The organism is Flavobacterium sp. DW-iso2, from assembly GCF_058725285.1.
Genome location: NZ_JBZXDY010000006.1, coordinates 57672 through 115342 on the forward strand (window position 1 = coordinate 57672; position 57671 = coordinate 115342).

Genomic DNA, 57671 nt, shown 5'->3' on the forward strand with positions numbered 1-57671 from the left:
TGTTACCTTTTTAGCGTCATTTTAACTTTTTCTATATTGTCATTTTATCAATTAAACCTAAAAATTCAGTCCTAAAATACCGAAATACTATGCATACATATAAAATATGTTAAAAAATTACGTTTATGATAAAAATTAAGCTTTTAAAAAAAGTTTTAAACAAAAAAAAAGCAAGATTCACATCTTGCTTTTTTTTCTGAATTTATTTAATTCCTTATTCTACTGTTACCGATTTTGCCAAATTTCTTGGCTGATCTACATTACAGCCTCTCATCACCGCGATATGGTATGATAAAAGTTGTAATGGTATTGTTGTAATCAACGGAGACAAGGCATCTGAAGTTTCAGGAATTTCAATCACATAGTCTGCTAACTCCCGAACTTGAGTGTCGCCCTTAGTTACTATGGCAATAATTCTTCCACTTCTAGATTTAATTTCTTGTATATTACTTACAATCTTATCATAATGGCCTTGCTTTGGAGCAATGACCACTACCGGCATCTGCTCATCAATTAAAGCAATTGGTCCGTGTTTCATTTCCGCTGCAGGGTAACCTTCAGCATGAATATAAGATATCTCCTTAAGTTTTAAAGCTCCTTCAAGTGCAACCGGAAAATTATAACCCCTTCCTAAATATAAACAGTTAGGCGCGTCTTTAAAAGTAGCTGCAATTTCTTTTGCACGATCGTTAGTTTCCAAAGCTTCTTTTACTTTCTCGGGAATTAACTCCAACTCCTGCAAGTACATATGGAAATCTGAAAGAGATAGCGTTCCTTTGGCTTTAGCTAGACGCAAAGCAATCATTGTCAACACAGTAATTTGTGTTGTAAACGCTTTAGTAGATGCAACACCTATTTCTGGGCCAGCATGCGTATAAGCACCAGCATGAGTTTCTCTGGAAATTGAAGAACCAACTACATTACAAACTCCAAAAACAAATGCTCCTTGTTCCTTTGCTAATTTAATCGCAGCCATAGTATCGGCTGTTTCGCCAGATTGCGAGATAGCAATTACTATATCGTTGCTATTGATTATTGGGTTTCTATATCTAAATTCTGACGCATATTCTACTTCTACGGATATCCTTGCGAACTCTTCAAAAATATATTCAGCTACTAAACCAGCATGCCATGATGTACCGCACGCCACTATAATAATTCTATCTGCATTTAGGAACTTTTCTAAATTATCCTCCACACCAGACATCTGAATAATTCCTTCATTGGCATGCAACCTACCTCTATAAGTATCCTTTATAACACTCGGTTGTTCGTATATCTCTTTTAACATAAAATGATCGTAACCCCCTTTTTCAATTTGCTCCAAATTCATTTGAAGCTCCTGAATATAAGGGTCTACCAAAGAATCATCTTTGATCTTTCTTACTTTCATAGATTTATGCAACCTAATAACTGCCATTTCACCATCTTCTAAATAGACTGCATTCGAAGTGTATTCAATAAATGGAGAAGCATCTGAAGCGATAAAATACTCTCCTTCACCAATACCAATTGCCAAAGGACTTCCTAGACGAGCTGCTACAATTTCATCTGGTTTTTTTTTATCAAAAACAGCAATCGCATAAGCACCTACCACTTGGTTAAGAGCAATTTGAACTGCTTTTCCTAGTTTAATATTTTCCTTCTTTTGTATTTCTTCAATAAGGTTAACTAATACTTCTGTATCCGTATCGGAATGAAAAGTATACCCTCTTTTTATTAATTCTACTTTTAGAGGAGCGTAATTCTCAATAATTCCATTATGAATTATTACTAACTCTCCCGAGTTAGAAAGGTGAGGATGTGAATTTACATCATTGGGAATACCATGTGTTGCCCAACGAGTATGTCCTATCCCGATTGTTCCGTTAGTAGTAATTTCTTTTGAAGCCTTTGCTTCAAGATCCACAACTTTTCCTTTTGTCTTACACAATTTAATGGCATCGCCATCATATATCATTACACCTGCGCTATCATAACCTCTGTACTCGAGTCTTTTTAATCCTTTCATAACAATAGGATAAGCTTCTCTATGCCCTATATAACCAACAATTCCGCACATATCTTATAATTAATTAGGTTTTGTATAATAAATTTCCAGTTTCAATCTTTTATCGTCTGCGACTGTTGATTTACCTCCGTAAAGGACTGTTCCTAAAGGACTCATAACAGAGGACTTAGGCAACTGAGATATAAAGTCATTTGCTGTTTTTAACTTATATGAAGTTATCGTATTTGTCGGATTTATATCTTCTGTAATTACTACACCTAGTTTGACATTAGTAGCCTCAACGTTTTTAATTAAATTTCTAATATGATTAGTTATTCTAAATTTATAAGTATTATCGTCTGTTTTTTCAGTATTTAAAATACCACTAAAAACAACTCTTCCATTCTTCGTATTTGTTCCCGAAGTTTGATCATTAATATAATCTGAAAGTGGGAGATTACTATTTAAATCATAAATGTAAATACGATTAGGCTTAGAAGCACCTCCTAAAGCAGTTGCATCAACATGAAAAACAAGACTAGCTTCATTAATTAACCATCCACTTTCTCTAATTGTCGCTAACTCTGTAGCATTAAATAATTCTAAAATTGCCATTGATCCTTCGCCTCCTTTTAGATACAATTTACTATCTCCAAGTGTTTTGTTAACATTTGCTGAGTTGGTTGCATCAGCATAGGAAGTAACAGTATTACTTTGATCCAACAAACTCACTTTATTTCCAGTAAACTTCAACACAATAGATTTTTCAACTCTAGTAGCATCCGTTAGAGAAGTATCTTCTTTGTATGTTATTGTTATTTTACCATCTTTTAAATCTAACAAAGCCATATTAGAAGGACTACTACCAGATTTTGCAACGTTAAAATACAACCCTCTGAAGTATTCCTTAAAAACATCGTTGTTAATTAATTTACCAGAAGCTGAACTTCCAAAAATTTTAGCTGCAAAGTAATCCTTATTCAAATCTAAACGCATCCATGGACCAAAACGAGTAACAACCTCTTTCCCATCGGTACCAGTAACTGTTGTTTTATAATCAGCAGCACTGAAGAAAAAAGCATCATTTTGACTTACATCCGAAGAATTATTCAAACGATTGCCCACTTTGACGGTGTTAAAATCAGAATTTTGATTCGTATAATATTTTTGCGCTTCTAGAAAACCAGTAGCTGGATCTAAATCCCTCATAAAATAACCAGACTCATACACGTTCAACATGATTTTTGCGTCTGTACCGCCATAAATTGAGTCTAAAGTAAATGTTCTGTCACCGTTAGTATCAGTAGATTTTAAAGTTTTAAAGTACGGAATCGTTAAAACCACACTCTCAATTACTGGATTATTTCCAATCGTTGGATTTGCCGATTCTAAAACTATTTGAGTTGCAAAATTTGCCGTGGTAGTACCAAAAGCAGGATTATCATAAACCCCTAGCGCATTTACATCAAGATTATTAGACTGTATAGGCCCTATTTTTTGATTATAAGCCACAACATTCGACGAGTATTTTACAAAATCAAAATGGTTATCTCCCAACAACCCATCTCCAATTGAATTATAATCTTTATCACATGAATAAAGAAAAACAACACACGCCACTAATAGAATTTTCTTAAAAAAAGAATTATTGTACATATTCGATAATAAAAGTTTAAATTGATAGAACCTCGTCTTTATAAAAATTGGTATACGCTTCCGCGAACTCGTCTTTAGGGACGAAAGGTAAAAAAGGTTTTCCTGAAGATTCTATAAATTTTGTTAAACTTGGAGACAGACTATCTGAAGCGATAATAACAGCATCAGAATGTTTAATCGTTGCTCTTATAATACTTTCATAATCTGGCGTTTCTAAATCAGCAATAGCATCCAAAGGAACTCCGTCCAGTTTAATTTTCTTAACCATTTCTGCATCTAGAGTACCTTCAAATGACTGACTATAGACAGAAGTAACGATTTTTGTGTCAGAAAATAACGCTTCGTTTTTATAATAATGTTTCATGTAGATTGGCAACATTGCCGCCATCCAGCCATGAACATGAATAATATCAGGAACCCAATTCAGTTTTTTCACTGTCTCAACAACACCTTTTGCAAAGAAAATAGCACGCTCATCATTGTCTGCATACATCTCTCCTTCTTCATCAGCGAATGTTGCTTTCCTTTTAAAATACTCATCATTGTCAATAAAGTACACTTGTATCCTTTCTTTAGGTATACTAGCCACCTTTATTATCAAGGGCATATCCAAGTCATTCACAACTAAATTCATTCCTGAAAGCCTAATTACCTCATGTAACTGATGTCTCCTCTCATTAATATTCCCATATCTAGGCATAAAAATTCTGATTTGCCCACCTTGATCATTAATCATCTTTGGTACGTCATAAGACATTAAAGAGACCTCATTCTCAGCCAGGTAAGGCACCACTTCAGATGATACATATAATATCCTCTTATCTTTCATATTGTAAATTGCTTAATTTATTGGTAATAAAAACCATGCAAAATTACAAAAATTTATGCAGTTATTAACTAATATATTATGTTTGCACTAAATTTAAACAAAACACCCATGCCTATTTTCTATGGAAAAGCAGCTTTAATAGACTATTTAAAATCTATTAAGACCCCAAATTCTACCATTGGTTTTGTTCCTACTATGGGTGCATTACATCAAGGACATCTTTCTTTAATGCAACAATCACTGGCAGAGAATGACAATACCGTGGTTAGCATTTTTGTAAATCCTACACAGTTTAACAATCCCGAGGATTTGTTAAAATACCCAAGAACATTAGACGCAGATATTGAAAAAATAAACAACTTAAATAGTGATATTATTTTATACGCCCCTACCGTAGATGATATTTACGAAGGAAAAGTACTATCGCTTACATTTAATTTTGATGGGCTAGAAAATCAGATGGAAGGAAAATTCAGACCAGGCCACTTTGACGGAGTAGGAACAATCGTGAAACGCCTTTTTGAAATAGTAATGCCTACAAATGCTTATTTTGGAGAAAAAGATTTCCAGCAGTTGCAAATTGTAAAAAAGATGGTTACGAAAAATAACCTTGAAGTAAACGTAATTGGATGCGCCATTTATAGAGAACCTAATGGTCTTGCTATGAGCTCCAGAAACGAACGATTGACAGATCAAGAACGTGCAAATGCGGCTTTAATTTTCACAACTTTAAATCTCGCCAAAGAAAAATTCAAAACAAATAGCGCCACAGCCGTAACGAAATGGGTAGAAAAATCTTTCGACACAAGTACCCCTTTTGAATTAGAATATTTTCAAATTGCAGATGAAACAACACTTAGGCCTTGTTTAAGGAAAAGTAACATTAAAAAATACCGCGCTTTTATCGCGATTACTATCAATAACATAAGATTGATTGACACCATTTCATTAAATTAATTTACTTTTGTAGCATGCAAATTCAAGTATTAAAATCAAAAATTCATCGGGTAAAAGTAACCGGAGCCGATTTAAATTATATCGGGAGTATTACTATTGATGAAACCCTCTTAGAAGCATCAAACATCATTGAAGGCGAGAAAGTTTCCATTGTAAACATTAACAATGGAGAACGATTTGAAACATATGCTATAAAAGGACAGCGTAATTCCGGTGAAATAACTTTAAATGGTCCCGCTGCCAGAAGAGTCCAAAAAGAAGACATCATCATTATTATTTCCTATGCTACCCTCGAATTTGAAGAAGCAAAAACGTTCAAGCCTTGGATTATTTTTCCAAATGAAAACGATAATTCTTTAACCTAAAAATTTATAGCACGCGAGTTTCCTTCAATTTACAACAGTATCTTGAAGGCTCGTTCTATTGTTTGATGCTGCCGAATCAATCTTTTAGCACAAATTTGTTTTAAACATTCTAATTTTTAATTAAAGTAAATAAAGCATTATATTGCTAGTTCATTTAGAATAAAATTAATTATACAAACCGCTCTAAATCATGAAACAGCTATTCCTTTTGCTCTTCGTCACTTTTTCAATGCTTTCTCAAAAAACTTCAGAAGCATTTATTTCTACCAAGTTGGGAGAAACACGCCAAATAACCGTGGGACTACCTTCTACTTATGCCCTTAATCCAACTAAAAAATACCCCTTACTTATTTTACTGGATGGAGAATACTTATTTGATCCTTTTTATGGTGCCCTAGACTACGGCTGCTACTGGGATGACTTACCAGAAACAATAGTCATAGGAATAAGTCAAAGAGACACTCGAATGGAGGATTGCAACTTTAGCAATAATGATGGGTTGCCGTCTGGAAAAGGAGCTGATTTTTTTGAATTTATTGGAGGAGAATTACTTCCTTATATTGAAAAAAAATACCGTATTGCACCTTTTAGAATAATTGCCGGACACGATACAACAGCAGGTTTTTTAAACTTTTTTCTATACAAAGACACCCCTCTTTTTGACGCTTATATCTCGCTAAGTCCAGAATTTGCTCCTGCAATGGAAACCAGAATTTCAGAAAAACTTGCGCAATCAAAAAAAGGTATTTTTTATTATCAATCATCCGCAGATGGCGATATCAAACAGCTTCGCGACCCGATAAAAAACTTAGATACAAACATAAAAACGATTACTAATTCAAATATTGATTATAAATATGATGAGTTTCATAATGCTTCTCATTATTCCCTAGTTCTCTACTCGATTCCTAGTGCATTGTATCAAATTTTTGACTCCTACAAACCCATTTCTTCTTCTGAATTTACAGAAAAAATTGTAACACTTCAAAGTGGGTATGTTGATTATTTAATAAAAAAATATGATTTAATTTCGAATAAACTAGGCCTTGAAATTCCAGTGAGACTAAATGACTTCAAAGCAATTGAAGCTGCGATTCTAAAAAATAATGCTTACAATGAGTTAGATAAATTATCCGAGATTGCAGATAAGAACTATCCGAAATCAATGCTATCCTCTTATCAATTGGGTTTAATGTATGAAAAAATGGGCGACGCCAAAAGAGCTGCTAGTAAATACGAACGAGCCGCACAAATGGAACCAATCGGTAGTTTAACAAAAGACATGATGTACGACAAATACGATAGTATGAAAAGTTTAACACAAAAAAAATAATGTCAAAAGTAAAAACTTCTTTTTTCTGCCAAAATTGTGGCGCCCAATATGCCAAATGGCAAGGGCAGTGTAACTCTTGTAAAGAATGGAATACCATAGCAGAGGAGATTATTCAGAAGCAAGAAAAAGTGGCCTGGAAAAGCGAAACGACTTCAACTAACAAGGCACCGAAGCCTTTAAAAATAAACGAAATTGATTCTACTCAGGAAATCCGTATGGACACTACTGACGCAGAATTGAACCGCGTCTTAGGAGGCGGAATCGTTCCCGGATCCCTAATATTACTTGGTGGCGAACCTGGAATAGGAAAAAGCACACTATTGCTCCAAATATCATTAAAATTACCCTACAAAACTCTATATGTTTCTGGTGAAGAAAGCCAAAAACAGATAAAAATGAGAGCCGAAAGAATCACTACCATAAGTGACAATTGCTACATTCTTACCGAAACTAAAACACAAAATATCTTCAAACAAATTGAAGCGATTGAACCCGAGATTGTAATCATCGATTCGATTCAAACACTTCATACCGATTATATTGAATCTACGGCAGGAAGTATTTCCCAAATACGAGAAACAACCGCCGAGCTAATCAAATTTGCCAAAGAAACAAACATTCCAGTTATTCTAATTGGTCATATTACCAAAGACGGAAACATTGCTGGTCCAAAAATCTTGGAACACATGGTCGATACTGTTTTGCAATTTGAAGGAGATCGCAACCATGTCTACCGTATTTTACGATCGCTGAAAAATCGCTTCGGCTCTACGGCCGAAATAGGAATTTATGAAATGCTAGGAAGCGGATTGCGTGAAGTCTCAAATCCGTCCGAGATCTTAATCTCACATAAAGACGAAGAACTATCTGGTACGGCTATCGCTTCTACCTTGGAAGGTATGCGACCTTTAATGATTGAAATACAGTCCTTAGTCAGCACTGCAGTTTACGGAACACCTCAGCGCAGCACAACTGGTTACAATGCTAAACGACTGAATATGATTCTAGCCGTTCTAGAAAAAAGAGCTGGTTTTAGGCTTGGCGCCAAAGACGTGTTTCTAAACATCACCGGCGGAATTAGCGTAGACGATCCAGCTATCGATTTAGCAGTTGTAGCGGCCATTTTATCTTCTAATGAGGACATACCAGTAAATAAAGATTTTTGTTTTGCTGGAGAAGTTGGTTTGTCAGGCGAAATCCGTCCTGTGAACCGCGTAGATCAACGCATTCAAGAAGCAGAGAAACTGGGATTTTCGACTATTTTCGTATCCAAATACAATAAAATTGCTTTGAAAAATTCTGGTATAAAAATTCAACTTGTGGCAAAAATTGAAGATGTCGCCAGCATGCTGTTTGGGTAAAAAAAATAGTCAAAAATAAAGGCCAAACTAAAACAAAAAAAAACATCATTTATATTGACCTTTAGTTATTTACATGTTAATTTTTATGTTATCCTTAATTTATTTCGTATTTTTATGAAACGAATCTTCCTTTTATTTTAAAGACTCCGCAAGGGTTCGCCTATAATGAAACAAGGGTTCACATCTATCATTCTAAAAGCAATTTTAGATTAGGTATTCAATGTCATTTTCCTTTTTAAAATTAAAATTCTCTACTATAATTAATAACATTATTAAACGTATAAAAGATGAAAAAGCAAACAGGTATTTGGATTGACTCAACAAAAGCAATCATTGTAACTCTTGAAGATGGAAAAGAAGCAGTTAGTGAAATCCTATCTGATCTTGAGAATAGGGTCTATCATGATAAAGAAGGTGATAAAGGAAGCTTTTTTGGCGGTCAACATATCGATTCTCAAAAATCGTTTGACGAAAGAAAGAAGCATCAGATTAACAGCTATTTTAAAGATATTATATCCACTGTCAATGAATCTGACGAGCTTTACATTTTTGGGCCTGCAGAAACCAAGACTAAATTAGAACAAAAAATTAATGGTGAGAAATCAATTATTGCCAGTAAACTTAAATCTGTTGAAACGGCAGATAGCATGACTTCCAATCAGATTATTGCCAAAGTAAAAAAATTCTACAATCAAAAATAACGTCATTTATCTCATAGAATAGGCATTGTTTAAATCATAAAACAACCTATAGTTTCAAAAACTACAATAATTGCTTATTGTAGTTTTTTTTGGCCACAACAAAAAATTAAATCTAATCCCATAATTATTCCAGTTTAAAAAAGAGATTAGCATTTATTCTTTTAAATTTGTTTCTCAATCGATCGCTAAAACAACCTACAATTTATGAAAACCGGAAAACAGAAGATGATTTTACTCCTGAAAGTGATTGTGCTATTACTACTACTACTTGCTATCGGTTTTTTTGTTTTTAGAGATTCTATTTTACAGCAAGCAATTGAAAAAGCTTCGACTAAAATTGAGCAAAAGTACAATAGCAAATTATCCATAAAAAAAGCCTCTTTTGATGGATTTTCAGGAATTAGCCTAACTGAAATTACCTTAGTCCCTAAAAACGCAGACACACTGTTTAACATCCAAAAAATTAAAACAAGTATTAACTTCTGGCATTTGTTGCTGGGCGATGTTCAACTGGGTACTTTGAAAATTAAAAACGGAATGGTTCAACTAGTACAGAAAGGAAATGTGAAAAATTTTGCGGCTTTCCTCAAGAAAGACAATGGAGAATCAACCAACAATGACAAAAGAGATTATGCTGCCTTTGCTTACAGAATTATTTCGAAAGCATTAAATTTGGTTCCAACAGATATGAGCATCGAAAATCTAAAGTTCAAACTGGATGATAACGGAAAAAAAGCGACTATCGACATTAAGAAATTGACACTCTCCGATAAAGAACTTGAAACTTCCATCGACGTCCAAACCAATACTTTTTCTCAGCGTTGGAAAATTAGCGGTTATGCCGATCCACGCAATAAAAAAGCCGACATTAGAATCTTTAACAAAGACACTGGAGCCATCAAAGTACCGTATTTTGATGAACGGTACAATTTAAAATCTAGCTTTGATTCGATTCGGTTAAACATTGAAAATATTGACAAGAGTGGTGGCAAATTACATATTGATGGATTCACATCGATAACCAACTTTAGGATAAACCACCCAAAAATAGCCCGTAAAGATGTTGTAATCAAAAATGCGCGATTTGACTATCGTTTCTTGCTGGGCTCTGATTTCATATCAGTAGACAGCAGTTCCACTATCCAATTAAACCAGTTTAAATTTCGCCCCTATATCTCCTATGATACAGAAACCGATACCATTTATAAACTCAACTTGGTTATTCCTAAAATGAAAGCCCAGGATTTTATTTCCTCTCTCCCTGATGGACTGTTCGCCCATTTTCAAGGAATGCAGGCCGAAGGTACTTTCGATTATAAACTGGATTTTAAGTTCAATAAAAACAAACCTGAAGAATTAGTTTTTGATAGCAATTTACGAAAGGAAAATTTAAAAATAACAAAATACGGAGAAGCAAATCTAACTAAACTGAACGGTGAGTTTGTGTACAGAGCAATTATAAAAGACGTGCTCCAACGTCCAATTTTAGTAGGCTCGTCTAACCCAAATTACACACCGATAGATCAAATATCTCCTTACTTAAGAAAATGCGTTTTAACGACAGAAGACCCTTCTTTCTTCTCACATCATGGATTTATAAATGAAGCATTCAAACAATCTATTGCCAAAAATATAAAAACCAAAAAATTCACACGTGGTGCCAGTACCATCAGCATGCAATTGATAAAAAATGTTTTCCTTACACGTGAAAAAACGGTGTCCCGAAAGCTGGAAGAAATTTTATTAGTTTACATTCTGGAAAATAACCGCGTTACAAGCAAAGAGCGCATGCTTGAAGTATATTTTAATATTATTGAATGGGGACCTAATGTATATGGAATAGGTGAAGCAAGTCACTTCTATTTCCAGAAAAGCCCTTCTCAATTAACTTTCAACGAGTGTTTGTTTCTCGCTCGAATTATACCAAGTCCAAGAAAATTTATGTATCAGTTTAATGACCAGGGCAAGCTGAGAGATTTTGCGGCTAAACAGGAATCCTTTTTGACGAATATAATGACGAGGAGAGGATTACTCAATATTAATGATACGATTTACAAATCACAACCGCTACTTATTTCAGGTGCTGCAAAATCATATCTCCGACTAAAAGTACAAGACTCAATTCCCATTGATTCCCTGTCAGTTATTGAAGAGTTTGAGTTTTAAAGTTTAATTCCTTTAAAACTCAAAAGCCCGATAAGTGTTTCTACTTATCAGGCTTTTAAAATGATTACTTCATTATGACTCATTACGGTGCCGGATCAGGAATTATAGCCTGAACTTCGTCAATTGCCTTTAGTATTTCATCAGACAACGATACTTGAATGGTATCTATATTTTCTTTGAGTTGCTCCATTGTTGTAGCCCCAATAATCGTACTAGTCACAAAAGGCTGTTGTTCTATAAAAGCCAACGACAATTCCGTTAAGCTTAACCCATTTTTATGAGCAATTTCCTGATATAGTCTTGTAGCTTCGGTACATTGAGCGCTATTGTATCTTGAAAATTGAGGAAACAAATTAATCCTTGCGTTAGGATGTTTTTCTCCACTGAGGAATTTTCCCGATAAGATTCCAAAAGCCATTGGAGAATAAGCTAACAAACCTACATTTTCTCTCAAGCTTATTTCGGCAGAACCGCTTTCAAATAGCCTATTCAATAAAGAATAAGGATTTTGAACTGTTTTTATTATCGGCAAATTATGATGCTTGCTTTCTTCTAGAAAACGCATAATTCCCCATGGCGTTTCGTTAGAAAGTCCGATATGTTTAATCTTCCCTTCCTTTATAAAATCTCCCAAAGTATCCAAAACAGCATGGATATTATCTTCCCAAGCATCATCCTCTTGGACTTTAAAACCTCTTTGTCCAAAAAAATTGGTTTTTCGCTCCGGCCAGTGCAATTGATACAAATCTATATAATCCGTTTGAAGGCGCTGCAAACTATTATCTAAAGCATATTTTATACTTGTAGGCGAAAAGTCATTCTTATCGCGCATGTAGGTAAAATTAGGGTTGGGACCTGCAATTTTAGAAGCTAAGACAACTTCTTCTCTTCTTCCAGATTTTTTGAACCAAGTTCCAAGAATTTTTTCAGTACTCCCGTAGGTTTCCTCCCTTGCTGGAACAGAATACATCTCAGCTGTATCAAAAAAATTAACTCCTTTTTCAAGTGCATAATTCATTTGTTCATGTCCTTCTGTCTCTGTATTTTGCTGACCAAAAGTCATGGTACCTAAACATATTTTACTAACTTTTATTTCAGTATTGGGTAGGCTTGTATATTTCATTTATTTGATTAAAATTAAAAGCATGGAGATACAAATGTACCTTTTATTGACAGTTCATAGTATAGCGTTAACAGATTTTTTAGAAACGTTCACCATATTAAATACAAAAAGGTTCAGCGGCTTATGGCTGAACCTTTTTGTATTAAAAACAGTATAATTTAGTTTATTTCATTCAACATTTCAGCGATTTCATCTAATCTTGGCGTTAAGATAATCTCAATTCTTCTATTTTTTGCTTTTCCTTCTGCTGTTGCATTACTAGCTAATGGAGAGAATTCACCACGTCCTGCAGCAGTTAAGTTTTGCTTATTAATATTTTTGTTTTCGCCTAAAATTGCAACTATAGCAGTAGCTCTTTTAGTGGATAAATCCCAATTATTAGCAATTGGTCCAGAACTAGAAAAACCATCATCATCAGTATGACCTTCAATCAATACTGAAATATCTGGATTATCTCCTAACACTTTCCCTAACTCTACTACCGCTTTCTTTCCCTCAGAACCTACAGCCCAACTACCAGAGTTGAACAGTAGTTTATTTTCCATGGACACATATACTTTCCCATTTTTTTGCTCCACCGTTAAACCTTTCCCTTCAAAACTATTTAAAGCATTAGAAAGCGTTTCTTTCAGTTTTTTCATCGTCGCTTCTTTGGCAGCAATCAACGATTCCAATTCCTGAAGTCTTTGAGCACTTTTATTCAGTCGCTCTTGTTCTATTGCCAAAGCCTTTCCTTTAGCATCTAATTGCGAAAGCAAATCACGATTCTTGCTCATATTAATTTGCAACGCTTCATTGCTATTTTTCTCCAATGCTTTGTACGATTCTTGCATCACGTCCATTTTATTACTTAAAGCACCATAATCAGCCAACCATTTATCACGATCTGACTTTAATTTACTGAAATCTGTTTTTAATGCGTCCTGCTCCAGTTCTAATTGATTCTTGGCTTTCAAAAGACCCGCATTTTCATCGGCTAAAACTCGATTTTCTTTCTTTAAATCGGTAAACTTATTTTCTAAATCGTTGTAAATTTTCTTGGATACGCAAGAAGTCGAAAGCGCTACAATTAACAATCCTAGTGAAATTCTTTTTATCATTTTTTATACTTTAAAATTTATTTTCTTTTTTATTATAAATCTAACTTATCTCTACCAAAACGGGACAATGATCCGAATGTTTTGCTTCGGGCAAAATTAATGCCCGTTTTATTCTTTCCCTCAAAGGCTCACTCACTAAACAATAATCAATACGCCACCCCTTATTGTTGAGTCTAGCAGTAGGAACTCGAACGGTCCACCAAGTATAGTTGTCTGGTTCTTTATTTAAAAAACGAAAACTATCAACGAATCCATTATTCAGAAATGTGTCAAGCCAAGCTCTTTCTTCAGGTAAAAATCCAGATACTTTTTTATTTCGAACTGGGTCATGGATATCAATGGCTTCGTGACATATGTTATAATCACCACAAATTACCAGATTAGGAATCTCTTTCTTTAAATCTGTAATATAATTTTGAAAATCATCCATAAACATAAATTTATGGTCTAATCTTTCACTATTTGTCCCTGAAGGCAGATACAAACTCATCACTGATAACTCATCGAAGTCTACGCGGATATTCCTTCCTTCAAAATCCATATGCTCAATTCCCGTTCCAAATACGACATTGTTTGGTTTGACTTTTGATAAAATAGCCACTCCACTATATCCTTTTTTTGTAGCCGGAAACCAATAATGGTAGGGATATCCCGCTAGTTCAAAATCCAATAATGGAAGCTGTTCTGGAGAAGCCTTAATTTCCTGAAGACAAATAACATCCGGATTTGCCTGTTGTAACCAATCAATGAATCCTTTAGAAATTGCAGAACGAATTCCATTAACATTATAAGAAATAATCTTCATTTTACTATAATTTTGAATTTCAAAAGTACTAAAAAATAAAAATCAAACACTCGAAAAAACAAGAAAATGCAATGGTATTATAGCTTAATCATAGACTTTTTGTTTATCTTTGTTTTTCCCTCAAAAAATAATACATAAATGGGTTTAGTTACCGCAAAAGAAGTTGCAAAAGCAATAAATGCTGAAAAATATGGAATTCTGGGAACTTTTTCCGGTTGGCTTTTAATGAAAGCATTAAAAATATCTAAGCTTAATGAATTTTATGATGGCAATAAGCATTTAAAAGATGTTGATTTCTTAAATGCCATATTAGACGACTTACAAATAAAATTTGAAATCCCGGAAGATGATTTTAAAAGACTACCAAAAGAAGGCGCTTATATAACCATTTCCAATCATCCCTTAGGTGGTATAGATGGTGTTTTGTTGTTGAAATTAATGCTCGATAGAGAACCTAATTTCAAAATAATCGCAAACTTCTTATTACATAGAATTGAGCCTCTCAAAAAATACATCATGCCAGTTAATCCTTTTGAAAATCATAAGGATGCTAAATCAAGTGTGATAGGAATCAAGGAAACTTTGCGTCATTTAAGTGATGGAAAACCACTTGGAATGTTTCCAGCTGGAGAAGTTTCCAGTTATAAAGATGGAAAACTTATGGTCGACAAACCATGGGAAGAAGGAGCTATTAAAGTAATCCGTAAAGCGCAAGTTCCTGTTGTGCCTATTTACTTTCACGCTAAAAATAGTTGGTTGTTTTATTTCCTTTCTAAAATTAGCGGAACCTTTCGCACTGCAAAATTACCTTCAGAAGTTTTCAGTCAGAAGCATCGGGTCATAAAAGTCAGAATAGGGAAACCGATTTCTGTGGCAGAACAAAACGAATACAAGACAACGGAGCTTTATTCTGAATTCTTGAGAAGGAAAACCTATATGCTGGCCAATCCTTACGAGAAAGAGAGTAAGTTATTGACGACACCAAATTTAAAAATCCCCCGCAGCCCTAAAGAAATAGTAACTCCTGCAAATGGAGAAAAAATTATTTCAGAAGTTGATGCGTTACGAGACACGGATTGCAGACTCTTACAAAGTAAAAACTACGAAGTCTTTTTTGCTGAAGCAAATACAATTCCAAACATCCTTCATGAAATAGGACGCTTGCGCGAAATTACTTTTAGAGAAGTGGGCGAAGGAACAAACGAGTCTATTGATTTAGACAAATTTGATCAATACTACCATCATCTTTTCTTATGGGATGATGATGCAAAGAAAATTGCAGGAGCTTATAGAATGGGACTAGGTTCAGAAATTTACCCGAAATACGGAATAGAAGGTTTTTATTTGAATGAACTTTTTCGTTTTGAGCCAGAACTTCACGACATGATGAACAAATCTATAGAAATGGGTCGCGCATTTATCATCAAAGAATACCAGCAAAAACCGATGCCACTTTTCTTGCTCTGGAAAGGAATCATTCATACCACTTTACGTTTTCCGGAACATAAATTCCTTCTTGGAGGCGTAAGTATCAGTAATCAATTCTCTGATTTTTCAAAATCTTTGATGATTGAATTTATGAAATCAAATTATTATGATCCTTATATTGCACAGTATATCCATCCGAAAAAGGCTTACAAAGTAAAACTAAAAGATGCTGATAAAGATTTTATTTTTAATGAAACAGAAGCTGATTTAAATAAATTTGACAAAATTATTGACGAACTCGAACCAGGAGTTTTGCGTTTACCAGTGTTAATTAAAAAATACATCAAACAAAATGCAAAAGTGGTTGCTTTTAATGTTGATCCATTGTTTAACAATGCTGTCGATGGCTTGATGTACATTAGAATCGCAGATATTCCAGAAAGCACAATGAAACCAGTTATGGAAGAATTTCAGGCTGAACTGGAAAGAAAATTAGCTGACAAGGAAGATTAGTCAGGTATAATAACGCTCAATTAAACATAAAAAAGTCTCGACAATGTCGAGACTTTTTTATGTTTAGAACCATCCTTTTTTATTTACCTGATATGTTTGATAGAACTCTTCGTCTGACTTAGTCAAATAAACTATTCCCTCAATAATCCCTAATAAAGTCGTCACGGAACCACATGTAACAAGACTAATCACAAGCCATATTATCCCTTCCGTCGTGTACCCTAAAAGAAATTTATGAATCCCAAAAGGCGCCAGAAGAATTGCTAATAAACCGGCTGCTATTTTTTTATTATCTTCATGAACCGGTTGTGGAGCATTCCAAGATTCATGTTTTGCATTTTCCATAATAGTTGATTATTTGATTGATTTTGAAAGATTAAATATATAATTTTTTATTTAAAACATCATCAATTGGCTCCCAAAGTTCAATTTTATTTCCTTCAGGATCCAAAACCCAACCAAATTTACCGTAATCAAAGCGCTCCATTTCTCCTACAATAGTGACTCCTTCTTCTTTTAATTGTAGCAACAACATCTCTAAATTATGTACTCTGAAATTCTGCATGAATTGTTTCTCACTGGGCTCAAAATAAGTCGTATCCTCAGCAAATGGCGACCATTGCCTAGACCAATCATTCCCATTACTATCTTTCCACCAAAAAGTAGAACCATAGCCGTCTGTTCTTAATCCTACGTGTTTCCCATACCAAGCAACCAATTCTTTAGAATTTTTTGATTTAAAAAACAACCCTCCTATTCCCGTAACTCGTTTTTCATCGACTACAACTTTGTCTTAACCAAGATACTTTGACTTAATCTTATCTATAATTACTTGAGACAATCGTTCGTGACTCTCAAAAGTCCATCCCGCGACATGAGGTGTTAATATAACGTTATCTGCTTTTAATAAGTATTGAAACGCTTCAGGTGTATTATTATCTTGAAAAAGAGTTTCGAAAGATAATTTCTCATACTCCAACACATCTAGTCCTGCCCCCAAAATTTTTCCTGCAGACATAGCAGCTGCCAAATCTGCGGTAACTATGTTCTTACCCCTAGAAGTGTTAAAAATCCAGAAAGGCTTCGCAAAAGCAGTGATAAAAGCAGTATCAACCATCTTATTGGTTTCCGGTGTCCATGGAATATGTAAACTCAATACATCTGTCTTTCGCTGTAATTCTTCCAAGGAAACCTGCTTTGCATTGGCATCGCCAACATTTCCTAGAATATCATAGCACAACACTTCTACTTCAAAACCACGGAGTTTTTTGGCAAATGATTTCCCCATATTACCATAACCGATGATCCCTATAGTTTTACCGTCTAATTCATGACCTCTATTGCTTTCCCTGTTCCAATGTCCTGCTCGAATTTCCCTATCCGCTTTATTCAAATTATTGAAAAGCGACAGAATCATTCCTAAAGTATGCTCAGCAACCGCATTTCTATTCCCTTCGGGAGCGGCAATGAGCGTTATGTTTTTTGATATTGCATACTCGCAATCGATACTTTCCAGACCGGCACCTACACGGGCTATAAACTGCAAATTAGTGGCTTTGTCTAAAAAGGATTTATCAATTTTAAAACGGCTACGAATTACAACGCCTTGGTAAGACTGTATTTTCTCCTCGATTTCCTCTTTTGAAGAAGTAAAATCTTCGTGATTTTCAAAACCTAGTTCTTCTAGTTGCCTCATTAAAATGGGATTGTTGCTATCTATATGAAGAATTTTAATATCCATGAAAATAATTTCTAAGTTAGAAATCAAAATTAATAAAAAATTACGGTTTATAGTTTTAAGAACTCAATAGATTCCAATTTACTAAAAATAAAAAAAACCATTTCTAAATTTATATAATTTAGAAATGGTTTTCCACCTAATACCATCCATATTGGATACTATTCTAAGTACATTCTTTTAAAACACCCTATTAATCGTTTAAAATGGAGAGGCTTTTTGTCCTCCATATAAAAAATCAGAAATTCTCTCGTAAAGATTGTAAAGTAATTTTTTCATCATAATGAATTTTAATTGTTAATATTCAATTATACCATTAGATAGAAAAGTAAGTGTAGATCAATAAGGCTATCACAAATTTACGTTTAATTATACCTCAAATAATACGCTTCAGCTGTTTTTCGATGAATTACACTTTTAATCCGATGAACTACTTGCTTTAGTTTGTTTTACACATCATATCACTCATAAAAATCTAGTATTGAGGCACTTAAAAATAATATATGTAAAATTTGCATTACACAAATTTAAAATTAACCTTTTATTTGATTCAAAGAAGTTTTGATTCCTCGTATCAATGAGGAACTAAATCCATGCATTTCCATTTCGTTAAGTCCGGCAATAGTACAACCCTTTGGAGTTGTTACTCGATCTATTAATTGTTCTGGATGCACTTGTTCTTCCATAAGCATTTCCGCAGCCCCTTTGACGGTTTGAGCTGAAATGGCCAAAGCTGTTTTCCAATCAAATCCTATTTCGATACCAGCCTGCATTGATGCTCTAATATAACGCAACGCAAAAGCAGTTCCGCTTGCGGCCAAAACAGTAGCGGCGTCCATTAATTTTTCATCAATAACTGGAGCTGTACCAAGATTCTTAAATAAAGTAATAACAGCCTGAGCTTGCGATTTATTATTTTCATTGAATGAAATACAGGTCGCAGACTCTCCAAATTGTGCCGCAATATTAGGCATGATTCGGATAGCCTGGTTGTTGTCCCCTATTTTACCTTGAAGCGCTTCTATGGACAAGCCACTCACTGCAGAAGCAATAGTTTTATTCGTGATTTTTGGTAGTATATCAGCCAAAACAACATCTACTTGATAAGGCTTTATCGTAAGAATAATTACGTCGGCGTCTTCAATGTTATGTGTATTGTCTGAAGAAACTGTTATTCCAGAATCTTCGAGATAAGCAATACTAGCCGTATTTCTTCTGGTGACGGTAACCGTATTATTTTTCGAAAATTTAGATATCCCAACTGCAATCGAAGTTCCAAGGTTTCCCCCTCCTATTATATGTATTTTCATTTTTATTTTTGGTTTTTTGATTAATTTAGTCAATAATTTAGCTATCAAAAACAAGCTGTTTTCTTTAGAATTCTATATCCTGGAATTAAAAGCCTAAAATAATTCTTGCAATTGAGAAATAGATAAGAATACCACAAATATCATTACTAGTAGTGATAAAAGGCCCTGTCGCCAAGGCGGGGTCAATCCCAAATTTATCCAACAATAATGGCACAAATGTTCCAATAAGTGACGCAATTATAATCACCGAAACTAAGGCCGTGGTGACAATTACCCCAATCACAATTTTTACATCCAAAAGATAATGACTCCCTACAAACAATATAACTGCTAGAATTACCCCATTAAGTAAACTAAGAGATACTTCTTTCATCAATCGACTAAATAAGGACCCACTCAAAGTGTTGTTTGCCAAACCTTGCACAATTATCGCTGATGATTGCACTCCGACATTTCCTGCCATTGCAGCAATTAGCGGAGTAAAAAAGAATAATTCTCCATGCTTTAACATAGCGCCTTCAAATAACCCAAGCACTTTTACAGAAATAAAACCTCCTAGCAACGCTAAAACCAACCACGGCAAACGCGCTTTAGTATGCTCTAAAATACTATCATCTGCTTCTACATCCTTAGAGATACCCGCCGCTAACTGGTAATCCTGATCTGCTTCATCCCTAATGACGTCAATAATGTCATCAATGGTGATTCGCCCTACTAAACGACCCATTTCATCCACAACAGGAATAGCTTCTAAATCATATTTTTGCATAATTCGGGCCACCTCAACATCTTCAGTATCTACGTTAACGTAATTTAATTTCCGGATGTAAATATCATTGATATTTGTTTTTGTCGACGTAGTCAATAAATCCTTTAATGAAAGCCTTCCTTTCAATCTATTTTCATCATCGACCACATAGATAGAATGCACGCGAGAAACATTTTCTGCCTGAACGCGCATTTCTTTGACACATGTCAGGACATTCCAGTTTTCGTTCACTTTCACCAGCTCTTTCCCCATCAATCCCCCAGCAGAGTTCTCATCGTAACGCAACAAATCAACAATGTCTTTTGCATGCTCAACATCATTCAATTCAGAGATTACTTCGGCTTTTAAGTCCTGCGAAAGCTCGGCGATAATATCGGCTGCATCATTCGTATCTAGCTCATCTAATTCTTCTGCAATCTCTTTTGCCGAAAGGCGACTTAATATATTTTCACGCAAATCATCTTCTAGTTCAAGAAGAATTTCTGCCGTCTTATCACTATCTAATACCTTAAAAATATAGGTTGCCTCATCAAAATCAAGCTCATCCAGAATCTCTGCAATATCGGCATGGTGCATGTCATTCAATAAGGCTTCAAGTTCCTTATCGTTTTTATTGACAATGTGTTGCTCTAATTCGAGTATTAAGTTTTTGCTGATTTTAAATTCCATCCGCTTCTATTTTTTGGGTAAGTTCAATAAATTGCGCTACGTCTAACTGTTCTGGGCGAAGATCAAAGATTGGGTCCTCTCTTAAACTATCAGATAAGTTCATCGTTTTCAAACTGTTTCTCATGGTTTTACGACGTTGTTGAAATGCCGTTTTAACTACCGTAAAAAATAATTTCTCCCCGCAAGGCAAACTATAATCTTTTTTTCTGCGCAAACGCAAAACACCTGATTTTACTTTTGGTGGCGGAATAAAAACATTTTCATCTACCGTAAATAAATATTCTGCATCATAAAAAGCTTGCACTAAAACAGACAGAATTCCGTATGCTTTAGTTCCTTTCTTTTCACAAATGCGTTGTGCCACTTCTTTTTGAAACATACCCGCAAATTCAGGTATCTGATCGCGATATTCTAATGTTCGAAAAACAATTTGTGTCGAAATATTATAGGGGAAATTCCCGATAATAGCGAACTGCTTCCCTTCAAAAATTTCGTTTATATTGTATCTCAAAAAATCTTTTGAGATAATCTTATCCTTCAATTTTGGATAATTTTCATCCAAATAAGTCACAGATTCTGTATCGATTTCAATTACATAAGTCGTAACTGGCTTTTCTAACAAATACTTAGTTAAAACACCCATTCCCGGCCCAATCTCTAATATATCATCATACCCTTCCAAGTTCAACGTGTCAGCAATATCCTTAGCGATGCTTTCATCCTTTAAGAAGTGCTGTCCGAGATGTTTTTTGGCTTTTACTTTTTCCATTTTCTTTTGTTTTACCACACAGGCACTAAAGCACTAAGTGTAATTTTTATTGTAACCTACTTTTAGCGACTATGCAAAAGCAGGTTCCCGACTATTGCCTGAATACTTAAAACTGAATACTGACCACTCCATTTAGTGTTCAGAAATCACTTCCAACTCTGTTCTAAAGGCAAGCATTTTTTCTCCAAACAGCTTTGCTCCTTCCTCGCGGAATCTTGGCGCATCTTCCTGATAGTATTTCTCTAATGTCTCCCTACTATCGGTTGTATATTGAGCCGAATAAGTTACACCGCCCATTTCTTCTTCTATCAATACGCGAACTAATCTGGCGGCAGTAAATTTACCTGTAGCTAGAATTTCAGGAATGTGTTTGTGTTGCATCCATATGATCCATTGGTCATGAACGCTTTCATGTATGTTTGTGGTAACGTTGTATATTATCATTTTAGATTTAGGATTTAAGAATTTAGATTTAGGATTTGACATTCTAACTCAAACTCGTTATTCTATATGTTATAGCATTATATTCATTTTACTCTAATTTCGCTTCAGGGAGTTAGAGGGAATTTATAAATTAGTATCTCCCCGCAATTGCCTGAAACTTTTTCTAGCTTCAACAAAGTAGATGCTGTCTTCGTGATTAAAAATTATCTTTTCATATAACGGCTTCGCTTTTTCTACTTCTTTCAACTTTTTATTATAAATCTCTGCCGAAAAAAACAAAGCCTCATCAATATAAATTCCGACGTTATGATGGTCAATAATCTCTTGATATTGGCTTAAAGCCAAATTATAGTCGGTTGTTTTCTCATAAATTTTTCCTAAACGCAATAAGGTAACCGCTTCTATTTCCTGACCCTTGTATTTTTTCAAGATTGATTGAAACTGAGCAATTGCTTCCTGATTTCTATTTTGATATAAAAGATAATCTCCTTTTGCAAATTCCTTTAAGGCTGTTTGTGTCGAATCAGCCACAGTATTATCATTTATCAACAGAAAGTATTCTAATGCATCATTTGCTATCAGTTGGGTGTTGGCTGATTTTAGTTCCTTAAATTGTTTCAACGCCCACACAAAATCAGTTTTAAAATAACTCGTTTTAGCTGCTTTTAAACTGGCTTCATGAGCCACCACATCATTTTTTAAATCCATCTCAATTTGAGAATAGTAGATTAATGCCTGATTAAATTTTTCTTCGAAAAGTAGAATGTCTGCTAATTCCATTTTAACCTGCGCAACTTTATAATCATCCAATCGTAAGTCTAATGCTTTTTTAATAATAGCTCTTCCTTGCTCCGGATTTTTCAAATTAAAAGCCACAAAATGCGCCTGAATTAATTGCAAAGATAAGGTAAATGGGCTGATTTCATATTCTGCCAGTAATCCTTCTATTTCTGCATTGATATTTGCAAAATCTTTTTCTTTTGCCTTTTCTATTTTTATGCTGATCAAATAGGTATGTGCCTGAATAAGTAATTCGAGATCTTTGGTGTTTTCTAGTACAAATTCTAAGATTTCAACCGCCATTTCCTGATCGTCTTCTTCCACTGCAAGATGTGCTAAATTGACAATATTAGACAACGATTCCGAGTTACGTTTGTAAATAGCTTTCTCTTGTATAAAGGCTTTTGAAAACTCTTTTTGTTGCACGTAAAACCAACTCAAATAACGGTTCCAAAACAAATCTTGACTTTTTTGTACACGCAAAATCAATCCTTTTCTGAGCATCTCATTAAAATTACCATCGCTATCATCAGACATGAATCGAGATAATTGATTTTGAATCATTATCGAATTTTGCGGAGTCGCGTAGGATTCATCTAGAAAAGTAGAAATCATCATTTCTGTATTTCCTAATTGCCCATATAGCAATCCGTTCTGGTAATTAAAATTAAATTGAGGCTCTACCGCTGAAGCCGTTTGATAGGATTTCAAAGCATACTCCAGTAATACTTTTTTCTCAAATGAGGTCGCTATACCATATACTTCATTCGGGTTTTTCTTGATACGATCTAGTGCTTGGTCGTAGAAAATTTTGGCTTTAGCCTCATTTTTCTGCAACTGAAAATTATATCCCAGCTCTACTAAAAGATTCCCCTGATTGTATTTATTAAGTCTGGTTTGAATTGCCTTCTCTGCACTTTCAAATTGTTTCAATTGTTGGTAACAATCAACTGTTCTTAAAAAATAAGGCGTATTTTGAGGAACGTTTAGTAACAACTCCTCATAGCCCATCTTTGCTTTTTCAAAATCACCTTTGTCATAATAATACTGCGCTAACTGTTCGTTTTGAGCAAACGAAAAAAGCGAGAATGACAAAGTGATATATAAAAAAAAGTGCTTCATGTTAAAAGTGTTCAGTATTCAGTGTTCAGTTTGCGAACCGATGTATTATTCAGAAGCAAACTGAACACCGATCACTGAGGACTGAACACTAATTAGTCTATAATATCAAACCCACAGTACGAACGCAACACTTCAGGTATTACGATTCCTTCTGCTGTTTGGTAGTTTTCAAGTATTCCTGCAAGCACTCTTGGCAAAGCCAATGAACTTCCATTAAGTGTATGCGCTAATTGGTTTTTTCCGTCTTTGTCTTTGAAACGCAATTTCAAACGATTTGACTGGAAAGTTTCAAAATTAGAAACCGAACTAATTTCTAACCAACGGTCTTGGGCGGTAGAAAACACTTCGAAATCATAAGTCAATGCCGATGTGAATCCCATATCTCCACCACAAAGGCGTAAGATTCTATAGGGTAACTTTAATTCGTTAAGGATGTCTTTTATATGTTCTACCATTCCGTCTAAAGCTTCGTATGATTTATCAGGATGCTCTACACGTACAATTTCAACTTTATCAAACTGATGCAAACGATTCAATCCACGTACATGTGCTCCGTAAGAACCTGCTTCACGACGGAAACAGGGTGTATAGGCTGTAGTAAGAACAGGTAATTCACTTTCGTTTAAGATTACATCTCTAAACATATTTGTTACCGGAACTTCAGCCGTAGGAATTAAATATAAATTATCAGTTGCGTCATGGTACATCTGCCCTTCTTTGTCTGGCAATTGTCCGGTTCCATAAGCCGAAGCCTCGTTTACCATATGAGGCACTTGCACTTCATTATAACCCGCTGCTGTATTTTTATCTAAGAAATAGTTGATTAAAGCACGTTGCAATCGCGCTCCTTTTCCTTTATAAACCGGAAATCCTGCACCAGCAATTTTATTTCCTAGCTCAAAATCAATGATATCGTATTTTTTTACTAATTCCCAATGCGGTTGTGCCCCTTCGTGCAAAACAGGAACTTCACCCGCTTCAAAAACGTTTAGATTCTCCTCCGGCGTTTTCCCTACTGGTACAATATCTGCTGGAAGGTTAGGTAAAGTATATAGTTTCTCGGTTAGTTCAGCAGCAAGTGCGTCTGCTATTTCTGCTAAATTCTTACTTTTCTCCTTATTTAAAACCGTTTTTTCTTTTAGGATAGCGGCTTTCGATTTCTCGCCGTTTTTCATCAATTCGCCAATGTCCTTGGATAATTTATTAGATTCAGCTAAAATTCCGTCTAACTCTACTTGTGTAGCACGACGTTGCGTGTCTAGTTGTACGACATCTTCCACAACACTTTTGGCATCCATATTTCTTTTTGCCAAAGCTTGGATTACTTTCTCTTGATTCTCTCTAATAAATGCAATTTGTAACATAGTTTGAATTTTATAACTCTTGGGTTTTTATCTCTATAAAGAAAGCAAATTTAAGGAAATGTTTGAGACTTATCAGACAAAGTGTTGGGGAAATAATATTTTATCTGATTAAAAAAATAGTTGTTTCACAGAGAAGCACAAAGAGTAGTCGGAGATTCGCAAAAGTTAAAAGCTCTTTTTGCACGGCTCTGATTTTTTTCATTGCGGAACTCTGTGGAATATTCTAATAATAGTTGTTTCGCAAAGAGTCGCAAAGCTTTTAAAACGCTTTGTGTATCTTTTTTTTCTTAACGCATCTCTGCGGAATAGCTATCTATGCCCTTTTAATCTCATGTCCTACAAATTCCTCCAGAACTGCAAACATATCATCTACCGAAAGTACTTCCAGATCAGGATGGGATTTTAAAAAGCCAGCATTAAGTTCTACTAAGTTTTCTTCTATTTCAAAAAAAGTATCGCTATTCATCAAATCTCTAACTGGATTTACCCCTTCTAGTTTCCCTTTAAAAAATTTATCTCTCTTAACGCTACTCATCAATTTGACTTTCTTGCATTGTTGTTGGAATAATTCCAAATGCTTTTCAGCGCCCAGTAACTGCAGACCTTCTTCAATTAGTTCGTTTAGTTCCGTGTTCCAACCAGAATTATATACAAATTGAGCAAAATTTCCTTCGGTATATTGTGAAGTGTAATAATCTAAATAATAACTCATCAACGCATCTTCGTGAATTAAATCGTCATCTATTTTTTCTTCACGCATTAGATTAATCACCGAAATATTAGAGTTGATAATGTCTTGTAGATTTTCGCTATTCGCTGCGGTTTCTGAAATTATGATTCTACCGAATTCCATATGGATTTGTTTTTAAGGAGTTGGTTGCAAATTTCGGGTAAAATAATGAAGGATAAAAATGTTTTTTTAATACCCATTTCACAGATTCCTGAGATGAGTTGTCAATAAAAAACGGTAATGCGGTCAAATAAAAACTTATTTAGAATCGGAATTTTCACTATTCTTCTTCTGATTCATTTTTGCAACCAAAACTTTCAACCGTAATGCCTTTTCTTTCTTCTCTTCTTGAAGTTTGGCCTTTTTCCGATTTAGCAATTTGGTATGTAAAGCCTTATTTTTAGTGTTTTTTTCGGGTCCTTTTGGCATGATATAAAATCTTCTTAACTATATGGCTACAAATATAAGTGAAGAGAAAACAAGAACGAACTAAAATCTAACCGATCGCGCGAATGCTTGTTTGAATTAACTTTAATTTATTCATAAAACTCCTGTCATGAAAGTTTAGTGCTTTTCTTCTTTTGAATAAAGTAGAAAAGAATTCCGCCTGAAAAATATAAAACTACATCTATCCAGTCTGCAGTGTATCTTGGATTAACCTTTGGAAGATAATATTCGAAATAAAAAGAATAGTAGCATGACAAAAAAATGACAAACCCAATTGAGAATTGAAAGGAACTATCTTTCTTAATACGTCGGATTACGAATGTCATCGCGCCCAGCAATAGAGGAAGACAAAGCAAATCATTAAGATAATTATTGATCAATGAAGGCAATGGTAACCTTAACCGCTGCATGACGTAGATTGTCAGAGCGGTCAGAAACATCACTATGTAAACAACTCTTCTAAACATATAAAATCCCGGCTGTCCAAGCTGAAATAGCTGCTAGAAGTGCTCCAATTCCCCAAGACGAACTGAACAATTTATTGACTGTTCTAAAAAATAAATTTTCACTTTTAGCCTGTGTTTTAAAAAAAGCATCATGGCGATTGTGTTTTGATATCTTCATTTCTATTATTTATTTAACCTGCTGCAGCTGCTACAACCAATGAAATAAGTGCTCCAATGACTACTGCAAAGAAAATCCAAATTGAATACACTGCTTGAAAGAGAATGCGTATTAGGATGTTAGGGTGTTCTGCACCGTTTTTTAAAAATAGTTCAATTTTACTTGGCTCTTTTTTTGTTTTTTCTTTTCGCTCAATTTTCTCTTGAATCTTTTTTTCACGTTCAAGGCGGCGCTTGAGAACTACATCCAGTATCGCTCCGCAATTGCTACAATACTTATTATTTAAGTTAACCGTACCGCACTCTAAACACGTTATATAAGATTTATCCATAAGGCCTATATTTAATCTAAATTACTGTCTTAGCTATTTAAAAACTATGGTTTACATAGACTCTTTGTTTGCTCCTTAAAGCCTGTTGACTTGCTAGATCAAAGTTATGAAAAATTATCTGTTTCATTTGATTAGTATTATTTTAACCGATGAATTCGCCATCAACACATTGGAATTTCTAATTCTTAAAGCAGCACATTATACTGTTGCGTATTTCCGCTATCTTGTCTTTCCGAGGGACGAGGAATCACATAATTAATTCACAAGGCTTGATCTACTTGAAGAGATTCTTCCTTCGTCAGAATGACAAGATTGTGGAAAAGCGTTTTGGAAATCCTAAATCCCTAGCCCTGATAGAAGCGGCATCCTTTTTATGGTCTCGTTTTTTGAAACGAGACCATAAAAAGATATAGCGAATAGCAGGAAATTGCTCCTAAGAATAACCCTGACTGCTGCCAAAATGCTACAAATAATGACACATAAGTACGGACAAGTCGCGACTTGTCCCTTCGTTTCCATAAAAATACTTATTTTTGCACCGCGTTCTGAATTAATTTCAGAATCTAAAAATAATTTTATGATACAGAATCCAAAAAGATATACCATTACGGCGGCATTGCCTTACACTAACGGCCCAATTCACATTGGCCATTTGGCAGGTGTTTATGTGCCTTCTGATATTTATTCTCGTTACCTCAGATTGCAAGGAAGAGACGTTTTGTTTGTTTGCGGAAGCGACGAACACGGTGTTGCTATCTCGATGAAAGCCAAAAAAGAGGGCATTACGCCGCAGCAAGTAATCGATAAATACGATGGAATTATCCGTAAATCGTTTATTGACTTTGATATTTCGTTTGACAACTATTCTCGAACTTCGGCTAAGATTCATCATGATACAGCTTCGGAATTTTTTAGAACTTTATATGAAAAAGGCGATTTTATAGAGCAAGTAACCGAACAATTGTATGATGCCAAAGCGGATCAATTTTTGGCAGACCGTTTTGTAATTGGTACTTGTCCAAAATGTGGTAACGAAGAAGCCTACGGAGATCAATGTGAAAAATGTGGATCAACGCTAAACGCTACCGATTTAATTAACCCAAAATCGACTATTACGGGAGAAACTCCTATTATGAAATCTACGAAACACTGGTTTTTACCTTTGGATCGTTACGAAGATTTCTTGAAAGAGTGGATCTTAGTTGGGCATAAAAACGACTGGAAACCCAATGTTTACGGACAAGTAAAATCCTGGATCGATGGCGGACTAGAACCTCGTGCGGTAACGCGTGACTTAGACTGGGGAATTGATGTTCCCGTTGAAGGTGCCGAAGGAAAAAAATTATATGTGTGGTTTGACGCACCAATTGGCTACATCTCTTCTTCGAAAGAATGGGCTTTGCGCGAAGGAAAAGAATGGGAGCCATACTGGAAAGATCAAGACACCAAGTTGGTTCACTTTATAGGGAAGGACAATATTGTTTTTCACTGTGTTATTTTCCCTGCGATGTTAAAAGCCGAAGGAAGTTATATTTTACCAGACAATGTGCCTGCAAATGAGTTCTTGAACTTAGAAGGAAATAAATTGTCTACGTCTAAAAACTGGGCGGTTTGGCTGCACGAATATTTGGAAGATTTTCCAGGTCAGCAGGATGTTTTGCGTTATGCATTGACATCGAATGCGCCAGAAACTAAGGATAATGATTTTACTTGGAAAGATTTTCAGGCGAGAAACAACAATGAGCTGGTTGCAATTTATGGTAATTTCATTAATCGTGTGGTGGTTTTAACTAATAAATATTACAATGGTGTTGTTCCTTCACCGAATGAATTATCTGAGGTGGACGAAGCTACTTTAACAGAATTAAAAGCCTATCCTGCTGTAATTTCGAGTTCTGTTGAACGATACCGTTTTAGAGAAGCTTTAGGTGAATTGATGAATGTGGCTCGACTTGGAAATAAATATTTAGCCGATGAAGAGCCTTGGAAAGTAATCAAAGACAATCCAGAGCGCGTGCAAACGCAAATGTATGTAGCCTTGCAAATCGCTGCGGCATTAAGCATTTTATGCGAACCGTTCTTGCCTTTTACCGCCAAAAAATTGTCCCGAATACTAAAAATACAATCTCCATTGTCTTGGGCTACGATTTCAGAAACTTCTGATTTGATTGTAGCAGGACACCAAATTGGAGAAGCAGAATTACTTTTTGCCAAAATTGAAGACGAGGAAATTCAGAAACAAATAGACAAACTAGAAGCTACAAAAACAGCCAATAGTGCCGAAAACAAAAAAGTAGAACCTCAAAAAGAAGCAATTCAGTTTGACGATTTTGCCAAAATGGATTTGCGGGTTGGAACGATTCTGGAAGCCGAAAAAATGCCGAAAGCAAACAAGCTTTTGATTCTAAAAGTAGATACAGGAATTGATGTTCGTACTATCGTTTCCGGAATTGCTGAGAGTTTTAAACCAGAAGATATCATTGGTAAAAAAGTGACTGTTTTAGTCAACTTGGCACCAAGAAACTTACGTGGCGTGGAAAGTCAAGGAATGATTTTGATGACTACTAATGCCGAAGGGAAATTGGTTTTTGTAAATCCAGACACTGAAGCAGCAAATGGAGAGACGATAAATTAAAAAAAAATACGAATCTCACTAATTAACACTAATGTATTCGTGGAAATTCGTGAAATTCGTGTTTTTAATAGCCTGTAAAATGACCAACGCAAAACCAAGATTAGCTTTAGCTTTTGGAATACTTTGTATTTCTATTTTTCCAATATTAGTCAAACTCAAGCTGGCTCCTGGATTAATTTCGGCGTTTTACAGAATGGCGATTGCGCTATCGTTACTTCTACCTTATGTGCTGATTACAAAAAAGTTTACATTCCCAAAAACAACTATTTTAATCCCAGCCGTACTTTGTGGAGTATTATTTGCTTCCGATGTTGCCGTTTGGAATATCGCCATTCAAGAATCTAGTGCAACACAAGCGTCTTTGCTAACTAATTTATCGCCGCTTTGGGTTGGTATTATTTCTTTCGTTTTCCTGAAAATAAAACCAGCCACTAATTTCTGGATTGGAACCACAGTGGCATTATTTGGTATGGCGATGTTAGTGGGTTTCAAATTTTTTCTAGAACTGGATTTTGATAATGCATTTATTCTAGCTGTATTATCTGGAGTTTTGTATTCGATTTATTTGCTGGTGAGCAAAAAAGTGCTCTCTCACTTGGATGTGCTTTCTTTTATGACCATCAGTTTGCTGGCATCCACGATATATTTAGCAATAGTATGCGTTTTGATGAGCGAACCGTTTTATGGGTTTTCAAAAATGGGGTGGTTTATCCTATTTATCCAGGCGCTAGTATGTCAATTGATGGCTTGGTTATCGATTAGTTATGCCACTCAAAGCATGCGCCCTACCCGTATATCGTTGAGTTTATTAGCACAAGCGGTTATTACTTCCATTTTAGCTTGGTTGTTTCTAGATGAACAAATTACCTTAAATATGATTATTGGTGGTCTTATTTTACTTTTTGGTATCCGAATTACCTTTTACACCAAAACACTTTCGATAAAAGAAATAGTAAAAAAACGCTAAGAAGCATTCCTTCTTAGAACTAAAAAATTAACATGAAAAATATAAAAGTAATTGCATTTGATGCAGATGACACTTTATTCATCAATGAAACTTATTTTGCTGAAACAGAAGAAAAATTTTGTGCTTTAATGAGCGATTATCTCTCGCATCAAGGAATTTCAAAAGAACTCTTCAAGATCGAAATTGACAATTTAAAATTGTACGGTTATGGTATCAAAGGATATATTCTTTCGATGATTGAGGCAGCAATGAAAATTTCGAACAATACTATTCCCGTTGAAGTCATTGAGCGTATTATTCAATACGGAAAAGAACTAACTGAGAAACCTATCGTTTTATTAGAGGGTGTAGAGGAAACATTGGAAGCCTTGAACGGAAAATACAAATTAGTTGTAGCTACCAAAGGTGATTTACTTGACCAACGTAGAAAACTACATAATTCTGGTTTGGGCCATTATTTTCACCATATCGAAGTAATGTCTGATAAACAAGAAGTGGATTATTCTGATTTAGTCACACGTCTAGAAATTAAACCACAGGAATTTTTTATGATTGGTAATTCCCTTAAGTCTGACGTTTTACCAGTTTTGGCGATTGGTGGTCACGCCGCACATATTCCTTTTCATACGACTTGGGAGCACGAAAAAATTGATCACAAAATCGTGCATGAAAATTTTATGGCCTATGAAAAAATAACTGATATCTTAAAACGACTACAATAAGAGTTCTTTTCCTACTAAAAAACTAATTTTAAATTTGCTATCTACCAACTCAATAATTGAAACAGCTACAAAAACCCTCTAAAAATGTAATGTATCACCAATAAACATATGCTTTCCGTTACTTTTTACATAATTAACTTCAATTTTTACATAATTTACTGTTTGAAAATTCTTATTAAACAAAATAGGCTACTTTTGTACCATATTTAATAAAAAGAATAAAATGAAAAAAGTAATACTTACGTTAGCACTTGCAACAGCATTTGCAACAGTATCAGCTCAAACTACATCAGCTGAAAAAGAGTCAGTAAAAAACATCAACCCTGAATTTAACCAATGGTCAGTTGAATTAGCTGGTGGTTTTAACAAACCTATGAGACCTTTAAGTGCAGGTGCAAGAACTGCAGTTGTAAGTCCTTATGTTGCTGATTTAGGAGTTAGATACATGTTTAACAACAAATTTGGTATTAAAGCTGACTTCGGTTACAACAGCTTTACAGAAGGTGACGATTCTCAAAGTTTTGACACTAAATATTACAGAGCAGATTTACAAGCTGTAGCTAACTTAGGAAGAATCATGAATTTCGAAACTTGGACTAACACACTTGGCTTATTAGGTCATGCTGGTTTTGGTTTAGGTTTTTCAGAAAAAACTGATGGTGCTTACGCTAAAGACAGAATGGGTAATTTCATGGCTGGTGTAACTGGTCAAATTAAATTATCTAACAGAATTGCTTTAACAGGAGATTTTACAACTATCCTTAACGCAAAACAAGATCTTGGTTTTGATGGTGTAAGTGTTCCTACTAAAAGAGGATTCGGTGGAGTTCTTTTTAATGGTACTGTAGGTTTAACAGTTTACTTAGGTAAAAATGAGAAACATGCTGACTGGGTAACTCTTGTAGATAAAGATGTAATAGTGTTAAAAGATAGAGTTGATACTCTTGAAACTATGTTGATTGATACTGATCAAGATGGTGTTGCTGATTATTTAGATCTAGAAAAAAACACAGTTTCTGGTGTTATGGTTGACTCTAAAGGTAGAGCTATTGATTTAAACACTAACAATGTTCCTGATGAATTAGAAAAATATTTGACAGCAAACTACGTTAACAAAAATGACAAGTCTGCTTCTTTACCTAATAACGAATTGATTAAAAACTTAATCAATGGTGGTTATGTAGCTACTTATTTTGATTTTGACAAATCAACTCCATCAAATGTTTCTACTACAGGTATTGATTTCGTATTAACTTACTTAAGAAACAATCCTAATGCTACAGTTGATATTATTGGTCATGCTGACGAATTAGGAAGATCTGAATACAATGATAAATTATCTAATACAAGAGCTGCTAATGTGAAAAACATTTTAGTAAACGCTAATATCGATGCTTCAAGATTGAATATAATCGCTGCTGGTGAAGACACTTCAGTTGAAAAAGATTCAGAAGGTGCTAGAAAACTAGTTAGAAAAGTTACTTTCAGAATAAAATAATTTATTCTTAGATTATCTAAAAGCCCTAAAAGGAATTCCTTTTAGGGCTTTTTTTTTGCCTCCCACTTTTTTGATTTCCCTCCCACAATACTATTAAAACAAAGATCACTAGACAAAATAAATTAAACAATAACTGTACTTCTGACGAAAACTTTAAGTTACAGAAACCTTGAAAACACTTTTAGATATTGAAAACGGGCCTAGCAAAGAGCATTTTCATTTTTTTAGAAAATTTGAAGAACCTTTTTTTGGAACTACCGTAGAAATCGATTGTACCAAAGCATATGAAAAAGCCAAAGAATTAGATTCCTCTTTTTTTATATATTATTTACACAAAACTTTGATCGCTGTTAATCAATTGGAATCATTTCGCTAAAGGATTGATGACAACCAAATTTACATTTACGATCCAGTAGATGGCTCAGCGACAATTGGACGTGAAGATGGTAGTGTTGGTTTTTCACTTATCGAATACAATACAGATTTCGATATTTTCAAAACAACTGCTTTAGCAGAGATTAAACGCTTTCAAAATACTTCTGGTCTTTTTACTCGCCCTTTTGATACTGATAATGTAATTCATTTCTCTGCAATTCCGTGGTTGAATTTTACTTCACTTTGCCATGCAAGATGTTATACTTTTCCAGACAGTTGCCCAAAATTTCTTTTGGTAAAACGATGATCGATGACAGCGGAAAAAGAACAATGTCCATGGCATAATGGATGGTATGCATCTGAGTCAGTTTGTAGATTATTTTCAAGGCATTATGAATCTATAGTAGTGTCTTTTTTTTGTAACTTTACAATAAACACTATGTTATGCTATCTAAGACTATCGAATCCGCACTAAACAATCAGGTTCTTATTGAAGCTGATTCTTCTCAAATTTATCTTTCCATGGCCTCTTGGGCCGAAACTCATGGTTTGGAAGGGATTTCTATGTTTATGTATGCACAATCAGACGAGGAACGTATGCACATGCTTAAAATGATGAAATTCATAAACGAACGTGGTGGTCACGCCCGAGTTTCTGAATTAAAAGCACCAAAAGCAAGTCATGGAACTTTCAAAGAAATGTTTCAAGAGCTCTATGACCACGAAGTTTTCGTCTCTAATTCAATAAATGAACTGGTGCACAAAGCACTTACTGAAAAAGATTATGCGACACACAACTTTTTGCAATGGTACGTTGCTGAGCAGGTCGAAGAAGAATCACAAGCAAAAGTTATTTTAGACAAAATAAACCTCATCGGCGATGATAAAGGCGGACTGTATTTGTTTGATAGAGATATGCAGCAAATGTCTTCTAACAGCGGTACATCCACTAAATAAATGCACCTTAGATACAGTGATATAATAAAAACAAACTGTCAGTATCTTGGTTTAAATTCTTTACAAATTGGGAAAGAAGGATAAAAAGAAAGAAAAAAAGCTCCTTAAAATTGGAAAGTCTGACAAAGGCTTGAAGTCAAGCTGTTGTGAAAAATATAAAAAAGGAGAAGACAAAAGATGCAAACGTTGTCCGCGATTTGATTTACCTAATGACTAACTAAGACAACGAAAAGTTTTAACATTGCCCACTAAATAAAAGTCCCAGCATGCGTTTTTTATAAACGTATGCCGGGACTTCTTATTGATCCACATAAGGTTACTTTCCTAATAAAAGTACCTCAGTGACAACTACTTCCGTAACATAGCGTTTTTCGCCGTTTTTGTCATCATAGCTTCTGTGTGTTAACTTCCCTTCTATCGCAATTTCTTTACCCTTAGTAACAAATTTTTCAATGATATCAGCCGTTTTCCCCCAGGCAATTAAACGATGCCATTGTGTTTCTTCTACTTTTTCTCCTTTGTCATTTTTGTAGCTCTCATTAGTAGCTAATGTAAAATTGGCTAGTTTCTTTCCTCCATCAAAAGTTTTGATTTCTGGGTCGTTTCCTAGATGTCCGATCAACTGTACTTTGTTTCTTAATGCATTCATGGCGTGTAAAATTTAATTGTTTTAATCTGAACTCATTTCAGATTTTTTTTGTGGTTTATAGTATTGAAATCCTTGTTGTTTGATTTCGACATTGCAAAGATTATACGATTAGCAAAATTTATTCGGTTAGTATTCAATTACTTTCGGTTGTAAATATTTGTAAACGTTTCCAAACGGATAATATATTTCTTATCTTGCCAAAAATTAAAAACAATTTATGCCTGCAACTATTAAATCAATTGAGTTACGTAACCTACAAATTGAAGACTATAAAGAACTAAAAAAATCCATGATTCAATCTTATCCAGAAATGGCCGAATCATTTTGGAAAGAAGATCAAATCGAACTGTTATTACAAAAATTCCCCGAAGGACAACTGGTAATCGTAGTAGATGGAATCGTAGTTGGTTCAGCCCTATCCTTATTAGTTACAGAAGATTTCGCTTTTAAAACACGTTCTTATAAAGCCATTACTGGTAATTTCTCGTTTTCAACCCACAATCCTGAAGGAGAAGTTCTATATGGAATTGATGTTTTTATTAATCCTCAATACCGTGGACTTCGATTGGGTCGCCGTTTATATGACGTTAGAAAAGAATTATGCGAGCAATTAAATCTTAAATCCATCATCTTTGCGGGAAGAATTCCCAATTACGGAAAATTTAAAGATGAAATTACTCCTAAAATATATATTGAAAAAGTAAAGAAAAAAGAAATTTACGATCCTGTTTTATCGTTTCAGTTAAGCAATGATTTCCATGAACTTCGTGTTCTTAAAAATTATTTAGAAGGCGATACAGAATCCTTAGAATATGCTGTTTTATTAGAATGGAATAATATTTACTATGATGATAGTCCAAAATTAATTAATACTACAAAAAGTGTAGTACGACTAGGGTTAATTCAATGGCAAATGCGTTCATTATCTGATTTAGATGCTCTTTTTGACCAAGCCGAATTTTTTATTGACACTGTTTCTGGTTACGGAAGTGATTTTGCTTTGTTTCCAGAATTTTTTACCGCCCCATTAATGGCGGATTTTAATCATCTATCTGAAGCAGAAGCGATCAGAGAATTGGCAAAACATACCGAAGCAGTTAAATTAAAATTTCAGGAATTTGCCATTTCCTATAACATCAATATCATCACGGGAAGTATGCCTTTTATCGAAAACGAACACGTATACAACGTAGGTTTTCTTTGCAAACGCGATGGTACAAACGAAATGTACCGTAAAATTCATATTACGCCTAACGAAGTTTTTCATTGGGGAATTACAGGCGGAGACACTATACAGACCTTTGATACCGATTGTGGAAAAATAGGGATTGTAATCTGTTACGACGTAGAGTTTCCAGAGCTTTCTCGTCTGATGGCAGACCAAGGCATGAATATTTTATTCGTTCCTTTCTTAACCGATACTCAAAATGGATACACTCGTGTGAAACATTGTGCTCAAGCCAGAGCAATTGAAAACGAATGTTATGTGGCTATTGCTGGTTGTGTTGGGAATTTACCAAAAGTAAACAATATGGACATTCAGTATGCACAAGCAGCTGTTTATACCCCTTCTGATTTTGCGTTTCCAAGTAATGGAATTAAAGCAGAAGCAACTCCTAATACTGAAATGACTTTAATTGTAGATGTTGATATTAATTTACTCAAAGAATTACACGAACACGGAAGTGTAAACACGATGAAAGACAGAAGGCACGATTTATACAGTTTGAAAAAAATAAAATGATGAAAAATTGCTTAGAATGCGATGAGAAAATTGTGGGTCGTGAGGACAAAAAGTTCTGTAGCGATGGTTGTCGCAATGCCTATAACAACAAAATCAACAAGGACAGTAATAATTACATGCGCAACATCAATAACAAGTTGCGCAAGAATTATCGCATTCTATTAGAACTTAATCCCGAAGGAAAATCAAAAACAACCCGAGCTAAACTCTTTAGTAAGGGTTTTGATTTTGATTTTTTTACCAATATTTTAAATACTAAAACAGGAAATACCTACTATTTCCTATATGACCAAGGCTATATGTTACTAGATAACGACTATTATATGCTAGTTAAAAAAGATATTTAATACCACAACCCCCAAATCCTCAAATATGAAAAAAAGTCTTTCCTCACTTTTTGCAGTTGTTTTTATTTCAGTCATTATAGCAATCCTTTTCCTAACCATCATGCCACAGTGGACCTCAGATGACACTGTACCATTTTCTGAATTTTCAACTGAAAGGGCATTAGAAAAGATAAAAGCCATTTCGAAAGAACCACACTATGTTGGCTCTCAAAATCACGACCAGGTTGCTAATTATCTACAAAAAGAACTACAAAATTTAGGCCTTCAAACTTCTATCCAGGAAGGATATACTTTGACAGAATGGGGAAATTTAGTGAAGTCAAAAAATATTTTGGCTCGAATAAATGGGAGTTCTACTAATTCTAAGGCGCTACTATTACTTTCTCATTACGACAGCGCACCACATTCCTACTCTCATGGTGCAAGCGATGCCGGTTCTGGAGTAGCAACAATATTAGAAAGCGTTCGTGCCTTTTTGTACAGTAAAAAGCCCCATAAAAATGATATTATTATTCTGTTTTCAGATGCAGAAGAATTAGGATTAAACGGAGCGGCGCTTTTTGTGACCCAACACAACTGGGTAAAAGAGGTCGGACTAGCACTCAATTTTGAAGCCCGCGGTACTTCTGGCCCAAGTTACATGTTAATGGAAACAAATGGTGGAAATGCGGGAATGGTCAAAGAATTTGCCAAAGCAAATTCAACTTTTCCTGTATCAAATTCATTAATGTACAGTATTTATAAAATGCTACCTAATGATACTGACTTAACCGTTTTTAGAGAACAAAAGAATATTCAAGGGTATAATTTTGCTTTTATTGACGACCATTATAATTACCATACAGCCCAAGATGACATCAAGCATCTAAACAAAAATACCTTAGCCCATCAGGGAACCTATTTAATGCCTTTGTTAAGTTATTTTTCGAATGCTGATTTGAACACCACAAAATCCACTGAGGATTATGTCTATTTCACCATCCCTTTTACGTTTATAAGTTATTCTTTTAGCTGGGTTTTACCAATGGTCATTCTAGCATTTGTACTCTTTCTATTTTTAGTTTTCATCGGAATTGGTAAAAAAATATTAATCGTTCAGTCCATGTTGAGAGGATTTATTCCGATTATAGGCTCCCTAATTTTTACCGGACTAATTACTTTTCTTGGTTGGAAAGGATTACTACAAATCTACCCGCAGTATAATGATCTGTTAAATGGATTTACCTATAATGGACATGCCTATATTGCTGCGTTTGTTTTACTGGCGCTAGCAACAACCCTATTTATCTATAAACTTTTCTCCTCTAAAAAAGTAGCTGTAAATCATTATGTAGCTCCTTTATTAATTTGGTTAATTCTGAATGGGCTATTGGCAATTTACTTAAAAGGCGCTGGGTTTCTAATTATTCCCGTTTATTTCGGACTATTTCTTTTTGGTTACTACATCATCACGCAAAAGAGCAATAAAACACTAAATCTTATTTTCAGCATTCCTGCATTACTACTATTAGTTCCCTTTATTCAAATGTTCCCCATAGGATTAGGGCTCAAAGTATTGTTTGGAAGTGCCATTCTTACTGTTTTGACATTTGGATTATTGTTACCTACTTTTGGTAGCTTCGCCAAAAAAGGACAGTGGTCTCTCCTATTTTTACTGATCTCCATTGGATTTTTTGCGAAAGCACATTACGAATCCGGTTATGAAGTAGGAAAGGCAAAATCAAATAGTTTGTTGTACATCTACAATGCCGATACCGATAAGGCCAGTTGGGCGACTTATGATGTTAATCTTGATTCTTGGACCAAAGAATACTTGGGGAAAAACCCGAAACCCGCTACAGCTTTGAATCAAACCCCCTTGTTCAGCAAATACAATTCTGGTTTTACTTATGCTGCCGAGGCTCCAAAAATAGCACTTCAAAAACCCACTGTCGAATTCTTAAAAGATAGTACTGCCGGAAACAAAAGGTATTTTAAACTCCGAATCTCTCCCAACCGATCAGTAAGCCGTTATGATATTTTTGCCAATGAAAAAATGGAATTCTTTAATTTAAGAGCAAATGGCGCCACTCATATCAACCAAAAAGGAACCCGATTTAACCGAAAAGGAAAGAAACTACTGAGTTATTATGTAGTGGAAAATGCGCCTTTAGAAATAGAGTTCAACATCGATACAGCGTCTATTTTTGATATGGAATTGATGGAAAGCTCCTTTGACTTAATGAGAAACCCATTATTTTCGATTACAAAAAGAGCTTCCTGGATGATGCCAACTCCTTTTGTCTTAACAGACGCTGTAGTTATCAAACAAATAATAAAACCAAGTTTGGCTAGTAGTAAAGAGACTTCAGCAATTGCAATTTCTCAATCAACAATCAATGAAACTGTACCGCAAAGCACAAAGGCTGTTGCGAAACCAATCAAGCCAATTGTTCAAGAAAAATCAAAAAGAAAAATAATAAAACCCGCTTCAAAAATAATTGCAGCACCCATTACCATTCCGATTTCTAAACCGGTCAAAAAAGAAAGATTAATAATTGCGAATGATACTACCAAAGTCAGATAATTTTACTGAAATTTGTACTATCACAGATTGTGATGCTATTTAAATTTCTTTAAAAATAGATTGTCAAAATGAAAAATATCAGTGTTTTGGGTTGTGGTTGGCTAGGATTCCCCTTGGCGAAAGCGATATTAGAAAAAGGGGGCCTTGTAAATGGCTCGACGACTTCTACAGATAAGGTTTCTAAATTAGAAAAGGCAGGAATTAATCCTTTCCTAATAGCACTTGAAACCGATGGTGTTATTGGTGAGATCGAAGATTTCTTGAAAGACAGCTCTACTTTGATTATTGATATTCCGCCCAAATTAAGAGGGCCTAACAAAGAGAATTTTGTTGGTAAAATCGAAGCTTTAATTCCTTTTGTCGAAAAATCAACAATTGAAAATGTCCTTTTTATAAGTTCAACCTCAGTTTACGGGGACGATAATGATCCAGTAACCGAAGAAACTCCATTAAAACCAGATTCTGAAGGCGGAAAACAATTAGCTATAGTTGAAGGTCTTTTACGTAGCAACCATCATTTTAAAACCACCGTACTTCGTTTTGGTGGTTTGATTGGCGAAGATAGAAATCCAATTAAATTTTTAGCAGGTCGGGAGAATCTTGACAACCCTGATTCTCCCATTAATCTAATCCATCAAGCAGACTGCATTGGCATTATTCTTAAAATTATTGAAAAGAATTCTTGGGGAGAAACCTATAATGCGGCCTCTCCATCGCATCCTTCTCGAGAAGTATATTACACCCAAAAAGCATTGCAATTAAATGTAGCCCCGCCTAAATTCAATCACGACGAACCCTCAGTGGGAAAAATAATTTTAGCAGATAAATTAATACGTAACCTCGACTATACCTTTACCATAACAAATTTATAAAGTGAGAACTAAAATAAAAGCTGCTTTTTCGACCAGAATAAATGCTATCGGATTGCCAATACTAGCGTTATGTTTTGTAAGTTTCTTTTGGGGAACTACTTGGATCGCTTCAAAAGAGGGAGTTAAGCACATGCCAGCATTACAACTAGCGGCAATCAGACAATTTATTGGAGGAATACTCTATGTTGCGTTTTTTTTGTACAAAAAAGAGGCTTGGCCTAAAGGAAAACAGTGGAAAACAATCGTCATTTTAAGCGTTCTTAATTTTGCATTGAGCAACGGACTCAGTACTTGGGGCGTAAAATACATCAGTAGTGGTTTAGGCGCGATTATAAATGCCGTTTTCCCAATATGGATTGTTATTATTAGCTTTTTCAGGGGTGAAAAATTAGCAAGACTAGCCATTTTTGGGCTAATGATCAGCTTTGGTGGCGTTTGCGTTATTTTCTATGAGCATCTGACTGATTTCCTGCAACCTGATTTTAGATTCGGGATTCTTCTTTCCTTAACCGCTACGATCAGTTGGGCTTTTGGAAGTTTATATACTAAGAAAAAAGCCGCTACTTTTAATCCTTATTTTAGCCTAGGATTGCAAATGTTAATTTCAAGTCTAATGCTTTTTGCCGTTACAGGCGCAACTGGAACTGGAGTTAATATCCTATCAATTCCGGCAATTTCTTGGTGGTCGATTGCTTACTTAGTCATTATTGGCTCTGTATTAACTTTTATTGCGTTCATCTACATGCTCCAAAAACTACCAGCGGAAATAAATAGTATTTACGCCTATATCAACCCAATTGTCGCAGTACTATTAGGCGCTTTAATTTTTGGAGAATCACTTACAATGGCAATTGCAATAGGAGGTGGAATCACGATTTTTGGTTTGTATATGGTAAATCATTCGATTAGAAAAACCCGTCGATTGGCTGCGGCAAGTATAAAATAATAATTAATTTTTGGCTTTCGCCAAAGTGATATAAAACAAAAAATCCCAAGCGTTAACTTGGGATTTCTTTTTATATAAACTGTACGACCTATTTACCAGATTTTAACTCTTTTTTCTGGAGCGATGTACATACCGTCATTTGCTTGAATATCGAAGGCCTGATAAAAGGTGTCTACATTTTGCAAAGGCACATACGCACGGTACATCCCTGGAGAATGCGGATCTGTTTTTACCTGATTTTTAATTGCTTCATCACGTGCTTTAGATCTCCAGATTGTAGCCCATGACAAAAAGAAACGTTGCTCTGGCGTATAGCCATCAATCAAGCCGGGGTTTCCATTTTCTTTTAAATACAATTGCAAACCATCATAAGCTGCGTTTATACCCCCTAAATCACCAATATTTTCTCCAAGGGTAAATTTACCATCAACAAAAGTTCCTGGTAATGGCTCAAGCGCACTGTACTGATTAGCCAAAGCTGTAGTTAAGGCCGAAAATTGTTTAGAGTCTTCTGCAGTCCACCAGTCCACTAAATTCCCATCGGCATTGTATCGTGATCCTGAATCATCAAATCCATGAGAAATTTCATGACCGATTACTCCTCCTATTCCACCGTAGTTTACCGCTTCATCCGCTTGGTAATTGTAAAATGGTGGTTGCAAAATCGCTGCAGGAAATACAATTTCATTATACGACGGGTTGTAGTATGCATTCACTGTTTGTGGAGACATTCCCCATCTGGTTTTATCAACTGGTTTAGTTAAGTCGGATAAATCTTCCTCAAAACTCCATTTAGCCATGTTTTTTGCATTGTCAAAATAAGTCCCTCCTTCTTCCGGGCTCTTAATTAATAAAGCTGAATAATCTTTCCATTTGTCAGGATATCCAATTTTAATTTTTGACTTATGTAATTTTTCAACTGCGCTTACTTTGGTTTCCGGAGCCATCCAAGCTAGATTATTGATTCGGTTTTCAAAAGCGACAAAGATGTTTTTTATCATTTTCTCCGCTTTTGCTTTGGCCTCAGCCGGAAACATTTTCTCTACATATAATTTACCTAAAGCTTCTCCAATTCTTCCATTGATTACTTGCAAGGCGCGTTCCTCTCTTGGTCTTTGTTTTACCGCGCCTGTTAATGCTTTTCCGTAAAACTCAAAATTGGCATCTTCAATTGTAGTTGATAACTGACTTGAAGCTCTGTTTAATAACGACCAACGCATATACGCTTTCCAGTCGTTCACTTTGTTTTCTTTCAAAATAGACTCAAAAGCAGTCATGTATTTAGGCTGCGAAACGATTAATGAATCCACGTTTTTCAATCCTATTTTTGTAAAGTAGCTATTCCAGTTGATCGACGGAGTTAATTTTTGCAAATCAGCCACCGTCATCGGGTTATACGATTTTCTTCTGTCCCTTCTTTCTACGCGGTCAAATCTAGGTTTTGACATTTCGATTTCAAGAGCTAAAATCTGTTCAGCATGTACTTTAGCTTCGGCTGGTTTTTCACCAAGGAACCCAAGCATTTTAGCCACGTGAAGCACGTATTTTTCTCTTTTTTCTTTTGAATCAGCATCTTCAGAAACATAATAATCACGATCTGGCAAACCTACTCCTCCAGGCCCCACACTGATTACATTTCTATTACTGTTTTTAGCATCGGCACCAATGTTAGCGCCAAAAAAACCAATCCCTCCGTAGGGTTCCATTTCGATTAATAAGTCTTCTAAATCCTTGGTGTTTTTAACCGCATCAATTTTTTTTAAGTACGGTTTCAATGGTGTAATCCCTAATTTATTACGCCCAAGAGTATCTAGAATCGTTTTGTACAAATTGATCGCCTTCCCTTGGTCCGTATCTGATTTGTATTTTGGATTTGTCGCTGCCTCTTTTAATATTGCCAACGCATCTGCGTCTGTCTTTTGTCTTAGCTCATCAAAACTTCCCCAACGCGTTCTGTCAGAAGGTATGTCTGTATTGTCTAACCAGGTTCCGTTTACATAACGGAAAAAGTTATTACTAGGTTTCACCGTCTTGTCCATATAATTGACATTAATCCCCGGTTCTTTTGCAGTTGCAGCTGTTTGTGCCTGTGTAACTGTAATTCCAAAAAGTGCAGGAATCACAAAAAGAAGCGACCTATTGCTGTTTTTTTTCATTTTTATAGTTGATTAGTTAATTTATGCTGTTTATTGCTATAATTAAATAGTAAATAAAATTATTCATAAATATATAAAAGTAATTTTCAACTGTCTAATTTTCAACAATTGTTAGCTTAAAATTTCAGAATTAAAAAAAATCCTAAGCTTGCACTTAGGATTTTTGAAACTACACTTTTATTAATTTACCAGATTTTCACTCGTTTCTCAGGTTCGATATACATACCGTCGCCTTTTTTAATATCAAATGCCTGATAAAAAGCATCAACATTTTGAGCCGGCACATACGCACGGTACATTCCCGGAGAATGTGGATCCGTTTTTACTTGGTTTTTAATTGCTTCATCGCGTGATTTGGTTCTCCAAACCGTGGTCCATGAAATGAAGAAACGCTGCTCAGGAGTAAATCCGTCTATGAGTCCCGGATTTTTATTTTCTTTCAAATACAATTGTAAACCATCATAAGCAGCATTTATACCTCCTAGGTCACCAATGTTTTCTCCAAGAGTAAATTTACCGTCTACATTAACTCCTGGAAGCGGTTCTAATGCGCTGTATTGATCTGCGAGTGCAGTTCCCATCGCCGTAAATCGCGTTAAATCTTGAGCCGTCCACCAGTCAATTAAGTTTCCTTCTGCATTATAACGTGCCCCTGAATCATCAAAACCATGAGAGATTTCATGACCAATTACAGCTCCTATTCCTCCATAATTAACGGCTTCATCAGCTTGGTAGTTGTAGAAAGGCGCTTGTAAAATCGCTGCTGGAAACACAATTTCATTATACGAAGGATTGTAATAGGCATTTACCGTTTGTGGAGACATATACCATTCTGTTTTATCAACGGCTTTATCCAACTTGTCAATATCTTTTTGGAAATTCCAACGCGAAATACTTTTCATGTTCTCAAAATAACTTCCACCAGTAGCAATACTTTTAATCTCTAATTGCGAATAATCTTTCCACTTGTCTGGGTATCCAATTTTGATGGTAATCTTATTCAATTTCTCAATCGCTTTCACTTTTGTCTCTGCAGACATCCAAGTTAAATTGCTGATGCGGTTTTGATACGCTAAAATGATGTTATGGATCATTTTCTCTGCTTTTTCTTTTGCTTCAGCAGGAAACATCTTTTCCACATACAATTTCCCTAAAGCCTCACCAATAGTTCCGTTAACTGTTTGCAATGCTCTTTCTTCACGAGCTCTTTGTTTGATTGCCCCAGTTAATGTCTTTCCATAAAAATCAAAATTAGCGGCATCAATGGTACTGCTTAACAAACTACTTGAACCATTTAATAAAGTCCATTTCATATATTCTTTCCATGCCGAAACTTTATTTTCAGTAAGAATCGTTTGCAACGCTTTCATGTATTTAGGCTGCGATACGACTACCGTATCTAACTTTGCAAAACCAATGCCAGTGAAATAGTCGCTCCAGTTAATTGCCGGCGTCATTTTCTGTAATTCGGCAATAGTCATCGGGTTGTACTGTAATCTTCCGTCTCTGCGTTCTACTCTGTCCAAACGTGGATTTGACATTTCGATCTCCAAAGCTAAAATCTGACTAGCACTTACTTTAGCCTGAGTAGGAGTTTCTCCAATAAACTGTAGCATTCTAGCAATATGTTGCTCGTACTTCTCTCTCTTTTCTTTGGTATCTTTTTCTTCTGAAGAATAATAATCTTTATCAGCCAAACCTAGTCTTCCAACTCCAAGATTTAAAGAGTTTTTAGCACTATTTTTATCATCGGCTCCAACTCCAACTCCAAAAAACCCAACTCCTCCAATAGGTTCCATTTCAATTAGCAACTTTTGCAAGTCCTGAATGTTTTTTACTTTGTCAATTTTTGCCAAATAGGGAGCTAACGGCTTAATGCCTTGTTTGTCTCTAGCAACAGTATCTAAAATCGAATTGAAAAGATTAATAGCTTTTCCTTGATCAGTCTCCGATTTATAAATTGGATTTTTTGATGCATCTTTCAAAATTGTCAATGCATCTTTATCGGTTTTTTTAAGTAATTCATTAAAACTTCCCCAAGAAGTTCTATCACTTGGAATTTCGGTTTTGTCAAGCCAAGTTCCATTTACGAACCTAAAAAAATTATCTGCGGGTTTTACCGTATTATCAAAGAACGAAACATTGATACCCGGTTCCTTACTTGAAGTAACAGTTTGAGCCTGAGTCTCTGCAAATCCTATTATTGTAGGAATCACTAAAAGAAGCCCCTTATTCAGTTTTATTTTCATTTTTACAATTAATTTGGTTAGTGTCACAAAGCTATTGATAAAAAATATACCAATTTCAAAACACTTGTTAAAATTACAATGGCATAAATTCGCGGTAAAAAGCGCACTTTTTTGTATTTTTGCAAAAATTATTTTTATGAAATCTATTTTTAAGAAATACCGAATATTTATTGGTGTTTTCATAATCTTCTCCACTATCACGCTCTACTTGTTTTACGTAGCCCTGAAACCTACTAAAACCCTGCCTATATACAATCCATCAGACGTTAATCCGGAACTTGTGGACAGTACCGTACAATATATTAGTAAATACCATACCATTGCTGATTTTTCTTTTGTCAACCAAAACGGAAAAACCATTACTCAAAAAGATTACGAAGGCAAGATATATGTAGCCGACTTTTTCTTTACGACTTGTGGTTCTATTTGCCCGAAAATGACCGCTAATTTATTTGAAGTCCAAAAAGCAATTATCAATAACCCAAAAGTAATGCTGCTTTCTCATACCGTATTTCCCGAAGTTGACAGCGTAGCTGTTCTAAAAGCATATGCCATTAAATATGGTGTTGACGATAAAAAATGGAATCTCGTTACTGGCGATAAAAAAGAGATTTATACCATGGCTAGAAAATCGTATCTGGCTGTCAAATTAGGAAAACCAAGCGAGCTATACGACATGGTACATACCGAAAACTTTGTGTTAGTAGATGCTAAAAAAAGAGTTCGTGGTTTTTATGATGGCACCAAAAAAGAAGACATCGAAAAATTAATAACCGACATTAATTTTTTAAGCAACGAGTAATCTGCCTAAACAAAACAAATGTTCACTATTTCGACACCAACCATTTAGTACTTTTTTTTACTCTTAATTTATTCAACAGACGTTATAAAAGTGATAATTATCATTTATTTTAGTATTATAATATGTACTTTTGCAATATTAATTCAATCTAAATAAGACTTGCGAACAACGATAAATTCACTCAAAAAAGGGGATAAAGCCATTATCAAGGATTTTGATATTGACATCATTCCATTAAAGCTACTCGAAATGGGCTGCTTGCCTGGAAATACGGTTGAATTGCTTCAAATCGCACCTTTTGGCGACCCTTTGTATTTAAACATTAATGGTTCCCATTTGGCTATTCGAGTGGAAACAGCCAAAGAGATTGAAGTTGAACTAATCAAAATCAAGTTTTAATGATCAATCAGAATATTAACATTGCCTTAATAGGCAACCCAAATACAGGAAAAACTTCGGTTTTTAATCAACTTACTGGTCTCAATCAACAAGTAGGGAATTATCCGGGAATCACTGTTGAGAAAAAAATAGGTTTTTGCAAATTACCTAATAATGTTAAAGGTAACATCTTGGATTTACCTGGAACTTACAGTCTGAATGCCAGTTCGATTGATGAAAATGTTGTTATTGAATTATTGCTGAATAAAAACGATAAATTATATCCAGATGTTGCCATCGTAGTTACAGATGTAGAAAATCTAAAACGTAATTTACTGTTATTCACCCAAATAAAAGATTTAGAAATCCCAACTATTTTAGTCATTAACATGGCTGATAGAATGGAATACAAAGGGATTACTTTAAACATACCCTATTTAGAAGAGCATCTAAAAACAAAAATTGCGCTGATCAGCTCCCGAAAAGGTTTTGGTATTGATGAATTAAAAAATTTGATCGTTACCTACAAAACTATTACAACCGAACCTTGCCTAAATGCTTCCAGTATAGACCCAGAATACTTCAATAGTCTTCGAAAAGCATTTCCTAATCAATTGTTATATAAATTGTGGCTGGTAATAACCCAAGACGTAAATTTCTTGAATTTAGAACGAAAAGAGATTCAAGGTTCTTTTACTAAATCGCATTCCGATTTAAAACGATTGCAGCAAAAAGAAACCATCAAGCGCTATCAATTTATCAATGATGTCTTAAAAGAAGGTTTAAAAATAGACGCAACAATTGCCAAAGATTTTCGTAGCAAACTCGATCGCGTATTGACTCATAAAGTTTGGGGATATGTAATTTTCTTCGTCATTTTATTTGTAATATTTCAGTCTATTTTCGAATGGTCTAAAGTCCCTATGGATTTTATAGACAGTACTTTTGCTTCGTTAAGCGCATTAGCCAATAGCGAGCTACCAGCCGGTGTTTTAACTAATTTGGTATCGCAGGGAATTATTCCAGGCATCGGAGGAATACTGATTTTTATTCCGCAAATCGCCTTCCTATTTCTATTTATTTCCATTTTAGAAGAAAGTGGTTATATGAGCAGAGTTGTATTCTTAATGGATAAAATTATGCGAAATTTTGGTTTATCAGGGAAAAGCGTAGTTCCATTAATTTCTGGAACGGCCTGTGCTATTCCGGCTATTATGGCCACCCGAAATATTGAAAACTGGAAAGAACGATTAATAACGATTCTGGTAACTCCATTTACAACCTGTTCTGCCAGATTACCCGTTTATGCTATTATTATAGGGCTGGTGATTCCCGACACTTATGTACTGGGAATTTTTAATCTTCAAGGATTAACATTGATGCTATTGTATCTTATTGGTTTCGGAACGGCTATTCTATCAGCTTACATTCTTAATATAGTCCTGAAAATAAAATGTAAAACTTTCTTTGTAGTAGAAATGCCAAACTATAAACTACCTATGTTTAAAAACGTAGCGCTTAATGTTGTTGAAAAAACAAAAGCATTCGTTTTTGGTGCTGGAAAAATAATTTTAGCAATATCAATCGTTCTGTGGTTTATGGCTTCATATGGCCCTGGGAAAAACTTCAAAAATGCCGAAGCAATTCAACTTTCAAAAACGGAAAACGTTGGCTTATCGCAAGATGAACTTAGTAATAAAGTGGCAGCATACAAACTAGAAAATTCTTATATCGGAATCATGGGAAAAAGTATTGAACCCGCCATTTCTCCTTTAGGATATGACTGGAAAATTGGGATTGCGATCATTAGCTCCTTTGCTGCGAGAGAGGTTTTCGTAGGTACATTGGCCACAATTTACAGTGTGGGAAGTACCGGAAATGATGACACGATTAAAAACAAAATGGCTGCAGAAGTCAATCCCGTAACTGGCAAGAAAATATTCAATTTTGCTTCAGGAATATCTTTACTGTTATTCTACGCTTTCGCGTTGCAATGTGCCAGTACAATCGCTATAACGAGAAAAGAAACCAATTCCTGGAAATGGCCTTTGGGACAACTTATTTTCATGAGTTCGTTTGCTTACATTGTAGCCTTAATTGCTTATCAAATTTTAAAATAAACCGATATGTTTCAAGAAATTTTTGCTTTCGTAGCACTCGGAGTTGCCGTTGTTTTTTTACTTAAAAAATTCTTCTTTAAAAAGAAAAAAACCGATAAAAGTTGCGGTAAAGACGATTGTGGATGCCACTAAAATTAAAAAAAATAAAGACTTAAAAACATTGGGGTTTAGAAAAGAGAACTTCTCATACAACTACCTGATTTCAATATCTCTAAACCCACAAATCCAAAGTAATTAAAGATTTATTCGTTTAAATTTTTATCAAAATTTTAATGTTATAATTTAGAACGATAAATTTTAAATAACTAAATTTACTTAGTAAAAAATACGAAACACATACTCGTTATCAGTCGTTTACAACTATTAAAAAAATAATTTTAAACGAATGCTTTATTAAGAAAAGTATTTGGCTAATAACTTAAATATGTTTTGGCTTCCCACCTACAAAAGCCAATGAAAGCGTAGCATCAGTATATATTGACAATCGAACTCTTAATTTGCGTTCTATTCATTACAAAATATAAGGTCTAAACATTACCCAAATCTATACGTCCCACTAGTATTAGTGCCAATCAATGTTGGCTGATAAAAAATCGTATTAAGTAATTTAAAAACTACCAAAATGGAAAACAAGATAACTATCCATCTGATTTCTTAATCACTCTTCCTTTCCTTCATTGTACTAAAGGCTGTCTTAATTGGTTAAATGGGTACTTCTTTCAATTAGTGTGTTGCACTTGATTTCAATTCGAACAAGAACCAATATAAACTTATTATGAAAAAGTTCACCTTGCTATTATTGCTACTAAATATCACATTTCTTTTTGCACAAAAAGAAATTTCAGGCTACGTTTTCGATAACGCTGGCACACCTTTGGCAGGCGTTAACGTAATACAAAAAGCAACAAGTAACAATGTTTCTACTGATATTAACGGAGCGTACCAGATTACTGTTGATGAAGGAGCTATTTTAGTTTTTAGCTATATTAGGTTTGCCAAACAAGAATTTGATACTAAAGAGTCTATATTAAACGTTTTTCTAACCGAAGAAGGCGGATCGGGAATCAATGAAGTGGTAGTTACCGGAACCAGAAGTGCCCCCAGAAGCAATACGACAGCGGCATTGCCAATTGATGTCATCTCTGCAAAAGAACTGACATCAACCGGACAAACTACTTTTGACAAAGCTTTGCAATACCGAATCCCTTCTTTTAATACGGCTCAAACACCTGTAAATGACGCTACTTCTTTACTTGATCCCTACGAAATCAGAAATATGGGTCCTAGCAGAACCCTAATTCTAATCAATGGTAAACGAAAAAACTTAAGTTCTCTACTCTATGTTCAAACCTCACCCGGAAGAGGTGAAACCGGTGCTGATCTATCAGCAATCCCATTAGATGCTATTGAGAGAGTAGAAATTTTACGGGATGGTGCATCGGCACAATATGGCTCTGATGCTATAGCGGGTGTAATAAATATTATTCTAAAAAAAAGAACTAATGATGGAGGAATAACATTTCGAACAGGAATAACGGCTGAAGGAGACGGTGAACAGATAGGCGTAAGTTTGAATAATGGCTCCGCAATTGGCAATAAAGGTTTTGTCAATTACACCCTAGATTTTTCGAAGGTGAACTTAGCTAATAGACCTGGTAAAGTAGATCACGAAGGAGAGTTTGCCGACAACGGCGGCACGATACAAGGCCTTAACACTTTAAACGATATCAACTCGTTTCTCACAAAATATCCAGATGCCAAAAACATAAACGGCGCTCCAGAAACAGCAACTGCAAAATTCTTAGTAAATGGCGGGATTAATCTGTCTGACGAAACACAGCTGTATTATAATGCTGCTTATGTGTACAAAAAAGTAAATTCCTTTGCTAACTACAGAACACCATACTGGAGCTATGGTAACGGAATAACTTCAAATAACCTCCCCTACTTATATGATTTCTTTGGTGATGGAACAGCAGTGTCGTACCAAGGGTATCATCCGACCTTTATAGGTGATATGAACGATTATAACGCCACCCTCGGATATAAGTCAGTAATAAATGGATGGAACACCGATGCGAGTATAACTGTTGGTGGTAATTCCCAAAATTACACCGTTAATAACTCTCATAATAGATCAACTACAAAAGACGCTAACGGAATTAATGTATATCAGGAGAAGAGCCCAATATTTTTTAAACCCGGCGGTGCTTCATTCAGCCATATTGTTGGTAACTTAGACATTTCCAAAGTTTTATCTGACAAAATAAGCATTGGTTTCGGTTCTGAAATCAGAACCGAAACTTTTGAAGTTATCGAAGGCGACAAAGCCTCTTGGGAAGGATTTGGTGCCGACTCTTTTTCCGGTAACAGACCCGAAGATTCAGGCAAATGGAATCGTTATAATTTGGGAGGATACTTCGACTTGGCCTATGATTTCAGTCCAAATTTTTTAGTAAACGGAACAATTCGTTATGAAGACTATAGTGATTTTGGGGCAGCGACGGTATGGAAATTAAGCTCAAGATATAAGTTTCTGGAGGACAAAATCAACATCCGAGGCTCCGTTTCCACTGGATTTAGAGCACCAACCATGCATCAAATTTACAGTCAAAAATCACAATACTCATTCGTTCCTGGGCAAGGGGTACAAATTAGCGGATTAGTTAATAATATTTCTGTACAGGCACGTGTTTTAGGCATCCCCAAACTAGATGCTGAAAAATCAACCAATATCACACTAGGCATAGGCGCAAAACCATACGAAAAATTCAATTTAACGCTAGATTATTATAACATCAAAGTGGAAGACCGCATCATCTTAGGAGATAAAGTGGGTACTTCATTTGGTTCCGTTTCTTGGTTTGAAAATTCCTTCGATTCCAGAACATCGGGTTTGGATATCGTCATGAACTACGGTGCCGTCGTTTTAGGAACTGGAGAAATGCAACTCAATTTGTCTGGGAACATCACATTAGAAAATAAAAGAATTTCTCCAGTTAAAAGCGATAATTTCGGAGCGACATTTAACGCTCTAATGTTTACATCAAGACCCGATACCAAATGGCTTTTAGGAATAAATTATAAAATTAAGAAATTTGACCTCTGCCTTAACAACACCTATTTTGGAAAAACGACATATAAACAAGCCGGTCTTGATTCAAATTTAAGAACGGAGTTCATTCCGAAAATTGTCACTGACTTAGGAGTTAATTACTTCGCAACAAACAAGTTAACAATCGGTATTAATGTAAACAATGTCCTTAATGTACTCCCAGAATGGAAGTTCAAGGCTGAAAACGCAACCGGAACTGCCATTCTCAATGATCCTGATTTACTAAAATCACAAAATAATTTAGTTACATTCAATGGCCGTTATTCACAAATGACGTATGAAGGATATCACTTTAGTCAACTGGGAACTTTATTTAATTTATCGCTCAACTATAAATTCTGATGCAATAATTTAGAATCTCATTTTAAAAGTAAAAAATGAATTAAATCTATCTCAAAATACTAATATTCAACATATTAAATGATTAAATTTACTTAGACTAAAAAGATATCTGAACTTTAAAACAGGACTTTATCGTTTTGTTTACTAACTATTAATCTTGAATCTATAAGTCTTCAAATACAAATCCGGAATATAATGAAAAACAGTATATAAACTATATCTACTATAATGCTCAAAATTTTTAAGAATAAAACATATGGCACTTAAAAGCAAGTTGTTACTATTTGGAATAATGCTAATACTATTGGGCACAAATCCTTTAGCTGCCCAACAGCTTACTGGAGGAAAGGATTATGACCTAAAAGCTGATTTCCTAATTCGTTTTGTCGATTACGTCTATTGGAAAAACTATCCTAAAAACAAGCCTTTTAAAATCGCTATTCTTGAAGAAAGCCCAATAAACGCATCCTTACATGTTGTTAAAAACAGAAAAAAAATTGAAGTCAGCCAATATAAAAATTTGAAGGACATTGGTTTTTGTAATATTTTATTTGTTCCCTTTGACTGCTCCATACCAATTGAAACTGTGCTTTCTAATTTTTCTGGCAAACCCGTACTTATAGTAACAGAACGCAACGGTTATGGGAAAAAAGGAGCGCATATGAACTTTGTCGTGGTGGAAAATAAATTAAAATTTGAAGTAAACCTTAAGGCAATAAACAAGGTCGGAATTGGAATAAGTTCCTTCTTGTTACAACATGCAATTATAGTAGAATAATTAATTTTTCCAGTGCAATAAAGAATGAATAGAAAAAAAGAAGACACACTTGAACGTAGCAGTTATTTTATTAAGTATTGATAAACAACAGTTAAATGATGAATTTACGTAATATTTCCATTAAAAATAAGCTCGTGCTTATGCAGGTATTTACCTCTGCATTTGTACTAGGTCTTTGTATTACTGCTTTTGTACTAATCGACATTAAAGGTTTTAAAGATCGAAAAGCAATTAGTTCAACCGCTATTGCAAAGGTCTTAGGTTTCAATAGTATATCTGCCATAGAATTTCAAGATAATGCTGCTGCCAATAAAATCCTCTCTGAATTAACAGTGCAAAAAGACCTTTTAAACGCAACCATATTTGATGAAAAAGGAGCCATTTTTGCCTCCTATACGAAAGCAGGTTCGGCTGCTGGTTATCAGTTCCCTACCGCAACAGAAAACCAGAAAAATTTCAACTATACAAATGAAAATCTATTCGTCTATAACAAAATAAAAAAAGACAATAAAACCATTGGGTTAGTCGCTATTCGATTTGAACTTTCAGAATTGAATAAAATAAAAATGGATATTTTGCATCTGGGGATTGTACTATTAGTCGTAGGAATCGGACTCGCTTTTTTGATCGCTATGATAATCAAAAAATACATTTCGAAACCACTTCTAAACTTGGTGAAAACCATACAAACGATAAAGGATACTGCCGATTATAAAATACGAATGATTGTAGAAGGCCAAGATGAAATTAGCATCCTTTCTACAGGGCTTAACGATATGCTGTCAACCATTGAAAAAAGAGATAACGAAGTCGCTGTTTCAAAGGAACAATTGTACAAGCAAAATACACTTTTACAATCTGTTATACAAAACATGGGTGACGGCTTAATTGTGGTTGATGAAAACAGTAAATTTATTATTTGGAATACTGCCAGTGAAAGAATAATTGGAATGGGGCCAATGGATATTCCACAAGATCGATGGGCTGCAACCTACGGCTTCTTTCTACCCGATACAAAAGTGGTTTTTGATATTAATGAACTTCCGTTAGTAAAAGCCCTGAATGGTGAGGAAGTGGATAATGTAGAAATATTTATCCAAAATTATAAAAATCCTGAAGGAATATTTGTGGTTGCAACTGCCAGACCGTTACAGCATTCGTCCGGTGAGATAACTGGCGGAGTACTTGTTATTCATGATATTACGGAACGAAAAGTTTCAGAAAATGAAATACGAAAACTAAATGAAGAACTGGAACATAAAGTAGCGGAACGTACCGCACAATTAGCCGAAGCAATTGAAACACTACGTTCAAGCGAAGAAAAATACCGTGAAATAGTGGAAGATGTCAGCGATGTTGTCCACACTTCTAACTACAAAGGGTTTTTCACTTACATCAATCCCGCCTGTAAAAAACTCACTGGATACTCTCAAAATGAAATAATAGGAAAACATCTTATAGATTTTGTTTCTCCAGAGTGGAAAGACCGTGTGACTGAATTCTATTTTAATCAATTTAAAAACAAAATTGACGCAACACTATTTTCATTTCCTATTATTACAAAATCTGGGGAACAAAAATGGATTGAACAAACTTCCATGCAACTAAGGGAAGGCAATAAAATAACTGGGTACAAATCAATTATGCGAGATATTACAGAGAGGAAAGAGGCTGAACAAAAAATAAAAGAAAGCGAAAGTCAATTGCAAACCATATTTAATGAAGCTCCAGATGCTTTAATAGTAATAAATGAAGAAGGAGAAATCATTAGATGGAACCCAAAGGCCGAACAAATATTTGGATGGTCATCAATCGAGGTTTTGGGAAAATCAATGGTTGCATTGATTATGCCAGAAAAACACAAAGAAAATCTCGCTAATGGTTTGCAAAATTTTCTAAAAACTGGCGAGGCCACTATTATTAATAAAACTATGGAAATTACTGCGTTAAACAATAAAAACCTTGAGTTTGATATTGAGTTAACAGTATCTCCTGCCACTGTCTTAGGTAAATATATCTTCATTGCTTTTATTACAGATATTTCGTTAAGTAAAAAGCTAGAAAACGAAAAAATAGAAGCAGATCGACTAGTGCGTCTCAATGAACTTAAGTTAAAATTAATTCTAGAAAATATTGGTGAAGGCATTATCGTCACTGACACTCAAAAAAGAATTGTGTTATCGAATCATATGGCAGAGGAGATTATCGGGGTCAGCCAAGAAGAAGGGGCCTCAACCACTCTAGATTGGGCAACTAAGTACGACCTATTTTATCCTGACGCTAAAACAGTTTTTCCTATACAAAACCTCCCGTTAGAAAAAGCATTAAGAGGAGAGTCAACTGCTGATGTAGAAGTAATTATTGAAAACCAAGAAACAAAAAACAAAAAAAGGGTCATCATCAGTGGCCGACCAATAATAGACGAAAACAATTATGTTATAGCCGCTGTGGCGAATATAAAAGACGTCACCCACTATAAAGAACTAGAGAACGCGCTAGAGGAAAGCGTTGAAAAATACCGAAAACTAATTGGCTTCAAAAGTGACAATAAGTAAAATATCCCATCATACTGAATTGGTTAAATGATAATTAACAATGCACTTTCACTTCAATAAGTTAGCTATAAGTAAATAGCCGCTAAAGAGCGGCTATTTACTTATTTAATGTACCCTATTTTTATATAGTACTCTTTTGGATTAATCTTAACACCCTCTTTTGGGTAAGGGACAATATTGATGCTCTTTATATTTTTTTGACTGGAAGGCAAGTAACTCATAAACCAATCTTTATTTATTTGCTCATTTTTTCCAGAAATGACTAATTCTTCATCCTTTACGAATTTTTTACCCTCATATACGGACACAATAACTTTAGCTTCTCCAGCCCAAATACATTGTACACCTTCAGGACAACGGGAGTCTGAAAGTACCTCTTTTAGAATCAGTTTAGTTCCTTTGTTTTTAAGGCATTTCTTTTGAGTAATTTTTAGCGAACGGATATTTTGATCCGTCTGAGCAAATAACGAAACACTAAAAACAAGCAACATTACAATAAGGAAATTTTTCATTTGGTCTTATTTAATTAATTCAAATATAGTACCTTTTTGTTTAGGTTGTCTGTACAAAAAGATTACTGGCTATTTTATTCGAAATAAACAAACTCTTGTCATCCACTTTTATTTTTACAGATAAATCAAAACTTTCTTTACTTACCACCTCAATTTTAGAACCCAAAGCAATCCCTTGTTTGTCTAAATATTTCAAAAACTCTGATGAAGTATCTTTCACTCCCACACATATTCCCTTTTGATTTTCAGTCAGTTCCGAAAGTAATTGCTTTTCAATTTTTAAAATTTGCCCCTCGGCATTCGGAATTGGATCACCATGAGGATCTTCAGTAGGGTTTCCTAAAAAATCGTCCAGTTTATTAATCAATTTCTCTGATTTTATGTGTTCCAATTGTTCGGCGATATCATGTACCTCATCCCAAGAGAAATCTAATTTTTCTACTAAGAAAACTTCCCAAAGTCGGTGCTTTCTAACAATCATTTTGGCGGCTAACTTGCCCTGATCTGTTAGAGAAACGCCTCTGTATTTTTTATAATTTACTAAGTCTTTATCGGCTAATTTCTTGAGCATGTCCGTTACCGAAGATGCTTTGGTTTCCATCATTTCGGCAATGGCATTAGTGCTCACTTCGGAGTTAGAAACCACCGTGAGATGGAATATGGCTTTAAGATAATTTTCTTCTGAAAAGGTCATTTTTATATTTTTTTTAGCCCCGATAGCAGCGGCATCCTTTGTCTTTTTTTTCTTTAAAAAAGATAAAGATAGAGCGGAGAGCGGGATTAAGCTCCTTATTATTTTAATTTTTAACGATAAACAATGGAATCGAAATCTTGTGTCTTAATTTGTCTACGGTAGTTCCAAAAATTAGATCTTTAATTCCCGTATGACCATGAGTCCCCATGACCAAAACGTCAAAATTCCCTTTGTTCACAATTTCCGGTATCACTTTATCTGGCTTACC

Annotated in this window: 50 protein-coding genes and 1 pseudogene (1 of these 51 only partly in view); 26 read left to right on the forward strand and 25 right to left on the reverse strand. The window is 34.9% G+C overall.

The window, feature by feature from the left end:
- Nucleotides 1-214 precede the first annotated feature (214 nt).
- Genes glmS through AC4PRO_RS05900 form a run of 3 tightly spaced genes read right to left on the reverse strand, consistent with a single transcriptional unit; the run spans nt 215 to nt 4475 of the window.
- Nucleotides 215-2062, reverse strand: a complete 1848-nt coding sequence (glmS, locus tag AC4PRO_RS05890) for a glutamine--fructose-6-phosphate transaminase (isomerizing) (protein WP_492116669.1) — start codon at nt 2060-2062, stop codon at nt 215-217.
- 9 nt (nt 2063-2071) lie between these two features.
- On the reverse strand, nt 2072-3646 hold the full coding sequence (gene bamH, locus AC4PRO_RS05895; RefSeq protein WP_492116670.1) for a BamH family beta-barrel-assembly machinery protein: 1575 nt from the start codon (nt 3644-3646) through the stop codon (nt 2072-2074).
- 16 nt (nt 3647-3662) lie between these two features.
- Nucleotides 3663-4475 (reverse strand): glycogen/starch synthase, encoded by an 813-nt coding sequence (locus AC4PRO_RS05900; protein WP_492116671.1) that lies wholly within the window; start codon nt 4473-4475, stop codon nt 3663-3665.
- Between the two features lie 78 nt (nt 4476-4553).
- Between AC4PRO_RS05900 and panC the strand changes: the two genes are divergently transcribed.
- The 6 genes from panC to AC4PRO_RS05930 all read left to right on the forward strand — a co-directional run bounded on the left by panC (nt 4554) and on the right by AC4PRO_RS05930 (nt 11358).
- Complete coding sequence (gene panC / locus AC4PRO_RS05905; protein WP_492116672.1) at nt 4554-5432, forward strand: pantoate--beta-alanine ligase; 879 nt, start codon at nt 4554-4556, stop codon at nt 5430-5432.
- Between the two features lie 14 nt (nt 5433-5446).
- Nucleotides 5447-5797, forward strand: coding sequence for an aspartate 1-decarboxylase (gene panD, locus AC4PRO_RS05910; RefSeq protein WP_074720040.1), 351 nt, complete (start codon nt 5447-5449; stop codon nt 5795-5797).
- Nucleotides 5798-5987: 190 nt separating this feature from the next.
- Nucleotides 5988-7130, forward strand: a complete 1143-nt coding sequence (locus AC4PRO_RS05915; protein ID WP_492116673.1) for an alpha/beta hydrolase — start codon at nt 5988-5990, stop codon at nt 7128-7130.
- Complete coding sequence (radA, locus tag AC4PRO_RS05920; protein ID WP_492116674.1) at nt 7130-8491, forward strand: DNA repair protein RadA; 1362 nt, start codon at nt 7130-7132, stop codon at nt 8489-8491. Before AC4PRO_RS05915 ends, radA begins: the two co-directional genes overlap by 1 nt.
- 287 nt (nt 8492-8778) lie before the next feature.
- Entirely contained in the window at nt 8779-9192 is a 414-nt protein-coding gene (locus AC4PRO_RS05925) for a hypothetical protein (RefSeq protein WP_074720046.1), read from the forward strand.
- 204 nt (nt 9193-9396) lie between these two features.
- A complete protein-coding gene (locus AC4PRO_RS05930; RefSeq protein ID WP_492116675.1) occupies nt 9397-11358 on the forward strand; it encodes a transglycosylase domain-containing protein in 1962 nt (653 codons plus the stop codon).
- A gap of 82 nt (nt 11359-11440) precedes the next feature.
- On the opposite strand, the gene AC4PRO_RS05935 is transcribed toward AC4PRO_RS05930, so the two are convergent.
- The 3 genes from AC4PRO_RS05935 to AC4PRO_RS05945 all read right to left on the reverse strand — a co-directional run bounded on the left by AC4PRO_RS05935 (nt 11441) and on the right by AC4PRO_RS05945 (nt 14386).
- Nucleotides 11441-12481 (reverse strand): aldo/keto reductase, encoded by a 1041-nt coding sequence (locus AC4PRO_RS05935; protein WP_492116676.1) that lies wholly within the window; start codon nt 12479-12481, stop codon nt 11441-11443.
- A gap of 158 nt (nt 12482-12639) precedes the next feature.
- The gene (locus AC4PRO_RS05940; protein ID WP_074720051.1) at nt 12640-13581 is read right to left on the reverse strand and encodes an OmpA/MotB family protein; all 942 of its coding nucleotides are present in this window, start codon (nt 13579-13581) and stop codon (nt 12640-12642) included.
- A 40-nt stretch (nt 13582-13621) separates the two neighbouring features.
- On the reverse strand, nt 13622-14386 hold the full coding sequence (locus AC4PRO_RS05945; RefSeq protein WP_074720054.1) for an exodeoxyribonuclease III: 765 nt from the start codon (nt 14384-14386) through the stop codon (nt 13622-13624).
- Between the two features lie 138 nt (nt 14387-14524).
- Here AC4PRO_RS05945 and AC4PRO_RS05950 point away from each other — a divergent pair, with 138 nt between their 5' ends.
- Nucleotides 14525-16327: a GNAT family N-acyltransferase gene (locus AC4PRO_RS05950; protein WP_492116677.1), complete on the forward strand. Its 1803-nt coding sequence runs from the start codon at nt 14525-14527 to the stop codon at nt 16325-16327.
- Between the two features lie 63 nt (nt 16328-16390).
- Here the strand turns inward: AC4PRO_RS05950 and AC4PRO_RS05955 are convergent, their stop codons facing one another.
- The 12 genes from AC4PRO_RS05955 to AC4PRO_RS06010 all read right to left on the reverse strand — a co-directional run bounded on the left by AC4PRO_RS05955 (nt 16391) and on the right by AC4PRO_RS06010 (nt 27424).
- Entirely contained in the window at nt 16391-16672 is a 282-nt protein-coding gene (locus AC4PRO_RS05955; protein WP_074720058.1) for a TM2 domain-containing protein, read from the reverse strand.
- A 31-nt stretch (nt 16673-16703) separates the two neighbouring features.
- A complete protein-coding gene (locus AC4PRO_RS05960; RefSeq protein WP_492116678.1) occupies nt 16704-17045 on the reverse strand; it encodes a VOC family protein in 342 nt (113 codons plus the stop codon).
- Nucleotides 17046-17120: 75 nt separating this feature from the next.
- A complete protein-coding gene (locus AC4PRO_RS05965) occupies nt 17121-18068 on the reverse strand; it encodes a 2-hydroxyacid dehydrogenase (protein ID WP_492116679.1) in 948 nt (315 codons plus the stop codon).
- 530 nt (nt 18069-18598) lie between these two features.
- Nucleotides 18599-19375 carry a pyrroline-5-carboxylate reductase gene (proC, locus tag AC4PRO_RS05970; protein ID WP_492116680.1) on the reverse strand — a complete coding sequence of 259 codons (777 nt, stop codon included), beginning with the start codon at nt 19373-19375 and terminating at the stop codon, nt 18599-18601.
- A gap of 85 nt (nt 19376-19460) precedes the next feature.
- A complete protein-coding gene (gene mgtE / locus AC4PRO_RS05975; protein WP_074720060.1) occupies nt 19461-20813 on the reverse strand; it encodes a magnesium transporter in 1353 nt (450 codons plus the stop codon).
- The gene (rsmA, locus tag AC4PRO_RS05980; protein ID WP_074720062.1) at nt 20803-21582 is read right to left on the reverse strand and encodes a 16S rRNA (adenine(1518)-N(6)/adenine(1519)-N(6))-dimethyltransferase RsmA; all 780 of its coding nucleotides are present in this window, start codon (nt 21580-21582) and stop codon (nt 20803-20805) included. Before rsmA ends, mgtE begins: the two co-directional genes overlap by 11 nt.
- A gap of 132 nt (nt 21583-21714) precedes the next feature.
- Nucleotides 21715-22026, reverse strand: coding sequence for a DUF4286 family protein (locus AC4PRO_RS05985; RefSeq protein WP_492116681.1), 312 nt, complete (start codon nt 22024-22026; stop codon nt 21715-21717).
- Nucleotides 22027-22149: 123 nt separating this feature from the next.
- Nucleotides 22150-23928, reverse strand: a complete 1779-nt coding sequence (locus AC4PRO_RS05990) for a tetratricopeptide repeat protein (protein WP_492116682.1) — start codon at nt 23926-23928, stop codon at nt 22150-22152.
- A gap of 92 nt (nt 23929-24020) precedes the next feature.
- Nucleotides 24021-25292 carry a serine--tRNA ligase gene (gene serS, locus AC4PRO_RS05995; protein WP_492116683.1) on the reverse strand — a complete coding sequence of 424 codons (1272 nt, stop codon included), beginning with the start codon at nt 25290-25292 and terminating at the stop codon, nt 24021-24023.
- Between the two features lie 313 nt (nt 25293-25605).
- Nucleotides 25606-26145, reverse strand: a complete 540-nt coding sequence (locus tag AC4PRO_RS06000; protein WP_492116684.1) for a DMP19 family protein — start codon at nt 26143-26145, stop codon at nt 25606-25608.
- Between the two features lie 783 nt (nt 26146-26928).
- Nucleotides 26929-27093 carry a hypothetical protein gene (locus AC4PRO_RS06005; RefSeq protein ID WP_492116685.1) on the reverse strand — a complete coding sequence of 55 codons (165 nt, stop codon included), beginning with the start codon at nt 27091-27093 and terminating at the stop codon, nt 26929-26931.
- A 13-nt stretch (nt 27094-27106) separates the two neighbouring features.
- Nucleotides 27107-27424 carry a hypothetical protein gene (locus AC4PRO_RS06010; RefSeq protein ID WP_492116686.1) on the reverse strand — a complete coding sequence of 106 codons (318 nt, stop codon included), beginning with the start codon at nt 27422-27424 and terminating at the stop codon, nt 27107-27109.
- Between the two features lie 577 nt (nt 27425-28001).
- Here AC4PRO_RS06010 and metG point away from each other — a divergent pair.
- The 6 genes and pseudogenes from metG to AC4PRO_RS06040 form a co-directional block, all read left to right on the forward strand.
- Nucleotides 28002-30059, forward strand: a complete 2058-nt coding sequence (gene metG / locus AC4PRO_RS06015; RefSeq protein WP_074720077.1) for a methionine--tRNA ligase — start codon at nt 28002-28004, stop codon at nt 30057-30059.
- Between the two features lie 79 nt (nt 30060-30138).
- Nucleotides 30139-31026, forward strand: a complete 888-nt coding sequence (locus tag AC4PRO_RS06020) for a DMT family transporter (RefSeq protein WP_492116687.1) — start codon at nt 30139-30141, stop codon at nt 31024-31026.
- A gap of 32 nt (nt 31027-31058) precedes the next feature.
- Nucleotides 31059-31748, forward strand: a complete 690-nt coding sequence (locus tag AC4PRO_RS06025) for an HAD family hydrolase (protein WP_492116688.1) — start codon at nt 31059-31061, stop codon at nt 31746-31748.
- Between the two features lie 223 nt (nt 31749-31971).
- Nucleotides 31972-33246 (forward strand): OmpA family protein, encoded by a 1275-nt coding sequence (locus tag AC4PRO_RS06030; protein WP_492116689.1) that lies wholly within the window; start codon nt 31972-31974, stop codon nt 33244-33246.
- 169 nt (nt 33247-33415) lie between these two features.
- Complete coding sequence (locus tag AC4PRO_RS06035; protein ID WP_492116690.1) at nt 33416-33622, forward strand: hypothetical protein; 207 nt, start codon at nt 33416-33418, stop codon at nt 33620-33622.
- A 54-nt stretch (nt 33623-33676) separates the two neighbouring features.
- Nucleotides 33677-33805, forward strand: a pseudogene (locus AC4PRO_RS06040) (chloramphenicol acetyltransferase); the annotation flags it as partial.
- A gap of 49 nt (nt 33806-33854) precedes the next feature.
- Here the strand turns inward: AC4PRO_RS06040 and AC4PRO_RS06045 are convergent.
- Nucleotides 33855-33980 (reverse strand): hypothetical protein, encoded by a 126-nt coding sequence (locus tag AC4PRO_RS06045; protein WP_492116691.1) that lies wholly within the window; start codon nt 33978-33980, stop codon nt 33855-33857.
- 85 nt (nt 33981-34065) lie between these two features.
- Between AC4PRO_RS06045 and AC4PRO_RS06050 the strand changes: the two genes are divergently transcribed.
- Nucleotides 34066-34578, forward strand: coding sequence for a ferritin (locus tag AC4PRO_RS06050; protein WP_492116692.1), 513 nt, complete (start codon nt 34066-34068; stop codon nt 34576-34578).
- 316 nt (nt 34579-34894) lie between these two features.
- On the opposite strand, the gene AC4PRO_RS06055 is transcribed toward AC4PRO_RS06050, so the two are convergent.
- On the reverse strand, nt 34895-35227 hold the full coding sequence (locus AC4PRO_RS06055; RefSeq protein WP_074720087.1) for a single-stranded DNA-binding protein: 333 nt from the start codon (nt 35225-35227) through the stop codon (nt 34895-34897).
- A 217-nt stretch (nt 35228-35444) separates the two neighbouring features.
- Between AC4PRO_RS06055 and AC4PRO_RS06060 the strand changes: the two genes are divergently transcribed.
- The 5 genes from AC4PRO_RS06060 to AC4PRO_RS06080 all read left to right on the forward strand — a co-directional run bounded on the left by AC4PRO_RS06060 (nt 35445) and on the right by AC4PRO_RS06080 (nt 41702).
- Nucleotides 35445-36971: a carbon-nitrogen hydrolase family protein gene (locus tag AC4PRO_RS06060; protein WP_492116693.1), complete on the forward strand. Its 1527-nt coding sequence runs from the start codon at nt 35445-35447 to the stop codon at nt 36969-36971.
- Nucleotides 36971-37318, forward strand: a complete 348-nt coding sequence (locus AC4PRO_RS06065) for a hypothetical protein (RefSeq protein ID WP_074720091.1) — start codon at nt 36971-36973, stop codon at nt 37316-37318. Before AC4PRO_RS06060 ends, AC4PRO_RS06065 begins: the two co-directional genes overlap by 1 nt.
- A gap of 25 nt (nt 37319-37343) precedes the next feature.
- Complete coding sequence (locus AC4PRO_RS06070; protein WP_492116694.1) at nt 37344-39884, forward strand: M28 family peptidase; 2541 nt, start codon at nt 37344-37346, stop codon at nt 39882-39884.
- Nucleotides 39885-39952: 68 nt separating this feature from the next.
- Nucleotides 39953-40756 carry a Rossmann-fold NAD(P)-binding domain-containing protein gene (locus AC4PRO_RS06075; protein WP_492116695.1) on the forward strand — a complete coding sequence of 268 codons (804 nt, stop codon included), beginning with the start codon at nt 39953-39955 and terminating at the stop codon, nt 40754-40756.
- A 1-nt stretch (nt 40757) separates the two neighbouring features.
- Nucleotides 40758-41702 (forward strand): DMT family transporter, encoded by a 945-nt coding sequence (locus AC4PRO_RS06080; protein ID WP_074720097.1) that lies wholly within the window; start codon nt 40758-40760, stop codon nt 41700-41702.
- A 92-nt stretch (nt 41703-41794) separates the two neighbouring features.
- Here AC4PRO_RS06080 and AC4PRO_RS06085 read toward each other — a convergent pair whose 3' ends face one another.
- Together AC4PRO_RS06085 and AC4PRO_RS06090 are read right to left on the reverse strand one after the other, a co-directional pair.
- Nucleotides 41795-43858 carry a M13 family metallopeptidase gene (locus AC4PRO_RS06085; protein ID WP_492116696.1) on the reverse strand — a complete coding sequence of 688 codons (2064 nt, stop codon included), beginning with the start codon at nt 43856-43858 and terminating at the stop codon, nt 41795-41797.
- A 185-nt stretch (nt 43859-44043) separates the two neighbouring features.
- Nucleotides 44044-46107, reverse strand: coding sequence for a M13 family metallopeptidase (locus AC4PRO_RS06090; RefSeq protein WP_492116697.1), 2064 nt, complete (start codon nt 46105-46107; stop codon nt 44044-44046).
- Between the two features lie 136 nt (nt 46108-46243).
- On the opposite strand from AC4PRO_RS06090, the gene AC4PRO_RS06095 reads away from it, so the two are divergent.
- The 7 genes from AC4PRO_RS06095 to AC4PRO_RS06125 all read left to right on the forward strand — a co-directional run bounded on the left by AC4PRO_RS06095 (nt 46244) and on the right by AC4PRO_RS06125 (nt 56197).
- Entirely contained in the window at nt 46244-46909 is a 666-nt protein-coding gene (locus AC4PRO_RS06095; RefSeq protein ID WP_074720101.1) for an SCO family protein, read from the forward strand.
- A gap of 159 nt (nt 46910-47068) precedes the next feature.
- Entirely contained in the window at nt 47069-47308 is a 240-nt protein-coding gene (locus tag AC4PRO_RS06100; RefSeq protein WP_074720103.1) for a FeoA family protein, read from the forward strand.
- A complete protein-coding gene (feoB, locus tag AC4PRO_RS06105; RefSeq protein ID WP_492116698.1) occupies nt 47308-49407 on the forward strand; it encodes a ferrous iron transport protein B in 2100 nt (699 codons plus the stop codon). Before AC4PRO_RS06100 ends, feoB begins: the two co-directional genes overlap by 1 nt.
- Before the next feature lie 6 nt (nt 49408-49413).
- Nucleotides 49414-49539, forward strand: a complete 126-nt coding sequence (locus AC4PRO_RS06110; RefSeq protein ID WP_139174179.1) for a FeoB-associated Cys-rich membrane protein — start codon at nt 49414-49416, stop codon at nt 49537-49539.
- Nucleotides 49540-50182: 643 nt separating this feature from the next.
- On the forward strand, nt 50183-52864 hold the full coding sequence (locus tag AC4PRO_RS06115; RefSeq protein ID WP_492116699.1) for a TonB-dependent receptor: 2682 nt from the start codon (nt 50183-50185) through the stop codon (nt 52862-52864).
- Nucleotides 52865-53120: 256 nt separating this feature from the next.
- A complete protein-coding gene (locus AC4PRO_RS06120; RefSeq protein WP_074720109.1) occupies nt 53121-53642 on the forward strand; it encodes a YfiR family protein in 522 nt (173 codons plus the stop codon).
- Between the two features lie 140 nt (nt 53643-53782).
- A complete protein-coding gene (locus AC4PRO_RS06125; protein ID WP_492116700.1) occupies nt 53783-56197 on the forward strand; it encodes a PAS domain S-box protein in 2415 nt (804 codons plus the stop codon).
- Between the two features lie 101 nt (nt 56198-56298).
- Here the strand turns inward: AC4PRO_RS06125 and AC4PRO_RS06130 are convergent, their stop codons facing one another.
- From AC4PRO_RS06130 to AC4PRO_RS06140, 3 genes are all read right to left on the reverse strand, one after another.
- Nucleotides 56299-56709: a hypothetical protein gene (locus tag AC4PRO_RS06130; RefSeq protein WP_492116701.1), complete on the reverse strand. Its 411-nt coding sequence runs from the start codon at nt 56707-56709 to the stop codon at nt 56299-56301.
- Between the two features lie 40 nt (nt 56710-56749).
- Entirely contained in the window at nt 56750-57403 is a 654-nt protein-coding gene (locus AC4PRO_RS06135) for a metal-dependent transcriptional regulator (protein ID WP_492116702.1), read from the reverse strand.
- A gap of 103 nt (nt 57404-57506) precedes the next feature.
- Nucleotides 57507-57671, reverse strand: the end of a protein-coding gene (locus AC4PRO_RS06140) for an Nramp family divalent metal transporter (RefSeq protein ID WP_492116703.1). It continues 1707 nt past the right edge of the window; only the last 165 of its 1872 coding nucleotides appear in the window; the start codon falls outside the window, past its right edge; the stop codon is at nt 57507-57509.

Coding starts and splice junctions, on each gene's coding strand:
- AC4PRO_RS06110 (WP_139174179.1), top strand. CDS start 49,414: ATGTTTCAAGAAATTTTTGCTTTCGTAGCACTCGGAGTTGCCGTTGTT.
- AC4PRO_RS06115 (WP_492116699.1), top strand. CDS start 50,183: ATGAAAAAGTTCACCTTGCTATTATTGCTACTAAATATCACATTTCTT.
- AC4PRO_RS05935 (WP_492116676.1), bottom strand. CDS start 12,481: ATGAAATATACAAGCCTACCCAATACTGAAATAAAAGTTAGTAAAATA.
- AC4PRO_RS05945 (WP_074720054.1), bottom strand. CDS start 14,386: ATGAAGATTATTTCTTATAATGTTAATGGAATTCGTTCTGCAATTTCT.
- AC4PRO_RS06030 (WP_492116689.1), top strand. CDS start 31,972: ATGAAAAAAGTAATACTTACGTTAGCACTTGCAACAGCATTTGCAACA.
- radA (WP_492116674.1), top strand. CDS start 7,130: ATGTCAAAAGTAAAAACTTCTTTTTTCTGCCAAAATTGTGGCGCCCAA.
- AC4PRO_RS06050 (WP_492116692.1), top strand. CDS start 34,066: ATGCTATCTAAGACTATCGAATCCGCACTAAACAATCAGGTTCTTATT.
- AC4PRO_RS05915 (WP_492116673.1), top strand. CDS start 5,988: ATGAAACAGCTATTCCTTTTGCTCTTCGTCACTTTTTCAATGCTTTCT.
- AC4PRO_RS06125 (WP_492116700.1), top strand. CDS start 53,783: ATGCAGGTATTTACCTCTGCATTTGTACTAGGTCTTTGTATTACTGCT.
- glmS (WP_492116669.1), bottom strand. CDS start 2,062: ATGTGCGGAATTGTTGGTTATATAGGGCATAGAGAAGCTTATCCTATT.
- panC (WP_492116672.1), top strand. CDS start 4,554: ATGTTTGCACTAAATTTAAACAAAACACCCATGCCTATTTTCTATGGA.
- AC4PRO_RS05990 (WP_492116682.1), bottom strand. CDS start 23,928: ATGAAGCACTTTTTTTTATATATCACTTTGTCATTCTCGCTTTTTTCG.
- AC4PRO_RS06060 (WP_492116693.1), top strand. CDS start 35,445: ATGCCTGCAACTATTAAATCAATTGAGTTACGTAACCTACAAATTGAA.
- feoB (WP_492116698.1), top strand. CDS start 47,308: ATGATCAATCAGAATATTAACATTGCCTTAATAGGCAACCCAAATACA.
- panD (WP_074720040.1), top strand. CDS start 5,447: ATGCAAATTCAAGTATTAAAATCAAAAATTCATCGGGTAAAAGTAACC.
- AC4PRO_RS06000 (WP_492116684.1), bottom strand. CDS start 26,145: ATGGAATTCGGTAGAATCATAATTTCAGAAACCGCAGCGAATAGCGAA.
- AC4PRO_RS06130 (WP_492116701.1), bottom strand. CDS start 56,709: ATGAAAAATTTCCTTATTGTAATGTTGCTTGTTTTTAGTGTTTCGTTA.
- AC4PRO_RS06045 (WP_492116691.1), bottom strand. CDS start 33,980: ATGCATACCATCCATTATGCCATGGACATTGTTCTTTTTCCGCTGTCA.
- AC4PRO_RS06075 (WP_492116695.1), top strand. CDS start 39,953: ATGAAAAATATCAGTGTTTTGGGTTGTGGTTGGCTAGGATTCCCCTTG.
- AC4PRO_RS06090 (WP_492116697.1), bottom strand. CDS start 46,107: ATGAAAATAAAACTGAATAAGGGGCTTCTTTTAGTGATTCCTACAATA.
- mgtE (WP_074720060.1), bottom strand. CDS start 20,813: ATGGAATTTAAAATCAGCAAAAACTTAATACTCGAATTAGAGCAACAC.
- AC4PRO_RS06025 (WP_492116688.1), top strand. CDS start 31,059: ATGAAAAATATAAAAGTAATTGCATTTGATGCAGATGACACTTTATTC.
- AC4PRO_RS06055 (WP_074720087.1), bottom strand. CDS start 35,227: ATGAATGCATTAAGAAACAAAGTACAGTTGATCGGACATCTAGGAAAC.
- AC4PRO_RS06135 (WP_492116702.1), bottom strand. CDS start 57,403: ATGACCTTTTCAGAAGAAAATTATCTTAAAGCCATATTCCATCTCACG.
- AC4PRO_RS06070 (WP_492116694.1), top strand. CDS start 37,344: ATGAAAAAAAGTCTTTCCTCACTTTTTGCAGTTGTTTTTATTTCAGTC.
- AC4PRO_RS05985 (WP_492116681.1), bottom strand. CDS start 22,026: ATGATAATATACAACGTTACCACAAACATACATGAAAGCGTTCATGAC.
- bamH (WP_492116670.1), bottom strand. CDS start 3,646: ATGTACAATAATTCTTTTTTTAAGAAAATTCTATTAGTGGCGTGTGTT.
- proC (WP_492116680.1), bottom strand. CDS start 19,375: ATGAAAATACATATAATAGGAGGGGGAAACCTTGGAACTTCGATTGCA.
- AC4PRO_RS06065 (WP_074720091.1), top strand. CDS start 36,971: ATGAAAAATTGCTTAGAATGCGATGAGAAAATTGTGGGTCGTGAGGAC.
- AC4PRO_RS05955 (WP_074720058.1), bottom strand. CDS start 16,672: ATGGAAAATGCAAAACATGAATCTTGGAATGCTCCACAACCGGTTCAT.
- serS (WP_492116683.1), bottom strand. CDS start 25,292: ATGTTACAAATTGCATTTATTAGAGAGAATCAAGAGAAAGTAATCCAA.
- rsmA (WP_074720062.1), bottom strand. CDS start 21,582: ATGGAAAAAGTAAAAGCCAAAAAACATCTCGGACAGCACTTCTTAAAG.
- AC4PRO_RS06095 (WP_074720101.1), top strand. CDS start 46,244: ATGAAATCTATTTTTAAGAAATACCGAATATTTATTGGTGTTTTCATA.
- AC4PRO_RS05940 (WP_074720051.1), bottom strand. CDS start 13,581: ATGATAAAAAGAATTTCACTAGGATTGTTAATTGTAGCGCTTTCGACT.
- AC4PRO_RS06085 (WP_492116696.1), bottom strand. CDS start 43,858: ATGAAAAAAAACAGCAATAGGTCGCTTCTTTTTGTGATTCCTGCACTT.
- AC4PRO_RS05900 (WP_492116671.1), bottom strand. CDS start 4,475: ATGAAAGATAAGAGGATATTATATGTATCATCTGAAGTGGTGCCTTAC.
- AC4PRO_RS06005 (WP_492116685.1), bottom strand. CDS start 27,093: ATGAAGATATCAAAACACAATCGCCATGATGCTTTTTTTAAAACACAG.
- AC4PRO_RS05950 (WP_492116677.1), top strand. CDS start 14,525: ATGGGTTTAGTTACCGCAAAAGAAGTTGCAAAAGCAATAAATGCTGAA.
- AC4PRO_RS05930 (WP_492116675.1), top strand. CDS start 9,397: ATGAAAACCGGAAAACAGAAGATGATTTTACTCCTGAAAGTGATTGTG.
- metG (WP_074720077.1), top strand. CDS start 28,002: ATGATACAGAATCCAAAAAGATATACCATTACGGCGGCATTGCCTTAC.
- AC4PRO_RS05925 (WP_074720046.1), top strand. CDS start 8,779: ATGAAAAAGCAAACAGGTATTTGGATTGACTCAACAAAAGCAATCATT.
- AC4PRO_RS06120 (WP_074720109.1), top strand. CDS start 53,121: ATGGCACTTAAAAGCAAGTTGTTACTATTTGGAATAATGCTAATACTA.
- AC4PRO_RS06020 (WP_492116687.1), top strand. CDS start 30,139: ATGACCAACGCAAAACCAAGATTAGCTTTAGCTTTTGGAATACTTTGT.
- AC4PRO_RS05965 (WP_492116679.1), bottom strand. CDS start 18,068: ATGGATATTAAAATTCTTCATATAGATAGCAACAATCCCATTTTAATG.
- AC4PRO_RS06010 (WP_492116686.1), bottom strand. CDS start 27,424: ATGGATAAATCTTATATAACGTGTTTAGAGTGCGGTACGGTTAACTTA.